At 72.7% G+C, this 57,526-nt stretch carries 52 protein-coding genes (1 of these 52 cut by a window edge); 23 read left to right on the top strand and 29 right to left on the bottom strand.

Annotation, left to right across the window (positions count from 1 at the left end; genetic code table 11):
* Positions 1-51 precede the first annotated feature (51 nt).
* A complete protein-coding gene (locus tag AB0H52_RS05275) occupies positions 52-483 on the bottom strand; it encodes a peptidase inhibitor family I36 protein (protein ID WP_192580218.1) in 432 nt (143 codons plus the stop codon).
* Positions 484-656: 173 nt separating this feature from the next.
* On the opposite strand from AB0H52_RS05275, the gene AB0H52_RS05280 reads away from it, so the two are divergent.
* The 3 genes from AB0H52_RS05280 to AB0H52_RS05290 all read left to right on the top strand — a co-directional run bounded on the left by AB0H52_RS05280 (position 657) and on the right by AB0H52_RS05290 (position 3,566).
* Positions 657-1,361 (top strand): cytidine deaminase, encoded by a 705-nt coding sequence (locus tag AB0H52_RS05280; protein ID WP_151489378.1) that lies wholly within the window; start codon positions 657-659, stop codon positions 1,359-1,361.
* Between the two features lie 133 nt (positions 1,362-1,494).
* Entirely contained in the window at positions 1,495-2,775 is a 1,281-nt protein-coding gene (locus tag AB0H52_RS05285) for a thymidine phosphorylase (protein WP_151489388.1), read from the top strand.
* A 110-nt stretch (positions 2,776-2,885) separates the two neighbouring features.
* A complete protein-coding gene (locus AB0H52_RS05290; RefSeq protein WP_357945389.1) occupies positions 2,886-3,566 on the top strand; it encodes a DUF4272 domain-containing protein in 681 nt (226 codons plus the stop codon).
* Positions 3,567-3,568: 2 nt separating this feature from the next.
* On the opposite strand, the gene AB0H52_RS05295 is transcribed toward AB0H52_RS05290, so the two are convergent.
* Positions 3,569-4,423: a putative RNA methyltransferase gene (locus AB0H52_RS05295; protein WP_151489380.1), complete on the bottom strand. Its 855-nt coding sequence runs from the start codon at positions 4,421-4,423 to the stop codon at positions 3,569-3,571.
* 1 nt (position 4,424) lies between these two features.
* Positions 4,425-4,916, bottom strand: a complete 492-nt coding sequence (locus AB0H52_RS05300; RefSeq protein WP_151489381.1) for a MarR family transcriptional regulator — start codon at positions 4,914-4,916, stop codon at positions 4,425-4,427.
* A gap of 59 nt (positions 4,917-4,975) precedes the next feature.
* On the opposite strand from AB0H52_RS05300, the gene AB0H52_RS05305 reads away from it, so the two are divergent.
* Positions 4,976-5,392, top strand: coding sequence for a PPOX class F420-dependent oxidoreductase (locus AB0H52_RS05305; protein WP_357945392.1), 417 nt, complete (start codon positions 4,976-4,978; stop codon positions 5,390-5,392).
* 45 nt (positions 5,393-5,437) lie between these two features.
* On the top strand, positions 5,438-6,511 hold the full coding sequence (locus AB0H52_RS05310; RefSeq protein WP_151489383.1) for an adenosine deaminase: 1,074 nt from the start codon (positions 5,438-5,440) through the stop codon (positions 6,509-6,511).
* Between the two features lie 3 nt (positions 6,512-6,514).
* On the opposite strand, the gene AB0H52_RS05315 is transcribed toward AB0H52_RS05310, so the two are convergent.
* On the bottom strand, positions 6,515-6,850 hold the full coding sequence (locus AB0H52_RS05315) for a hypothetical protein (protein ID WP_225854347.1): 336 nt from the start codon (positions 6,848-6,850) through the stop codon (positions 6,515-6,517).
* A 460-nt stretch (positions 6,851-7,310) separates the two neighbouring features.
* Here AB0H52_RS05315 and AB0H52_RS05320 point away from each other — a divergent pair, with 460 nt between their 5' ends.
* From AB0H52_RS05320 to AB0H52_RS05335, 4 genes are all read left to right on the top strand, one after another.
* Positions 7,311-10,904, top strand: a complete 3,594-nt coding sequence (locus AB0H52_RS05320) for a nitrate- and nitrite sensing domain-containing protein (RefSeq protein ID WP_357945396.1) — start codon at positions 7,311-7,313, stop codon at positions 10,902-10,904.
* Positions 10,901-11,305 (top strand): roadblock/LC7 domain-containing protein, encoded by a 405-nt coding sequence (locus AB0H52_RS05325; RefSeq protein ID WP_007455462.1) that lies wholly within the window; start codon positions 10,901-10,903, stop codon positions 11,303-11,305. Before AB0H52_RS05320 ends, AB0H52_RS05325 begins: the two co-directional genes overlap by 4 nt.
* 98 nt (positions 11,306-11,403) lie before the next feature.
* On the top strand, positions 11,404-11,781 hold the full coding sequence (locus AB0H52_RS05330; RefSeq protein ID WP_030329021.1) for a DUF742 domain-containing protein: 378 nt from the start codon (positions 11,404-11,406) through the stop codon (positions 11,779-11,781).
* Between the two features lies 1 nt (position 11,782).
* Positions 11,783-12,376, top strand: a complete 594-nt coding sequence (locus AB0H52_RS05335) for an ATP/GTP-binding protein (RefSeq protein ID WP_007455465.1) — start codon at positions 11,783-11,785, stop codon at positions 12,374-12,376.
* Between the two features lie 211 nt (positions 12,377-12,587).
* Here the strand turns inward: AB0H52_RS05335 and AB0H52_RS05340 are convergent, their stop codons facing one another.
* Both AB0H52_RS05340 and AB0H52_RS05345 read right to left on the bottom strand, forming a co-directional pair.
* Positions 12,588-15,032, bottom strand: coding sequence for a transposase (locus AB0H52_RS05340; protein WP_357945542.1), 2,445 nt, complete (start codon positions 15,030-15,032; stop codon positions 12,588-12,590).
* A gap of 39 nt (positions 15,033-15,071) precedes the next feature.
* A complete protein-coding gene (locus AB0H52_RS05345; protein WP_357945400.1) occupies positions 15,072-16,016 on the bottom strand; it encodes a DNA primase in 945 nt (314 codons plus the stop codon).
* Positions 16,017-16,177: 161 nt separating this feature from the next.
* Between AB0H52_RS05345 and AB0H52_RS05350 the strand changes: the two genes are divergently transcribed.
* Positions 16,178-16,519 (top strand): helix-turn-helix transcriptional regulator, encoded by a 342-nt coding sequence (locus tag AB0H52_RS05350; protein ID WP_151492658.1) that lies wholly within the window; start codon positions 16,178-16,180, stop codon positions 16,517-16,519.
* 28 nt (positions 16,520-16,547) lie between these two features.
* Here AB0H52_RS05350 and AB0H52_RS05355 read toward each other — a convergent pair whose 3' ends face one another.
* The 10 genes from AB0H52_RS05355 to deoC all read right to left on the bottom strand — a co-directional run bounded on the left by AB0H52_RS05355 (position 16,548) and on the right by deoC (position 28,140).
* The gene (locus AB0H52_RS05355) at positions 16,548-17,222 is read right to left on the bottom strand and encodes a permease prefix domain 1-containing protein (RefSeq protein ID WP_151492657.1); all 675 of its coding nucleotides are present in this window, start codon (positions 17,220-17,222) and stop codon (positions 16,548-16,550) included.
* Between the two features lie 67 nt (positions 17,223-17,289).
* Positions 17,290-19,050 carry a thiol reductant ABC exporter subunit CydC gene (cydC, locus tag AB0H52_RS05360; RefSeq protein ID WP_151492656.1) on the bottom strand — a complete coding sequence of 587 codons (1,761 nt, stop codon included), beginning with the start codon at positions 19,048-19,050 and terminating at the stop codon, positions 17,290-17,292.
* Positions 19,047-20,717 (bottom strand): thiol reductant ABC exporter subunit CydD, encoded by a 1,671-nt coding sequence (gene cydD / locus AB0H52_RS05365; protein ID WP_151492655.1) that lies wholly within the window; start codon positions 20,715-20,717, stop codon positions 19,047-19,049. Before cydD ends, cydC begins: the two co-directional genes overlap by 4 nt.
* Complete coding sequence (locus tag AB0H52_RS05370; RefSeq protein ID WP_357945404.1) at positions 20,714-21,721, bottom strand: cytochrome d ubiquinol oxidase subunit II; 1,008 nt, start codon at positions 21,719-21,721, stop codon at positions 20,714-20,716. The genes cydD and AB0H52_RS05370 overlap by 4 nt, the downstream gene beginning before the upstream one ends.
* Before the next feature lie 19 nt (positions 21,722-21,740).
* Positions 21,741-22,994, bottom strand: a complete 1,254-nt coding sequence (locus tag AB0H52_RS05375) for a cytochrome ubiquinol oxidase subunit I (RefSeq protein ID WP_151492653.1) — start codon at positions 22,992-22,994, stop codon at positions 21,741-21,743.
* A 249-nt stretch (positions 22,995-23,243) separates the two neighbouring features.
* The gene (locus AB0H52_RS05380; RefSeq protein ID WP_151492652.1) at positions 23,244-24,149 is read right to left on the bottom strand and encodes a M56 family metallopeptidase; all 906 of its coding nucleotides are present in this window, start codon (positions 24,147-24,149) and stop codon (positions 23,244-23,246) included.
* A gap of 10 nt (positions 24,150-24,159) precedes the next feature.
* A complete protein-coding gene (locus tag AB0H52_RS05385; protein WP_151492651.1) occupies positions 24,160-24,633 on the bottom strand; it encodes a BlaI/MecI/CopY family transcriptional regulator in 474 nt (157 codons plus the stop codon).
* Between the two features lie 263 nt (positions 24,634-24,896).
* Complete coding sequence (locus AB0H52_RS05390) at positions 24,897-25,721, bottom strand: aldehyde dehydrogenase family protein (protein ID WP_151491543.1); 825 nt, start codon at positions 25,719-25,721, stop codon at positions 24,897-24,899.
* Entirely contained in the window at positions 25,714-27,144 is a 1,431-nt protein-coding gene (locus tag AB0H52_RS05395) for an aldehyde dehydrogenase family protein (RefSeq protein WP_151491542.1), read from the bottom strand. The genes AB0H52_RS05390 and AB0H52_RS05395 overlap by 8 nt, the downstream gene beginning before the upstream one ends.
* A 6-nt stretch (positions 27,145-27,150) precedes the next feature.
* Complete coding sequence (gene deoC / locus AB0H52_RS05400; RefSeq protein ID WP_151491541.1) at positions 27,151-28,140, bottom strand: deoxyribose-phosphate aldolase; 990 nt, start codon at positions 28,138-28,140, stop codon at positions 27,151-27,153.
* Positions 28,141-28,263: 123 nt separating this feature from the next.
* Here deoC and upp point away from each other — a divergent pair, with 123 nt between their 5' ends.
* Both upp and AB0H52_RS05410 read left to right on the top strand, forming a co-directional pair.
* Entirely contained in the window at positions 28,264-28,896 is a 633-nt protein-coding gene (gene upp / locus AB0H52_RS05405; protein ID WP_357945410.1) for a uracil phosphoribosyltransferase, read from the top strand.
* A gap of 74 nt (positions 28,897-28,970) precedes the next feature.
* Positions 28,971-29,648 carry a GPP34 family phosphoprotein gene (locus AB0H52_RS05410; RefSeq protein WP_357945413.1) on the top strand — a complete coding sequence of 226 codons (678 nt, stop codon included), beginning with the start codon at positions 28,971-28,973 and terminating at the stop codon, positions 29,646-29,648.
* 184 nt (positions 29,649-29,832) lie between these two features.
* On the opposite strand, the gene AB0H52_RS05415 is transcribed toward AB0H52_RS05410, so the two are convergent.
* Both AB0H52_RS05415 and AB0H52_RS05420 read right to left on the bottom strand, forming a co-directional pair.
* Positions 29,833-31,500 carry a phospho-sugar mutase gene (locus tag AB0H52_RS05415; RefSeq protein WP_357945416.1) on the bottom strand — a complete coding sequence of 556 codons (1,668 nt, stop codon included), beginning with the start codon at positions 31,498-31,500 and terminating at the stop codon, positions 29,833-29,835.
* A 48-nt stretch (positions 31,501-31,548) separates the two neighbouring features.
* A complete protein-coding gene (locus tag AB0H52_RS05420) occupies positions 31,549-33,600 on the bottom strand; it encodes a serine/threonine-protein kinase (RefSeq protein ID WP_151491537.1) in 2,052 nt (683 codons plus the stop codon).
* A gap of 206 nt (positions 33,601-33,806) precedes the next feature.
* On the opposite strand from AB0H52_RS05420, the gene AB0H52_RS05425 reads away from it, so the two are divergent.
* The gene (locus tag AB0H52_RS05425) at positions 33,807-35,390 is read left to right on the top strand and encodes a methylmalonyl-CoA mutase family protein (protein WP_151491536.1); all 1,584 of its coding nucleotides are present in this window, start codon (positions 33,807-33,809) and stop codon (positions 35,388-35,390) included.
* Positions 35,391-35,919: 529 nt separating this feature from the next.
* Complete coding sequence (locus tag AB0H52_RS05430) at positions 35,920-37,179, top strand: amidohydrolase (RefSeq protein ID WP_151491535.1); 1,260 nt, start codon at positions 35,920-35,922, stop codon at positions 37,177-37,179.
* Here the strand turns inward: AB0H52_RS05430 and AB0H52_RS05435 are convergent.
* Entirely contained in the window at positions 37,136-38,098 is a 963-nt protein-coding gene (locus AB0H52_RS05435) for a DUF4349 domain-containing protein (RefSeq protein ID WP_151491534.1), read from the bottom strand. The genes AB0H52_RS05430 and AB0H52_RS05435 overlap by 44 nt on opposite strands.
* Before the next feature lie 93 nt (positions 38,099-38,191).
* On the opposite strand from AB0H52_RS05435, the gene AB0H52_RS05440 reads away from it, so the two are divergent.
* The 4 genes from AB0H52_RS05440 to AB0H52_RS05455 all read left to right on the top strand — a co-directional run bounded on the left by AB0H52_RS05440 (position 38,192) and on the right by AB0H52_RS05455 (position 41,645).
* Positions 38,192-38,821: an MBL fold metallo-hydrolase gene (locus tag AB0H52_RS05440; RefSeq protein WP_151491533.1), complete on the top strand. Its 630-nt coding sequence runs from the start codon at positions 38,192-38,194 to the stop codon at positions 38,819-38,821.
* A gap of 3 nt (positions 38,822-38,824) precedes the next feature.
* Entirely contained in the window at positions 38,825-39,787 is a 963-nt protein-coding gene (locus tag AB0H52_RS05445) for a hypothetical protein (protein WP_151491532.1), read from the top strand.
* A 98-nt stretch (positions 39,788-39,885) separates the two neighbouring features.
* Complete coding sequence (locus tag AB0H52_RS05450; RefSeq protein ID WP_278124321.1) at positions 39,886-40,620, top strand: hypothetical protein; 735 nt, start codon at positions 39,886-39,888, stop codon at positions 40,618-40,620.
* A gap of 62 nt (positions 40,621-40,682) precedes the next feature.
* Positions 40,683-41,645, top strand: coding sequence for a GNAT family N-acetyltransferase (locus AB0H52_RS05455; RefSeq protein WP_151491531.1), 963 nt, complete (start codon positions 40,683-40,685; stop codon positions 41,643-41,645).
* A 69-nt stretch (positions 41,646-41,714) separates the two neighbouring features.
* On the opposite strand, the gene AB0H52_RS05460 is transcribed toward AB0H52_RS05455, so the two are convergent.
* Entirely contained in the window at positions 41,715-42,170 is a 456-nt protein-coding gene (locus tag AB0H52_RS05460; protein WP_151491530.1) for a gamma-glutamylcyclotransferase, read from the bottom strand.
* Positions 42,171-42,276: 106 nt separating this feature from the next.
* On the opposite strand from AB0H52_RS05460, the gene AB0H52_RS05465 reads away from it, so the two are divergent.
* Complete coding sequence (locus tag AB0H52_RS05465; RefSeq protein ID WP_151491529.1) at positions 42,277-43,680, top strand: NAD(P)H-quinone dehydrogenase; 1,404 nt, start codon at positions 42,277-42,279, stop codon at positions 43,678-43,680.
* Between the two features lie 117 nt (positions 43,681-43,797).
* Here AB0H52_RS05465 and AB0H52_RS05470 read toward each other — a convergent pair whose 3' ends face one another.
* The 3 genes from AB0H52_RS05470 to AB0H52_RS05480 form a co-directional block, all read right to left on the bottom strand.
* Positions 43,798-44,499, bottom strand: a complete 702-nt coding sequence (locus AB0H52_RS05470) for a DUF998 domain-containing protein (RefSeq protein WP_357945424.1) — start codon at positions 44,497-44,499, stop codon at positions 43,798-43,800.
* 110 nt (positions 44,500-44,609) lie between these two features.
* Positions 44,610-44,918 (bottom strand): helix-turn-helix transcriptional regulator, encoded by a 309-nt coding sequence (locus AB0H52_RS05475; protein ID WP_357945427.1) that lies wholly within the window; start codon positions 44,916-44,918, stop codon positions 44,610-44,612.
* On the bottom strand, positions 44,801-45,415 hold the full coding sequence (locus tag AB0H52_RS05480) for a DedA family protein (RefSeq protein ID WP_357945430.1): 615 nt from the start codon (positions 45,413-45,415) through the stop codon (positions 44,801-44,803). Before AB0H52_RS05480 ends, AB0H52_RS05475 begins: the two co-directional genes overlap by 118 nt.
* Before the next feature lie 506 nt (positions 45,416-45,921).
* Here AB0H52_RS05480 and thrS point away from each other — a divergent pair.
* Positions 45,922-47,139 (top strand): threonine--tRNA ligase, encoded by a 1,218-nt coding sequence (gene thrS, locus AB0H52_RS05485; RefSeq protein WP_151492826.1) that lies wholly within the window; start codon positions 45,922-45,924, stop codon positions 47,137-47,139.
* A gap of 7 nt (positions 47,140-47,146) precedes the next feature.
* Here thrS and AB0H52_RS05490 read toward each other — a convergent pair whose 3' ends face one another.
* The 4 genes from AB0H52_RS05490 to AB0H52_RS05505 form a co-directional block, all read right to left on the bottom strand.
* Positions 47,147-49,069: an ABC transporter ATP-binding protein gene (locus AB0H52_RS05490; protein ID WP_225854815.1), complete on the bottom strand. Its 1,923-nt coding sequence runs from the start codon at positions 49,067-49,069 to the stop codon at positions 47,147-47,149.
* Positions 49,070-49,287: 218 nt separating this feature from the next.
* On the bottom strand, positions 49,288-51,021 hold the full coding sequence (locus AB0H52_RS05495; RefSeq protein WP_151492827.1) for an ABC transporter ATP-binding protein: 1,734 nt from the start codon (positions 51,019-51,021) through the stop codon (positions 49,288-49,290).
* Positions 51,015-51,497 carry a MarR family transcriptional regulator gene (locus tag AB0H52_RS05500; protein WP_278124310.1) on the bottom strand — a complete coding sequence of 161 codons (483 nt, stop codon included), beginning with the start codon at positions 51,495-51,497 and terminating at the stop codon, positions 51,015-51,017. The genes AB0H52_RS05495 and AB0H52_RS05500 overlap by 7 nt, the downstream gene beginning before the upstream one ends.
* Positions 51,498-51,521: 24 nt before the next feature.
* A complete protein-coding gene (locus tag AB0H52_RS05505; RefSeq protein ID WP_357945434.1) occupies positions 51,522-51,968 on the bottom strand; it encodes a DoxX family membrane protein in 447 nt (148 codons plus the stop codon).
* Positions 51,969-52,051: 83 nt separating this feature from the next.
* Here AB0H52_RS05505 and AB0H52_RS05510 point away from each other — a divergent pair, with 83 nt between their 5' ends.
* Entirely contained in the window at positions 52,052-52,612 is a 561-nt protein-coding gene (locus AB0H52_RS05510) for a TetR/AcrR family transcriptional regulator (RefSeq protein ID WP_151492830.1), read from the top strand.
* Between the two features lie 153 nt (positions 52,613-52,765).
* Here AB0H52_RS05510 and AB0H52_RS05515 read toward each other — a convergent pair whose 3' ends face one another.
* Both AB0H52_RS05515 and AB0H52_RS05520 read right to left on the bottom strand, forming a co-directional pair.
* A complete protein-coding gene (locus AB0H52_RS05515) occupies positions 52,766-54,205 on the bottom strand; it encodes a GuaB1 family IMP dehydrogenase-related protein (RefSeq protein ID WP_151490589.1) in 1,440 nt (479 codons plus the stop codon).
* A 69-nt stretch (positions 54,206-54,274) separates the two neighbouring features.
* A complete protein-coding gene (locus tag AB0H52_RS05520) occupies positions 54,275-56,026 on the bottom strand; it encodes a biotin carboxylase N-terminal domain-containing protein (RefSeq protein ID WP_151490588.1) in 1,752 nt (583 codons plus the stop codon).
* A gap of 139 nt (positions 56,027-56,165) precedes the next feature.
* On the opposite strand from AB0H52_RS05520, the gene AB0H52_RS05525 reads away from it, so the two are divergent.
* Together AB0H52_RS05525 and AB0H52_RS05530 are read left to right on the top strand one after the other, a co-directional pair.
* Positions 56,166-56,771 (top strand): PadR family transcriptional regulator, encoded by a 606-nt coding sequence (locus AB0H52_RS05525; protein ID WP_151490593.1) that lies wholly within the window; start codon positions 56,166-56,168, stop codon positions 56,769-56,771.
* Between the two features lie 121 nt (positions 56,772-56,892).
* Positions 56,893-57,526 carry the 5' portion of an ATP-binding cassette domain-containing protein gene (locus AB0H52_RS05530; RefSeq protein WP_151490587.1) on the top strand. The gene runs 326 nt beyond the window's last position, so 634 of the gene's 960 nt are visible here — the first part of the coding sequence; its start codon is at positions 56,893-56,895; the stop codon falls past the right edge of the window.

Genomic DNA, 57,526 nt, shown 5'->3' on the forward strand with positions numbered 1-57,526 from the left:
GAAACGGCGGTCGACCGGAACCCGGTCGACCGCCGTTTCGTCGTGCGCTGGCTAGCAGACCGCAGACGCGTTGTTGTCGAAGTTGACGTTCACGATTTTGCTGGTTCGGTAGTCGAGCACCTGGACATTGGTCAGGCTCGAGAACCTCGCCCCGGCCCGCACGCCGAACTCGTAGCCCGACTTGCGGAAGGGGTCGGGGTACTCGTACACGAACACGGGGTTACCGCTGTTGTTGATGATGGACGATGTGTGGTCGACGACCGGGTTGCCGTTGCTGAAGCGGTTGTCGCCAAGATCCTTGTCGCAGCCGCTCACCCGAAAGATCCCACCGCCGAAGTTCGCAGTCTCGAACAGGCAGACCTCGCCGGACCTGCAGTCATTCGCGCTAGCGGCCTGGGCGCTCGTGGTCGTGGTCAGCGTGAGGCCACCGAGGGCCACCCCGAAAGCCGTCAGCGTGGCCCCGACTCGTTTTGCGATTCGCACACAGATCCCTTCGTGATCGTTCGTACGTTTCGCTGCTGGACGGTAACTTCGCACTCTTGACAACCACTTGATGCGGTAAGCAGGGCATTCGAGGTGGTCTGCGTGCGCCACGCAGCCCTGCCGACCGGCACCCTGGCCGCGTCTGACCTGCGCTGCTTCGGCAGAATGATGGGATGACCGAGATCGACTGGGAACGACTTCGCGCCGCCGCCACCGAGGCGATGCGGCACGCGTACGCGCCGTACTCGACGTTCCCGGTCGGTGCCGCCGCGCTGGTCGACGACGGCCGCGTGGTGGTCGGTTGCAACGTGGAGAACGCCGCGTACGGGGTGACGCTCTGCGCCGAGTGTGGGGTCGTGTCCAGCCTGCACGCCACCGGTGGCGGTCGGCTCGTCGCGCTCTCCTGCGTCGACGCGACCGGTGAGCCGTTGATGCCGTGCGGCCGGTGCCGGCAGCTGCTCTGGGAGCACGGCGGGCCGGAGTGCCTGATCGAGTCGAAGGCCGGCCCGCTGCGGATGGCCGAGTTGCTGCCGCACGCCTTCGGCGTGGAGGACCTGGAGGCGGTGACCGGCGAGACGCCGTTGCCCGTCGTCCCCGAACGGCTGGCCGCCTGGCGCGGGCGCGGCACCGTTTTCGTGCATCCGGATCTCGCCGCCGGGCAGCAGGTCTGGACGGCGTACTGGGAGCGGTCGGCCGGCGACGACGCCGGCGCCGAGACCGGGGTGCTGGAGGAGGCGCCGAGCTGGGACGACCCGGCCGAGGCGATCACCTGGGGCCTGGCCCGGACGCCCCGCGTGGTGGTGGTGGACGAGACCGGCACGATCTTCTGGGCCGGCGAGGGCGAGCCGCCGGCGGAGATCCCTGTTCGCTGGAGTTGAGCTTGGGGGCGGTGGCCGACCGTGCCCGGCTCCGGGCGGTCAGGCTTGATCCCTCCGCCGGGCACGGTCGGCCCCCGCCCCGACGTGGTCACGGGCCGTGGGTCGGGATCTGCAACAGACGAGGAAAGATCTTCTGATGAGTTTTGCTGCTGTTGACGTTATTCGGGTGAAGCGGGACGGGGGTGTGCTGTCCGACGCGCAGATCGACTGGGTGGTCGACGCGTACACCCGGGGGGTGGTCGCCGACGAGCAGATGTCCGCGCTGGCCATGGCGATCCTGCTCAACGGCATGACCGGGCCGGAGATCGCCCGGTGGACCGCCGCGATGATCGCCAGCGGTGAACGCCTGGACCTCTCGGCGGTACGCCGGGCGACCGTCGACAAGCACTCCACCGGCGGCGTCGGCGACAAGATCACTCTGCCGCTCACCCCGCTGGTGGCGGCGTGCGGCGCTGCCGTACCGCAGTTGAGTGGGCGCGGCCTCGGGCACACCGGCGGCACGCTGGACAAGTTGGAGTCCATCCCGGGCTGGCGGGCCACGGTGAGCAACGACGAGTTCATCGCCCAGCTCGACGAGGTCGGCGCGGTGATCTGCGCGGCGGGTGCCGGCCTGGCCCCGGCGGACCGGAAGCTGTACGCGCTGCGGGACGTGACCGGCACGGTGGAGGCGATCCCGCTGATCGCCAGCTCGATCATGAGCAAGAAGATCGCCGAGGGCACCGGTGCGCTGGTCCTCGACGTCAAGGTCGGCTCGGGCGCGTTCATGAAGTCCGTCGACCAGGCGCGCGAGCTGGCCCGGACGATGGTCGAGCTGGGCGGCGCGCACGGGGTGCGGACGGTTGCCCTGCTCACCGACATGTCCACCCCGCTCGGCCTGGCGATCGGCAACGCGGTCGAGGTGACCGAGTCGGTCGAGGTGCTGGCCGGTGGTGGCCCGGCCGACGTGGTGGAGCTGACGGTCGCCCTGGCCCGGGAGATGCTCGACGCCGCCGGCCTGCCGGACGTCGATCCCGCGGCGGCGCTGCGCGACGGCCGGGCGATGGACTCGTGGCGGGCGATGATCCGGGCGCAGGGCGGCGACCCGGACGCGCCGATGCCGACCGCCGCCGAGGTCGAGGTGGTCCGCGCCGAGCAGGACGGGTACGTGGCGGCCGTTGACGCGTACGCCATGGGGGTTGCCGCGTGGCGTCTCGGCGCGGGCCGCGCCCGCAAGGAGGACCCGGTGAGTGTGCCGGCGGGTGTGGTGCTGCACCGGCGTCCGGGTGACCAGGTGCGGGCCGGCGACCCGCTGTACGAGTTGCGCGCCGAGGACGCGACGCGGATCCCGGCGGCGCTGGCGGAGGCGGCGCGTGCGGTACGGATCGCGCCGACCGCGCCGGCGACGACGCCGCTGGTCATCGAGCGGATCGGCTGACCGGACGCGGGGCGGGGTGGCGTGGTGCCGGTCACCTGGGAGCGCTATTCTCCCAGGCCAAGGGGGGACAGCCGGCCTTGAGCCGTCGCGAGCAGACAGGAATTTGCCCCGTGACCGTACCTGCTCCCGATCCTCGTGAGGTGCGTGAGGCGAGCCTGGACGAGCTGTCCCGGCTCGGCCTGCCGTTGCCCCCGGCCCAGTTTCCGCTCGTGTGGGAGCCGGGTGACGAGATCGAGTTGCGTCCGACGCCGGAGATCGAGGCGCGGATCGCCGTCCTGCATCTGATCCTGGCCCGCTGTTTCGGGATGCCACCGCAGGCCGCGATGAGCTGGCTGCTCGGTTCGCATCTGGTCGAGATGGTCACCCCGCCGGAGTGGCAGTTCGTGATGGGCGGCAGGGGCGACCACCGCTCGTTCGTGCTGCACCACGACGCGCTCTTCGCGCTGGCCTGGGTGCTGGGGCTGAGCAAGCAGCTCGACCCCACCCTGGCCGTGGACGAGCGGCTGGTGGAGCGGCTGCCGCACATTTCGGAGGGGGAGACGTTCCCCCGCTGGCAGGCCCGGATCCTCACCGCGCCGCAGCATCCGGCCGACGCCGCCGCGTTGCTCGACCTGCACTACTGCCTGGACTGGGCGTACCTGGAGACGGAGCGCGGCGGCCGGCGGGTGCCGGGTCTGGTCGACGCGAACGCGATCGGCCAGCGGCGGTGGGCGTTGGAGTGGGCGGTGATCCTGCGCGGGCCGTACCACGACGAGCCGCCCGGCTGGGAAGAGGTCGACCTCTCCACCTGAGGTCAGCGGGGGCGGTGGGCGTCGAGCCGGACCGCCACGGTCACCCGGACCGGTTCGGGCAGCGCGGCCACCCGGGCGGCGAGGGCGCCGGGGTCGGTGTGCCAGGCGCTCGGACCCATCCCGACCAGGGTGGCCACCTCGGCGCGGGTCAGCGTCAGTTCGGCCCGGTGCGTCGTCGAGTCGACCGGGGTGAAGTGCCCGCCGAGGCTGGCGGCCACCCGGTCGGCCTTGTCCGGGTCCACCCGTAACAGGTCGAGGGCGTCCACCAGTTCGGTGAGGTGGTCGGCGGCGGGCGTGACCACCAGCAGTGTGCCGGCCGGGTCGAGCACCCGGTGGAACTCCGGCCCGTTGCGCGGAGCGAAGACGTTCAGCAGTACGGCCGTCGAGCCGTCGGCGAGGGGCAGCCGCTGCCAGGTGTCGGCGAGCGCCGCGGCCGCCCGTGGATGCGCCCGGGCCGCGCGGCGCAGCGCCGGCTTGGAGACGTCCAGGGCCAGACCCACGGCGTCGGGCAGCGCCGCCAGCACCGCGCCGAGATACCGGCCGGTGCCGGCGCCGGCATCCACCACCAGGGGGTACGCCCCGAAGCCCGCCACCGCCCGCGGCACCGCGTCGGCGAGGGCGCCCGAGATCAGGTCGTAGTGCCCGGCGGCGAGGAAGTCGGCTCGGGCGGCCACCATCTCGGCGGTGTCCCCGACGTGCGGCGCGCGCCCGGCGAGCAGGTTGACGTACCCCTGCCGGGCGATGTCGAAGCTGTGCCCGCGTGGGCAGCGCAGCGCCCGGGCGGTGCCGGCGGTCGCCTCGGTCAGGGGCTCGCCGCAGACCGGGCAGCGCAGCTGTCGCAGGATCCGGGGGTCCACGTCAGGTCTCCGTGCCGCGCCGCGGGCGGGGGGCGCGGCCCTCGGCGAGGTGGTCGACGACCCGGTGGGTGAACGCGCCGAGCGCCTCGACCTCGGCCGGGGTGAGCAGGTCGAGGAAGTGTCGACGGACGGCCGTCACGTGGCCGGGGGCGGCGGCCTCGATGGCGCCACGGCCGGCGGGGGTGAGCACGACGATCGCGCCGCGGGCGTCGTCGGGGCATTCCTCGCGGGTGACCAGGCCGCGCTGCTGCATCCGGGTCAGGTGGTGCGAGAGCCGGCTGCGGGACCAGAGCATCCGGTCTGCCAGTTCGCTGAGGCGCAGTCGTCCCTGGGGTGTTTCGGAGAGGTCGGAGAGCACGTCGTAGTCGGGCTCGGACAGGCCGCCGTCCTGGGTCAGCTCCCGGGCCAGCTCCAGGTCGAGCAGTCGTCGCATCCGGCGGTAACCCCGCCAGGCGTGGTCCTCCCGGGCGTCCAGCCAGCGTGGCGCGTCCATGCCGCCCAGCCTAACGGCTTGGTTGACATGTCATCGGATCACCCCCTACGGTCGATGACATGTCAACGAACCGGTTGTGGGAACTGTTCGGCACCCGCGGGCGCGGGGTGCTCGTCACCCTCCGCCGTGACGGCCGACCCCAACTGTCCAACCTCGACTACCTGGCCGAACCGGGGCTCATCCGGTGCTCGACCGTCGGCGACCGGGCCAAGGCCCGCAACCTGAGCCGGGATCCCCGAGCGAGCTTCCACGTCACCACCCCCGACGGCGGCGCGTACGCGGTCGCCGAGGGCACGGCCACCCTCACCCCGCCGGCCGGCACCGAGGACGACGAAACCGTGCAGGAGCTGGTCGAGGTCTACCGGCGCATCCGCGGCGAGCACCCCGACTGGTCGGAGTACCGGTCGGCCATGGTCGCCGACGGTCGACTGGTGATCCGGCTCGCCGTCACACACATCTACGGCTGGCCGGGATGAGCGGGCTGGCGCTACCGGCCGCAGCGCGCTGACTAGGGTCTGAGCATGGTCGCAACTATCCGATACGAGGACATCGTCAAGGTCCCGAAGGCGCTGCTGCACGACCACCTCGACGGCGGGCTGCGGCCGGCGACGATCGTCGAGCTGGCCGCGGAGGTCGGCCACGAGCTGCCCACCACCGACCCGGAGGCGCTCGGGCGCTGGTTTGTCGAGGCGGCGGACTCGGGCTCGCTGGAGCGCTACCTCGAGACGTTCGCGCACACGGTGGCGGTCATGCAGACCGCGCCCGCGCTGCGCCGGGTGGCCCGCGAGTGCGCCCTGGACCTGGCCGCCGACGGCGTGGTCTACGCCGAGGTGCGTTTCGCCCCGGAGCAGCACCTGGAACAGGATCTGAGTCTCGACGAGGTGGTGGAGGCGGTGCTCGCCGGGTTCGCCGAGGGCACCGCGCAGGCCGTCGAGGCGGGCTTGAGCATCCGGGTGGGCACCCTGCTCACCGCGATGCGGCACGCCGCCCGATCGCAGGAGATCGCCGAGCTGGCGGTGCGGCACCGGGACGCCGGGGTGGTCGGCTTCGACATCGCGGGCGCCGAGGCGGGCTTCCCGCCCACCCGGCACCTGGACGCCTTCGAGTACCTGCAACGGGAGAACTTCCACTTCACCATCCACGCCGGCGAGGCGTTCGGCCTGCCGTCGATCTGGCAGGCGATCCAGTGGTGCGGCGCGGACCGGCTCGGTCACGGGGTGCGGATCGTCGACGACATCGCCTCCGACGGCGCGCTCGGCCGGCTGGCCGCGTACGTGCGGGACAAGCGCATCCCGCTGGAGCTGTGCCCGTCGTCGAACGTGCAGACCGGGGCGGTGGACTCGATCGCGGACCACCCGATCGGCCTGCTGCGGGACCTGCGGTTCCGGGTCACCGTCAACACCGACAACCGGCTGATGAGCGGCACGTCGATGTCCCGCGAGATGTCGCTGCTGGTGGACACCTTCGGCTACGGCTGGCGGGAGTTGCAGTGGTTCACCATCAACGCGATGAAGAGCGCCTTCATCCCGTTCGACGAGCGACTGCGGATCATCGATGAGGTGATCAAGCCGGCGTACGCCAAGCTGCTGGCCTGACCGTCAGTGGTGCGGGTGGCCGGCGAGCAGGCCGGCCACCCGGCGCAGCACCTCCCGCGCGCGGGCCGCCTCGGCACCGAGCCCGGTCTGCCGGCGCAGCACGGCGGGTTCGGCCCGCAGCAACGCCACCCCGCGCCGCACCAGCACCCGGGGCGCCTTGCGCTGCTCGGCGAGGTCACGGGCCAGCCGGCGTACGAAGGTCGCTGCGCGCGGGCGTCGCAGCGCGTACGCCCCGGCGAGCAACCCGCGGCGGCGGCACTCCTCGACGATCTCGGCGGCGAAGATCCCTTCCGCGACGAAGATTGGCGATCCGGCGACATCAAATGGCCGGGTGGCCACCCTTCGATCCGCGCCGATCGCATAAACCGGCACATCGGCCCGACCATGGCGGGCCAGTTGGGCAATCGTTTCGACCGCCGTCAGAGCGTCCCACGAGTCGGGTGATTCCCAATCGACCTGGCCGTTTCGGTGCGGCAACGTAGGGTCATCACCGTCTTTGTAGAAGTCGTCCAGGCAGAGCACCGGCAAGCCGGTTTGCTGCGCTATGTACGACTTTCCGGAGCCCGAAGGCCCAGCGAGCAGGACAACGCGGTGCGGATGTTTCATTACCTTCAGTTACTCCGGCCAGACAGACTGCTATCAAATCGTATCAACATCTCATCACACCTTCGGCGCGTGACAACCTGGGCTTTCTTCTTGCCGAGCGTCGTGATGGAATCTCGGGGGTCCGACCCGCCGGGTCGGTCGCTGGGCGTTGCCCGGGGCAACGCGTTCAAGCTGTAATCGCGAGGGCGGTGACGTGAGCAAACGGCCAAAGACGGCGGGCTCCTTCCTGTCGCGGCTGCGCCGGCCGGCCAGCCGGCTCCGGGACATGCCGATCTGGTCCAAGCTCGGTCTCATCATGATCGTGCCGACCATCGCCACGGTCGTCGTGGGCACCAGTGGTCTCGTCGACCACCTGGAAACGCTCAGCAATGCCAACCGAGCTGGCGACCTGGCAAACCTGTCGAGCTATTCGGGCGACCTGGTCGACACGCTGCAGGACGAGCGGACCAGCGCCGTGCTGCTGCTACAGGCGGCCGGGACGCAACCGAAGGCGCAGTACCAGGAGGCGTTCAACCGGGTGAACTCCCGGGTGGACCAGGCGACCGGCCCCTACCGGCAGCAGCGGGCCGAGGTCGAGGACCTGCCGAGCAGCCTGGAGGGGCAGCTCGACGGGATCGACCAGTCCCTGAAGGACCTGCCGGGCGTTCGCAGCCAGGTGTTCAGCGGCAAGCTCAAGCTGACCGAGACCATTCAGACCTACGAGGGCCTGATCAGCGACCTGCTCGCCATCCGTGACTCGGCCACGCAGCTCGCCGGTGACAGCGACCTGAGCGACCGGATGCGCGCCGCCGCTGCGGTCGCCCGGGAAAAGGAGTTCCTCTCCGTACGCCGGGTCGTCGTCCACCGCGCGCTCGGCGCGCAGCGGATGACCCCGGTGCTGCGTACCGACTACATCGCCAGCGGCACCGGCCAGCAGCAGGCGTTGCAGAGCTTCAAGGCGGTGGCCAGCCCGGACGAGGCGAAGTTCCACGACCAGACGGTCGCCGGTGGTGACCGCCGGGAGGCGCAGAACTACACCGGCTGGATCGACGGCAACACCACCGGGGAGATGCGCGGGGCGCCGTTCGGCCCCGACCAGTGGGAATCCGCGATGACGGCCAACGCCAAGCTGATCCGCGCCGTCGAGACGAAGCTCGACAACGACGTGGTCACCGAGGCCGACAACCTGCGCTCCGACGTCCAACGTCAGGTCTTCCTGGAGACCGGCCTGCTGCTCAGCATGCTGCTGCTGGCCATCCTCTTCGCCTACCTGGTCGCCCGCTCGATGGCCCGCTCGCTGCGTGAGCTGCGCCAGGGCGCCCTGTCCGTCGCCCAGTACGGCCTGCCGCAGGCGGTGGCCCGTCTGCGCGACCCGCAGGTCGTCGGGCAGCTCTCCCCGGTCCAGCTGGCCAACCAGATCGCCGAGCCGCTGCCGGTCCGCAGCAGGGACGAGTTCGGTCAGGTGACCGAGGCGTTCAACGCGGTCCACCTGGAGGCCGTCCGTACGGCCGCCGAGCAGGCCGCGCTGCGCGCCTCCGTCGCCACCATGTTCGTCAACCTGGCCCGCCGTTCCCAGATCCTGGTCGACCGCCTCATCGGGCACCTCGACCGGCTGGAGCGCGGCGAGGAGGACCCGGACCGCCTGGCCGAGCTGTTCCAGCTCGACCACCTGGCCACCCGGATGCGCCGCAACGACGAAAACCTGCTGGTGCTCGCCGGTGCCGACTCCACCCGTGTGCAACGCGAGCCGGCCGCCCTCATCGACGTGCTGCGCGCCGCGCAGTCCGAGGTCGAGCACTACACCCGGATCGAGTTCGGGGTCATCGACCGCGACATCGAGGTCGCCGCGCACGCGGTCAACGACCTGGTGCACCTCGTCGCCGAGCTGTTCGACAACGCCACCGCGTTCTCGCCGCCCGACTCGCAGGTGATGGTCGAGGCCCGTCGGGTCGGCGACCGCGCCTCGCTCTACGTCGAGGACCGCGGTATCGGAATCAGCCGCGAGCAGTTGCAGGACCTCAACGAGCGGCTGGCGACGCCGCCGCAGGTGGACGTGGCCGTCTCCCGGATGATGGGCCTGGTCGTGGTCGCCCGACTGGCGTCCCGGCACGGGGTCCGGGTCGAGCTGCGTCCGGGTGCCGACCGGGGCACGGTCGCGGACGTGACGCTGCCCACCTCGGTGCTGGTGCCCCGGGCGCTCTCCGGCCGGGTGCAGCAGCCTCCGGCCCTGCCCGCAGCCGGCGGCGCACAGAACGGTGCGCCCATTCCCGCCTTCGGCGCGCTGCCCGCGCTGGGCAACGGCCCCCGCCCGAGCGAGTCCGGCAACCAGGTCACCCTGGGCGGCCGGCCGTTCGACCCGGCGCCGCGCAACGGTGCCGGCACTCCCGCCAACTCGGGTGGTTACCGCTCGATGCCGGCGTGGTCCGACCTGACCGGCGCGGCCGGGACGAACGGCGTCAACGGTGGCGACGGGTTCACGCCTCGGCCGGCCAACGGCCAGCCGATCGACCCGCTGCCGCAGCGCCGGGCGGGCGACGAGCCCTCCACGACCGGCCCGCAACAGGCCATTCCGCGGCAGCTGCCCAGCAGCCCGGAGGCACACCCGTACTCGGTGCCGCCGGTCTCCTCGCAGCCGTACTCCGGTGCGCCGGTGTCCGCCTCGCCGGCCTCGGGTCAGCCGTACTCCGGCCAGCCCTACTCGGGTGCGCCGTACGGCGGTGCGCCGGTGTCCGCCGTCCCGGCCTCCGGTCAGCCGTACGCCGGTCCGCCGGTGTCGGCGTCCCCGGTGTCGGCGTCGCCGTACTCCGGGCAGCCGTACTCGGCGCCGCCGGCCGCCGGCCAGTCGTTCAGCGGCTTCGTGCCCCGTTCCGCCCCGCCCGCCCAGGCGGCCAGCGCACCTCCGGCCCAGGCGCCCAGCGCTCCCGCACCTCCGGCCTGGCCGCCGGTGCCGGGTGGCGACCGGGAGACGGCGACCCCGCCGGTGCCCGAGCGGCTCGCCGCCGCCCTGGACATGACGACGGAGCTGCCGCGGGTGCCCCGCCCCGGCGAGCCGCCGGCCGCCGCGGCCCAGCCGCCGGCACCGGCTCCGGCCCCTGCCGCCCCGCAGAGCCGGCCGGCACCGCAGCAGCCGCAGGCCCAGAACCGGCAGCGGTACGCGGACGAGACGATGGAGCTGCCGATCTTCCGGGAGCTCGAGTCGGCCTGGTTCCGTACCCGACGTCCCGGTCCCGAGGAGGCGGCGGCAGCCGCCAAGCCGGCGGCGAACGGCGGCACCGCGACCCAGCAGTTCGCCACGGTCGAGGCGGGCGCTCCGGCAGTCCACAAGACACCACCCGGAACGACAGGTAACACACCGATGGCAGACACTCCGACGGCCGGAGGAGCGCCGCGGGACAACGGGTCGACAGCGAACGGGGGCACCCGCCCCAGCCTCGCCGAGAGCCTGCCGAACCGCCGGCCCCAACAGCAGACCAACGGCTGGCAGACCGCCGCCGACGACGGCTGGCGTGCCGCCTCGGCAGCGGCCAGCGCGGCGCCGGTGGCCGAGACCACCACGACCGGTCTGCCGAAGCGCAAGCCGATGGCGCAGCTTGTGCCGGGTGCGGTGGAGAAGCCCACCACCTCGGTCCAGCGGCGCTCCCCGGAGGCGGTCCGTGGCCTGCTCTCCGCCTACCACCGGGGCGTGCAGCGAGGGCGTAGCACCTCGGACAACCCGACCAGCCCGGAGGAGACTCCGGGAGGGCAGCAATCCTCGCAGTCTGGCTCAGGCCCAGCGGCCGGGAGCGGGCAGAAGGAGCAAGAAGGATGACAACTACGCAGGATCTTGGTTGGCTGCTGGCCAACTTCGCCGACCGGGTGCCGGGTGTCGCACACGCGGTCGCGGTCTCGGCGGACGGCCTGCTTCTCGCGTCGTCGCGGGACCTGCCAAGGGACCGGGCCGACCAGCTCGCCGCGATCGCGTCCGGTCTGGTCAGCCTGACCCAGGGAGCGGCTCGCTGCTTCGAGGGAGGCGCTGTGCTGCAGACCGTCGTGGAGATGGACAATGGCTTCCTGTTCCTGATGTCCATCTCGGACGGTTCGTCCTTCGCCGTGCTGGCCGCCCGCAGCTCCGACGTGGGCCAGGTCGGCTACGAGATGGCACTGCTGGTCGACCGGGTGGGCGACGCGCTGACCCCGCAGCCGCGTGCGGCCGCGGGCATGCTGGGCTGACGCCTGGCCGACCGTGAGGTCGGCGAAACTGCAACGACAACAACGACGAGTTTCACCGGTGGGAGCCGGTACCGGGTGCGAAGGAGGTGAGCGGCGACATGGCCGATCGTGACGAACCGACCGGAGCGTTGGTCCGTCCATACGCCGTGACCCGTGGTCGTACCCGTCCCCGGCTTGACATCGCGCTGGAGGCGCTCGTCGAGACGACGGTGCGCGGCCGCGCCGCTGCCAATGGCAACGGCGGCCAGGGCCGCGAACACCAGTACATCGCCGCGCTGTGTGACGGACGCGTGCAATCGCTCGCCGAGATCGCGGCGCGGATGCAGCTCCCGCTCGGTGTGGCCCGGGTGCTCATCGCCGACATGGCGACGGACGGCCTGGTCGCGGTCCACGAGCCGACCATCCTGGACGACTCCGACGACGCGGTGGGCACTGAACTGCTGGAGAGGGTGCTGAGTGGACTTCGCAGGCTCTGACATGTCGCACCGCCCGCCGAATCCGAGCGGCCGCGTGACGTCGGCGAAGATCGTTATCGCCGGTGGGTTCGGCGTCGGTAAGACGACGCTGGTCGGCTCGGTCTCGGAGATCACGCCGCTGACCACCGAGGCCATCATGACCTCGGCCGGCGTGGGCGTCGACGACACCCGGCAGGTGCCGGGCAAGACGACGACCACCGTGGCCATGGACTTCGGCCGGATCTCGATCGACCGTGACCTGATCCTGTACCTGTTCGGTACGCCGGGTCAGACCCGGTTCTGGTTCATGTGGGACGAACTGGTCCGGGGTGCCATCGGCGCGGTGGTGCTGGTGGACACTCGCCGGCTGGCGGACTGCTTCGCGGCGATCGACTTCTTCGAGCACCGGCGGCTGCCGTACCTGGTGGCCATCAACTGCTTCGACGGGATGCAGTACCACGATCCGCAGGACGTCCGGGACGCCTTGGCGATCTCCAGTGACGTTCCGGTCGTGGCCTGCGACGCCCGTAACCGGGAGTCGACGAAGCACGTGCTGATCTCGCTGGTCGAGTACGTGCTCACCATGCGCCGTACGCGCGCCGTCGCCCCGGCCTGACCGGGACGGCTTCACACCCGGTGGTGGCTCCGGCCGCCACCGGGTGCCACACACTGCCCAGCGTCGACCGCGCCGGCCGTCTCCCCGACGGTCGGCGCGGACTCGTGCGCGGCCCTCTCTCCCGGGTAGCTCCCGCCGCCGGTCCCGTCTACGAATCGCGCCCCCAGTCAGCCGACTGGGGGCGCGATTGTCGCGTGTGGAGTGAGACCGGTCAGGACTGGTAGCCGGCGGAGCGGTACTCGTACTCCCGGTCGTCGTCGCGTTCACCGTGGTCGCGGCTGAAGTCCCAGCCGCCGGCGGCCTCACGACCCGGCCGGCCGCCCACCGCGAACCCGCCGATCTCCTGCCCACGGCGCCAGCCGCGGAAGTACCCGGTGGTGTTCTCCGCGAGGCTCGCCGCGTCACGCACTATCCGCAGTGGACGCTCCTCGCGCAGCGGGGAACCGGGGACCAGGTTGGCCTGCGGCACCCGCTTCGGCAGCCCGGCGTTGGTCTCCGCGCCCACCGCCGGGCGGGCCGCCTGCTCGGCTGCCTGCCACCCGGTGTCGGCCGTGGTCGACCAGTCCAGGTCGGACTCCTCGGTCTGCCCGACGAACCAGGCCGACTTCGCCTGCGCGAAAATCAACAGGTCGCCGTCGCCCTCGTCGGCCACCGGCGGAGGCCGATGCTCGACCGGCGGCGGAGGCCGATGCTCGACCGGCGGCGGAGGCCGGTGCTCGGCGGCACGCTCGACGCGCGGCACGGGACGGCCGCCGCGAGCTGCCTGCTCCCGGTCGACCAGCCGCAGCGGTGGCGTCTCCAGGTGCGGGTCGCTGGGCGGGTTGATGCCCTCGCGCAGCGCCCGGTCGGCCAGCGGCGGCGGCTCCACCAGCCGCAGCATGGGCGGCTCCTGCGGCAGGTCGTCCGCCAGCCAGGGCGGGGTCACCCGGCCGTCGGCCCGACCCGGGTCGGTCGGGGCGTCGATGCCGCGGCCACCACCGTACGGGTAGGCGACCGGGTTGTTCGCCGAGCTGTCGCTCGGGTCCTCCGGGTTGTTGACCAGCGGCCAGTTGGCCCGCGATCCCGGTGGCGCCGACTCCTGACCAGGTCGTGGCGTCGGCACGGGGATGCTCAGGTCGGTGGCGCTGAACCCGCCGGTGGGGGCCTCGTCGATCGGCCGCTGCTGGTGGCTCGGCCGGGGTTCGCCGTTGGTCTTGGGACGGGGCGGGATGACCGTGCGCTGCCGCTCGGCCCGCGCGTGATTGATCGCGGCGGTGGTCAGCGTCGGGCGGAACGGCTCGCCCGCCTCGGCCGGCGGCACCGTGCCACGTTGCGCCGGCGCGATGGGGGTGATCCCCGGGGGCGGAGGCGGTGGCGAGGAGACCGGCCGGTTGGTCGGGCCGTCGATCCGGCTCGGGGCGGGTTCGCCGCGTACCGGCAGTGCGGACACCGGCGGGCCGGCGACGGCGGCCGGAGCCACCGGCGCGGGTGCGACCGGCGGTGGGGTGACCGGGGCCGGGGCGACCGGCGGCGGACCGAGCGGGCGGGGCGTGGCCAGCGGAGCGCTGCCCGGGGCGGGCTCGGGACGGCTGCGTCGGCCCATGGTGGGTGCCGGCTCGGCGGCGGCCGGCGTCGGTCGGACCGCGCGCAGGCCGGCGCCGGTGTTGCTCAGGCCGGCGGCGGTGTGACTCAGGCCGTTGGCGGTCAGCTCGCCGACGGTCTCGCCTCGCCGGGCGGCGGCGCGTCGCCCGGGGGCCGGGGCGGGTGTGCTCGCGCGGGAGCTGAGCGCGCTCACCAGCGCCTCGCAGCCGGCATCGCAGGCCCGCACCGAGGCGACCGCCTGGCGGACCGTCTCGGCCACCGCGGAGGTGAGCGCCCGGTTCACCGCGGCACGACGGGGTGTCTCGGAGATGGCGACCCGCAGCGCGGTCACCGCATCGTTGATCTCTTCGGCGTCGGCCACCCCGTCCGCGGCGAGGTGCGCGGCGATGGCGTCCGCCGCGACCGACACCTCGCGGCCCCGGGCGACGGTGCCGCCGAGCATGCCCGGCTCGGGCAGGGCGTCCAGCACCGCCAGGGAGACCGGCTCGGCCGGGTCCGGGTACGCGCGCAGCGCGGCCGGGTACAACTCACGCAGCACCTCGCGCAGCGCCACGGCGGCGGAGTGCCGACCACTGGCCAGCGCGGCGTGCGCGGCGAGCACCTGCTTGTAGCCGGCGAGATCCCGAGGTGCGGGGAGGGTGACCGCGGAGAGTGCGCCCGCCTGTAACGCGCGGGCCAGGCCGACGGCACGTCGTTCGGCCGGCGGTGACTGCATCTCCTCCAGTGAGTCGTCGTCGGCGAAGCGTTCAGCGAAGTCGTCCACCGAGTCGTCGTCGGCGATCGCCAGAGGTCGACCTGCCGCGCTCAACAGCGAGGTGACCGTGTGGTCGTCGCTGTCGGCGGCGATGGCCGCACCGCTCGGCCCGCCCGACCGCTCCACGAGCAGCGCGACGAGCTGGGCGTAGCCAGCGGCGTCGTCGCCGATCTCGCTGACATGCAGCAGACGGCCTGCGTCGTCGACCACAGCGGACGTCAGCGTCGAACCGGCGGAGGCCGGTCGGTCAGCCGGATCCGCCGAGGCCAGACCGCAGTACACGCGCACGAGCGCCACGGCGTCGTCCTCCTCCCGGGACAGGTCTTTCCTCTGCCAGCAACTGATGCTCCCCGGTACGGGTCAGTCGCGCCAGTCCACGACCGCAGAGATCTTGCCGACAATGGTGCGCCAGCCCAAACTCGCGGTCTGTGCCCCGATCTTCTTCAGCCGCCGACGGCCCATGAAACCGCCGATCCCGCCGTTGACGGTCGAGCGCAGGGCCTCGTCCAGGTTGTCGAGGCTGGAGCCTGCGGACAGCATGTCGAGTACCGCAGGCAGCCGCAACGCGTACGACAGGTCACGCGCGACCTCACCGGCCTCGATCAGCAGCGTCGAATCCCAGGCGTCGTGCCCGCCGCGCAGGTTCTCCACCACGAGGTCGAGCTCGTACGTGTCCTCGTCGAGCGGAGCGATGTCGGCCGGCTCCACCCGTTCGGACAATTCATTCCAGCTGTCCAGTTGGGACAGATCGTTGGGCGCGCCGGATCGGATGAAACTGACCAACGACTCGGGGGTCTTGAACAGCAGCAGCTTGCCCCGGTGGCTGAGGAAGACCGGCACCTCCTCGTCGTCCGACTCGTCCGTGGTGGCCTCGTCGTCGGCGTCGGAGGTCGCGTCGGCGTCCCGGCGGCGCGACGGCTCGTCCTCGCCGCTCTCGGCGAACTCCTCGGCCAGCTCCTCGTCGAGGATGACGACGGTCTCGTCGTCGTCCTCCTCGATCACCTGACGGCGCGCGAGGAACGGGTCGTCCTGGTCGCGCTCGGTCACGTCGGTCGGGGTCAGCTCCCGCGCCGGCCGGTACGCGCGCAGCGTGAAACCGGTGCCGGCGGGCAGGGCGATCTCCACCGGGTCGATCCGCAGCTCGTCCCAGAGCGTCCGGTCGGCCGGGGCGGACGCGCTGCCGGTCTCCTCGACGTCATCTGGCTCGGCCGCGCCGGTGGTGTCGTCGAGCTCGGGCTCGTCGGCGTCGGGCCGTTGGGGCGACTGGCGGGCCACGCTGACCTCCGTGTGCTTCGGGTTGCCCACCCGCCGGCGTCTCGGTCCGGCGAGTGACTCTGGGCACATACCCTAGTCGGCTGCTCGGGAAGACCGGAGCCCGCACCCCGGTGGCGGCGCCCCGCACCCGGTGGGGCCTGCGGATCGCGGCCGCTGGCGGACCGGCCGTCGAACAAGTAGCGTAGCTACACATGAAGGCCCAGGCGCTGCACGGCCACCTCGACGCCCTGCTGCTCGCCGTTCTCGAACAGGGCGCGCTGCACGGCTACGCCATCATCGAGGCACTGCGCGCGCGCAGCGACGGCAACCTCGACCTGCCCACCGGCACCATCTATCCGGCGCTGCGGCGGCTGGAGCGGGCCGGGCACGTGGCGAGCACGTGGAGCACCGTCAACGGTCGGGAGCGGCGGACGTACCAGCTCACCGACGCCGGCCGGCGGGCGCTGACCGGGGAGCGCGCCGGTTGGCACGAGTTCCAGTCGACCGTCGGCCGCTTCCTCGACCCGGGCAGCCCATCCGGCAGCCCGGCCTGAGCTCGCATCCGCCCGTGGGCGGCACCTCTCAGCGCGCGGTGGCCAGCATCCACCCGCGCGCCGCGCGGGCCAGCGAGAAGTAGGCCGCGCCGGCCACCGTCACACCGATGAGCATCGGTGGCCAGCTCAGCGCCGCGTCCCAGAGGCCGAGTGACCAGGTGAAGAGGGCACCGCCGGCCACCATGCCCAGGGCCAGCGCAGCGGTCAGGCCGGCGCCCACCGCGCGCTGCGCGACGGCCAGGCCCGGCCGGGACGTACGGGCGCTCGCCGTGACCACCAGCAGACCGGCCACGGACAGCAGCAGCGCGCCCATCCAGATCCAGTCGACCGAGTTGGCGAGCAGCAGGTAGACGGCCGGTGGGCGGGGGCCGTCGCTCCAACTCGCCCCCCGCCAGGTCAGGTCGCCGGCGGCCACCCCGACCCCGGCGATCGCGAGCATCCGCAGGGCGAACCCGCGCAGCGCGGCCATCGCCAGCTCGGCCTGCCAGGAGGGCAGCAGCTGCGCCGGCGAGCCGAACTCGGCCACCGCGCGGCGCTGCGCCTCGGTCGGTGGCACCCCGCTCTCGCGGTACGCCTCGACGGCGTCCAGCAGCCCGTGCCGGGCCTCGGTCAGCAGGTCGGTCTTCAGGCGCGCAGGGCCCTGCAACCGGGCGGCCAGCTCCCGCAGGTGCTCGTCGACCAACACGTCCTCACAGCGCGGCATGGCACCACCCTGCCACGACTTCGGCGCGCCGACGTCCGGGGGAACCCTGGTCCGTCCCCGAGCCGGGTCAGGGGGCGAGCGCCAGGTACCCGCGTTCGGCCGCCTCCTGCAGCAGCCACTGGTCCCGGTACCAGCCGGGGGTGGCAACCAGGTCGCCGTGCCGGCCACGTTGGATCACCCGCCCGCCGTCGAGGACGACGATCTCGTCCAGCTCGGCCAGCCCGCTGAGCCGGTGGCTGATCAGCAGCACCGAGTGCCCGGCGGGGGTGGCGGCGAGGGCGGACGCGAGCACGGCGTCCGCGGCGGTCGGATCCAGCCCTTCGGTGGGCTCGTCGAGCACCAGCACGGGCGGCGCGGCGAGCAACGCCCGGGCGAGCGCGAGCCGTTGCCGCTGGCCACCGGAGAGCTGGCCACCCTCCTCGCCGACCAGGGTGTCCCAGCCGGCCGGCTGGGCGCGTACCCAGTCCAGCAGGCCGGCGGCGGCGGTGGCCGCGGCCAGCTCGTCGTCGTCCGCCCCGGCACGCCCGAGCAGGAGGTTCTCCCGGACGGTCGCGTGGAAGACGTACGCCTCGGCGAGCAGCCCGCCGACCACTCGGGGCAGCTCCTGCTCGGTGTACGCGGACAGGTCCCGCCCGCCCAGTTCGACCCGGCCGGACGCGGGCCGGACCGCCCCGGTCAGCACGGCGGCCAGGGTGCTCTTGCCGGCGCCGCTCGGGCCGACCACCGCGATCCGTCGACCGGCGGGCAGATCCAGGCTGACGGCGTCCAGGGCGGGCGCGGCGCCGGCCCGGTACCGCACGGTCACCCCGACGAAGCGCAGGTCGTACGGGCCGGCGAGGTCCCCGCCGCCGTCGGCGGGCGGGGGAGTGGGCGCGCCCTCGTCGAGCAGGGCGGCAACCCGGATCAGGCCGGGCCGCAGCTGGGTCCACTGTCGGGCCGCCGCGACCAGGGCCAGCGCCACCTCGACGGCGGCCAGCGAGCCGACGGCCAGCACACCGACCAGCACCCCCGACACGTCGGCGGCCAGCGCGGCCAGCACCACCACGGCGGCGGTCAGCCCGCCGACCAGCACCCCGGCGGCGTCCACCGCGAACCCGGTCGCGGCCAGCCGGCGTTCCAGCCGGGCCAACCGGCCGGCCCGCTGCTGGGCGGCGTGCAGCGCGGAGTCGGTCGCGCCGAACGCGGCCAGATCGGCAGCGCCGTGGGTGAGGTCGATCGCGTCGGTCGCCAGCGCACCGCGCAGTGGGGCCACCTCGGCCGCACTGCGTCGGGTGACCACGACGGCCAGTGCGGGCAGCGCCACTCCGGCGACGAGCAGCCCGACGGCGAGCGCCGCGCCGGCCGGCGGCGAGATCAGCACCGCACCGCCCACGGCCAGCACCCCGACGAGGACCGCCGCCGAGCCGGGCACCAGCACCCGCAACAGCAGGTCCTGGACGGCTTCGACGTCGGAGACCAGCCGGCTCAGCACGTCACCCGAGCGGTGCCCGGCGGTACGGCGGGCCGCGAGGGTGGCGAACACCCGGGCCCGCACGTCGGTGATCATGCGGAGTACCGCGTCGTGCCCGGCGAGCCGCTCGGTGTAGCGGAACACGCCCCGGCTGATCGCGAGCGCCCGGACCGCGACGATCGCCACGGTGAGCCGGTCCAGGGGCGGCCGGCCGGCGGCGCTCATCAGCAGCCAGGTCGCGGTGGCCATCAGGGCCAGCCCGGCGAACTCGGTGGCGGCGGCGAGCAGCCCCGCGCCGACCAGGCGGCCCAGGTACGGGCGGGCCAGTCGCAGCACCGCCCGTTCGGCGACCCCACGTCCGGCCGGTGTCGCGTTCATCGGGCCACCTTCGGTGTCGGCGTCAGCTCGGTGACCCGGCCGTCCTCGATGCGCAGGATCCGGTCGGCGTCGGCCAGCAGCGCCGGCCGGTGCGCGACCAGCAGCGCCGTCCGCCCGGTGACCAGTCGGCGGGTGGCGTCGAGCACCACCGCCTCGGAGGCGGTGTCCAGCCGGGCGGTCGGCTCGTCGAGCAGCACCACCGGGGCGTCCCGGAGGAACGCGCGGGCCAGGGCCACCCGTTGCCGCTGACCGCTGGACAGCCCGTGCCCGCGTTCACCGAGCAGCGTGTCCAGGCCGTCGGGCAGGCCGGCGACCACGTCGTCCAGGGCGGCGTCGCGCACCGCCGCGGCAAGCGCCTCGGGCGGCGTGTCCGGCGCGCCGAGCCGGATGTTGTCGGCCAGCGAGGCGGCGAAGAGGTGGGCGCGCTGCGGCACCCAGGCCAGCTGCCGACGCCAGGCGTCCGGGTCGGCGGCGGCGAGGTCCACACCGTCCACGGTGATCCGACCGCTGGCCGGGGTCACGAAGCCGAGCAGCAGGCCGAGCAGTGTGCTCTTGCCGGCGCCGCTGGGCCCGATGACGGCGATCCGTTCGCCGGGTCGGACGGTCAGCGTCACGTCGCGCAGCGCGGTGGTCCGCTCGTACGCCACGGTGACCGACTCGAACCGGATCTCACCGCGCCCGTCCGGGGTGGCCGCGCCCTCGGCCGCCCGGGGTGCGGCGGGCGTGGCCGAGACGGTCAGCGCCTCGTCGAGCGCGGCCAGCCCTTCCATGCTGGCGTGGAAGCGGCTGCCGGCGGCCCGCAGTGGCAGGTACGCCTCCGGGGTGAGCAGCAGCACCAGCAGCGCCGTCTGCAGGGCCAGGCCCCCGCCGAGCAGGCGGATGCCGACCGGCACCGCGACCAGCGCCACCGAGAGGGTGGCGACCAGCTCCAGCACCAGCGCGGACAGGAACGCGATCCGCAGCGTCTTCATGGTGGCGACCCGGTGCCCGTCGGCCATCCGGCGGACCACCTCGGTCTGCGCCCGGGCACGGCCGAACGCGCGCAGCGTGGGCAGCCCGGCGACCATGTCCAGGAAGTGCCCGCCCAGCAGGGACAGTCGACGCCACTGCCGCTCGGTGGCCGCCTGCGCCTGCCAGCCCAGCAGCGCGCCGAAGACCGGGATCAGCGGCAGGGTCAGCGCGATGATGACCGCCGAACTCCAGTCGGCGACGACGATCCGGGCCAGCACGGCCAGCGGCACCGTCACGCTGAGCACCAACTGCGGCAGGTACCCGGTGAAGTACGCGTCCAGCGCGTCCAACCCACGGCCGGCCAGGGTGGCGAGCTGACCGGCCCGCTGCCCGGCCACCCAACCCGGCCCGTGTCGGCCGACCGCACCGAGCAGGTCGGCCCGCAACGCGGCCTTGACCGTGGCGGCGACCCGCGCCGACACCGTCCCCTGAGCCCAGACCAGCGCCGCCCGGGCGGCGACCGCGACCAGGAACCCGGCCAGCGCCGGCCGGTCCAGTCGCCCGCCGATACCGGTGGCCAGCACCGCCGCCAGTGCCGTGGCCTGCGCCACGATCAGCCCGGCGGCGAGCACGCCGAGTAGGGCGAGCACGGCAAGGTCGCGCCGGGCCGCAGGGACCCGGCGCAGGAGACGCGGGTCGAAGGGACGGCGGTTCACCAGTACACCGGTGCCCTGCCGTCGGTCCGTCCCCGGAAAACCCACCAGCACATTGCCTGGAAGCCTAGTAGGGCCGGCAGCAGCGGCAGCGCCACCCAGCCGAGCAGCCGTAGCGTCGGTGCGCTCGCGGCGGCGTCGGCCACCGTCAGCGAGGCGCCCGGGTCGGTCGTGGACACCAGCACGTAGGGCCACAGGGCCGCGCCGACCAGCGCCACCGGCAATGCCAGTGCCGCGCCGGTGGCGGCCAGGGCCCACCCCGGCCGCCGCCGCGCCAGCGCCGCGCGGGCCGCCAGCAGCGCCGCCGCCAGCAGCACCGGCAGGAGTACGGCCACCGCCGGTCGCCCGACAGCGTCGCGTACCCGGGGGGAGAGCAGGCCCACGACGGTGGCCAGGGCGACCGCGCAGAGCGCCACCGGCACCAGCCGGCGGGCGGTGCGGCCGACCACGGCGGCGTCGGCGACCGGCAGTCGCAGGGTGAGGAAGGTCGCACCGTGCACCGCGACCAGGGCGACCATGGCCAGCCCGGCGGCGGCCGCGAACGGCGTGGCCAGGTGCGACACCCCGGCCACGTGCCCGTCGGCCTGGCGGGGTACGCCCTGCAGGAGCGCGGCGAGCAGCACGCCCCAGCCCAGCGCGGCGAGCGCGCTGCCGACCACCACCATCCGGTCCCAGCGGGCCCGGATCCGCTCGTCGGCCGGCCGGCTGCGCAGCTGCACCCCGGCGGTGACCAGGATGACCCCGACCAGGGCGCCGGCGACCGCCGGATAGCAACCGGACAGCAGTTCGCCCTCCAGCACCGGGAAGGCGCCGAAGAGGATGCCCACGGCGGCCACCAGCCAGACCTCGTTGCCGAGGAAGAACGGGCCGAGCGCGGTGAGGGCGGCCCGCCGCCCGGTGGGTCCACCGCCCCGGGCGAGCAGCAGCCCGACGCCGTAGTCGTAGCCGGCGAGCACCAGGTAGCCGCCGAAGAAGAGGCCGAGCAGGGCGTACCAGGCGAGGTCCACGGTGAGTCTCCTCAGTCGCTCAGGCGAGGGCGGGTTCGGGGTGGGCCGGCTCGCCGGGTGCTGCCGGTGGGCGGCCGAGGGCCGGATCGGCCGCACCGCGTGCCGCGTGGCGGGCGAGCAGCACCCAATTGGTGACGGCGAGGGTGCCGAGCAGCAGGCTGAAGCCGATCAGCGAGGTGAGCATCACCGGTGCGCCGACCGGGGAGACGGCCTGTTCGGTGGGGAGCAGCCCGTACGCCACCCAGGGCTGACGGCCCACCTCACGGGCGATCCAGCCGAGGATCACCGCGATGAACGGCAGGGGCGAAGCGAGCAGGATCAGCCAGAGCGGAAAACGCAGCCGGATGATCCAGTCGCGGAAGAGCAGCGGGAGCAGCAGCCAGACGCAACCGAGGGTGAAGCCGATCAGGATCATGAAGCCCAGCCCGACGCTGGCCAGCACCGGCGGCGCGTAGTCGCCGGGGCCGAACCGCGTGGTCCACTCGGCGATCTGTGCCTGCGCCTCCGGGTTGTTACCGCCGAATTTGGTCGGCTGCACCGAGCCGACCGGGCCGAACTGGGCGAAGCCGAAGCCCTGCACCATCGTGATCGCCAGCGCCGCGGTGACCAGGCCGACCCGCAGCGAGGTGCGGAACAGCACGAAGTCGGGCGTACGCCGGATCAGGTGCCCGGCGCTGACGGCCGCCATGAGCATCCCGCCGACCAGGAGCGCGGCCGACACCACGTGCCCGAACGCCATGCCGAGGCTGGGGTTGGTGAGCAGCGCGCCGAAGTCGGTGAGGTGGGCGATCCCGTCGCGCACCTCGTACCCGACCGGATGTTGCAGCCAGGAGTTGGCCACCATGATCCAGAACGCCGAGGCGTACGCGGTGATGGCCACACCCCAGAGCAGCGCGAGGTGGACGCCCTTGCGGAGTCGGTGCCATCCGAAGATCCACATGCCAAGGAACGTGGACTCCAGGAAGAACGCCACGAGCGTCTCGATGGCCAGCGGCGCGCCGAAGACGTTGCCGACGTAGCGCGACAGACCACTCCAGTTCAGCCCGAACTGGAACTCCATCACGATGCCGGTGGCGACGCCGAGCACGTAGTTGATGACGTAGAGCTGGCCCCAGTACCGGGTGAGCCGCTCCCACTTCGGGTTGCCCGTGAGCACCCAGGCGGTCTGCATCCCGACCAGCAGGGTGACCAGCCCGAGCGTGACCACCACGAACAGGAAGTGGATCGAGGTGGTGGTGGCGAACTGCAGGCGGGCGAGGAGCAGGGTGTCCATGGCCGGCCCTCCGTAGGTTGGCATCCTTGTCGTAGCCACCCTACACGTAGCTTGGCTACACGTCATTTCTACTACGCCCTGTAGTAGATAATGCTATGACGAGACGTAGTAGCTGTTCTTGTCGGGGTCAGGTGCCGTGACGCAACGCCGGAGGAGGAGGCCCGCAAAGGGAAACTCGACCACCTGACCACCCGGTCGGCGACATCCACGCCGTCACCCCGATGGTGTGGGGCGGGCTGGCGCGTCGGCTCAGGAGAGGAAGAGGCTGATCGGCAGGGCGACAAGCGTGGTGGCGACCGCGAGGGCGGTGGCGCCGAGCATCCGGGGCGGCCGGTCGCTGACCAGGAGACGCTGTACCCGTACGTCCAGATCCCGGTCGCCCATGCCCAGCGCGCCGGCCGGGGTGATCCGGTGACCGGCGGCGGCGAACCGGCGTAGCGCGCCGGCGAGCGGCGCCTCGGCGTGCAACTCGCACGCCTTGTCGTCGGCGCGCATCTCGACCAGCAGGGCGACCCGCTCGTGCGCGTCGCGGACCCAGCCGAACCACGGCAACGCCCGGCAGAGCGCGGTGAACGGCAGCAGCACCAGATCGTGCCGCTCGTGGGCGTGTGCCCGTTCGTGGCTGAGGACGGCGGCCAGCTCGGCCCGGTCCAGCAGGCTCAACGTGCCCGCGCTGACCACCACCTGGGGCTTCACCCCGGGCAGGCAGTACGCGGCGGCGCTCGGATGGTCCAGTACGAGCGCGCCGGGTGCGGCCGGGTCGTCCCGGGCGACCAGGGTGAGCAGGTCACGGTGGCGGCGCTGGGCGCGGACGGTGCCGTGGATGCTGCGCACGGTCGTGGTGACCAGCACCGCCCCGATGCCGAAGCCCACCCCGACGCCGGCGAGGTGCACCGCGGTCACCCCGATCGGCAGGGTGCCGTGGCCGAGGTCGCTGGCCAGGGCGAGCAGGGCGCTTCCGGTCGGCAGGTCGTACGCGCTCAGCCCGAGAGCCATCGGCAGGCCCATCGCGGAGAGGCCCAGCGCGAGACCGACCGCCTGCCAGCAGATGATCGCCACCCGGGGGCTGCGCCACGTCCAGGTGGAGCGGGCCAGCACCTGAGCGGTCAGGTAGCAGGCCACCATGGTGGCGGCGAAGTGCACGGCGTAGGCCATGGCGTACGCCCTACCGCTCCGCTGCCTCGCCGGCCGGCCGTCGGCCCGCCGGCCCGTCCACCCGGTCGGTCAGGGTGTCGGCCCCGGCCGGGTCACCGCCGGTGGAGCCCGGCCCGGTCAGGCCGGCCTCGCTGCCCAGGGCGGCGCGCAGCACCTCGGCCTCGGTGCCGGTGACCGAGCGGGCGAAGCGCACCAGCGCGGCGTCCCGGCTGCCGCCCAGGTCGAGGGCGTCGAGCATGAGCTGGGCGATGTGTGCCTCGCGGCTGGCTGCCGGCCGGTACCGCCAGGCCCGGCCCTCCCGCTCCCGCTGCACCATGCCCTTGCCGGCGAGTCGGTCGAGAACGGTCATCACCGTCGTGTACGCCAACTCGCGCCCGTCGAGCGCGTCGGCCACCTCGCGCACGGTCACACCGTCCGACGTGCCGGGGACCACGTCCCACAGCACGTCCATCACCGCACGCTCAAGATCGCCCAACCGAGTCACAGGCTAATCCTACCTCCGGTAGTAGACCCCCACCCACCCCACCAGGTCGATCATGAGGTTGACCGGCTCCGAAGAGATCGATCCCCCGCCAACCCCATGATCACCCCAGCCGAGAGCACCCCAAGCTGGGCAGAACCCGTGAGCTGACCACCCGACGAACCCGGACCAGGTCAGGTTTGCCGGGGGAGCCCGCCCACGCAGGGATCAAGCCTGACCGCCCGGAGTGGGCGGGCTCCCCCGGCAAACCAAAGGCCGGGAACGACTCACACCCCCTTGGGGTGCCACACCGTCTTGGTCTCCAGCAGGGCGGTCATCCGGGCCACGCCCGGGTCGGCGGACCAGTCGACGTCGGCCAGGTCCGGCCGGAGCACCCGCTTGAGGTTCTCCGCCGCCTTGACCTCCAGGTCGGCGGCGAGCGAGGCGTCGGTCACGCCGGTCAGGTCGATCGCGTTGACGTCCATGTGCGCGGCCAGCGTCGGCGCGGTCTCGGTGATCGCGCCGGTGAGGATGTTGACCACGCCGCCCGGCAGGTCGGACGTGGCGAGCACCTCGGCCAGCGTCACCGCCGCCAGTGGCTCGGACGCCGACGCCGCCACCACCACCGTGTTGCCGGTGACGATCGCCGGGGCGATCACGCTGACCAGGCCGAGCAGCGCCGGACGCTCCGGGGCGACCACCGCGACCACACCGGTCGGCTCGGGCGCGGAGATGTTGAAGTACGGGCCGGCCACCGGGTTGGCGCCGCCGTACACCTGGGCGAGCTTGTCGGCCCAACCGGCGTACCAGACCCAGCGGTCCACGGCGGCGTCCACCTCGTCGCCGGGCACGCCCAGGGCGACGAACTGCTCGCGGCGACCCTCCAGCATCTCGGCGGCCCGGTAGAGGATCTGACCCCGGTTGTACGCGGTCGCGCCGGCCCAGCCCTTCACGGCGGCGCGGGCGGCGACCACCGCGTCCCGGGCGTCCTTGCGGGAGGCCAGTGACACATTCGAGGACTGCACGAGATACGACCGTCCCGACTCGCTGCGCGGGAACTTCCCGCCGATGAAGAGCTTGTACGTCTTTCGTACCGCGACCCGCTCAGACATTGAGGTAGCCCTCCAGCCCGTGCCGGCCGCCCTCGCGACCGTAACCCGACTCCTTGTATCCACCGAACGGCGAGGTGGGGTCGAACTTGTTGAACGTGTTGGCCCACACCACGCCGGCGCGCAGCCGGTCGGCCATCCACAGGATCCGGGATCCCTTGTCGGTCCAGATCCCCGCCGACAGGCCGAACGGCGTGTTGTTCGCCTTCTCCACGGCCTCGGCCGGGGTGCGGAAGGTCAGCACCGACAGCACCGGGCCGAAGATCTCCTCGCGGGCGATGCGGTGTGCCTGGGTGACGCCGGTGAAGATGGTCGGCGCGAACCAGAAGCCCCGGTCGGGCAGCTCGCACGGCGGCGACCAGCGCTCGGCGCCCTCGGCCGACCCGGCGTCGGACAGCTCGCGGATCCGCTCCAGCTGGGCGGCCGAGTTGATGGCGCCGACGTCGGTGTTCTTGTCCAGCGGGTCGCCGACGCGCAGCTGGGCCATCCGCCGCTTCAGCGACTCCAGGACGCGGTCGGCCACGTTCTCCTGCACGAGCAGGCGGGAGCCGGCGCAGCAGACGTGCCCCTGGTTGAAGAAGATGCCGTTGACGATGCCCTCGACGGCCTGGTCGATCGGCGCGTCGTCGAAGACGATGTTGGCGGCCTTGCCGCCCAGCTCCAGGGTGAGCTTCTTGCGGGTGCCGGCGACGGATCGGGCGATGGCCCGGCCGACCTCGGTGGAGCCGGTGAAGGCGACCTTGTCCACGCCCGGGTGCTCGACCAGCGCCCGGCCGGTGTCGCCGGCGCCAGTGACGATGTTGACCACACCGGTGGGCAGCTCCGCCTGCTGGCAGATCTCGGCGAACAGCAGCGCGGTCAGCGAGGTCGTCTCGGCCGGCTTCAGCACCACCGTGTTGCCCGCGGCGAGCGCCGGGGCGATCTTCCAGGCCAGCATGAGCAGCGGGAAGTTCCACGGGATGACCTGCGCGGCCACACCGATCGGCCGCGGATTCGGCCCGAAACCGGCGTGCTCCAGCTTGTCGGCCCAGCCCGCGTAGTAGAAGAAGTGCGCGGCGACCAGCGGCAGGTCGACGTCCCGGGACTCCCTGATCGGCTTGCCGTTGTCCAGGGATTCCAGGACGGCCAGCTCGCGGGAACGCTCCTGGATGAGACGCGCGATCCGGAACAGGTACTTCGCCCGGTCGCGACCCGGCATCGGACCCCAGACCTTGTCGTACGCCGTACGGGCGGCGCGGACCGCACGCTCCACGTCCTGGGCGCCGGCCTCGGCGATCTCGGCGAGGACCTCCTCGGAGGCGGGGTTGATCGACTTGAAGCTGCCGCCGTCGGTCGGGTCGACGAACGCGCCGTCGATGAACAGCCCGTACGAGGGCTTGAGGTCCACCACCGAGCGGGACTCGGGGGCGGGGGCGTATTCGAACATCGGCTATCAGTCCAGGGTGAAGTAGTCGGGACCGGAGTAGGTGCCGGTCGTCAGCTTGGTGCGCTGCATCAGCAGGTCGTTGAGCAGGCTGGACGCGCCGAAGCGGAACCAGTCCGGGTCGAGCCAGTCCGCGCCGACGGTCTCGTTGACCATCACCAGGTACTTGATCGCGTCCTTGGTGGTCTTGATGCCGCCGGCCGGCTTCACACCGACCTGCCGGCCGGTGGCCTCGCGGAAGTCGCGGACCGCCTCCAGCATCACCAGGGTCACCGGCAGCGTGGCCGCCACCGGGACCTTGCCGGTGGAGGTCTTGATGAAGTCTCCGCCGGCCAGCATGGCCAGCCAGGAGGCCCGGCGCACGTTGTCGTAGGTGGCCAGCTCGCCGGTCTCCAGAATGACCTTGAGGTGGGCTGCCGGGCGCCCTTGGCGACCGCCATCAGCAGGGCCGCAGGCTTCCTTAACCGCGACGATCTCGTCGTAGACCTCCTTGTACCGCCCGGCCAGGAACGCGCCCCGGTTGATCACCATGTCGATCTCGTCGGCGCCGGCCGCGACGGCGGCCCGGGTGTCGGCGAGCTTGATCTCCAGGGAGGCCTGTCCCGACGGGAAGGCCGTCGCCACGCTGGCCAGGTGGACGCCGCTTCCGCGCAGCACCTCGGCGACGTACGGGACCATCGCCGGGTAGACGCAGACGGCGCCGACGTGCGGGCAGGACGGGTCGGCCGGGTCCGGGCGAAGTGCCTTCGCGGCCAGCGCGCGCACCTTGCCCGGGGTGTCCGCACCCTCCAGGGTGGTCAGGTCGACCATGCGGATCGCGAGGTCGATCGCCTGCGCCTTGGCGGTGGTCTTGATGGAGCGGGTGCCGAGCTGTGCCGCCCGCTGCTCCGCGCCGACCTGGTCCACGCCGGGCAGGCCGTGCAGGAAGGTCCGCAGAGCGGTCTCGGATCGTCCCAGCTCGGAGAGCTCCGACCGGGCCGACGTCGTTGTCGCCGTCATGCCGAGAAGTCTACGCACGAGACGGCCGAGTGATCTTGGTCACGGTGGGGTCGGCGTGAGCGGCGTCGCTGCTCCCCGCGCAGCCGCACCGAAGCGCCGAACGGACCGGTAGGTTGAGCGATCGTGGACGTACACGTCATTGACCACCCGCTGGCCCAGGCCCGGCTGACCGCCATGCGGGACACGCGCACCGATTCCTCGACGTTTCGGGCGTCGCTGCACGAACTGACCACCATGCTGGTGTACGAGGCGGCGCGCTCCTTCCCCGTCGAGCGGTACCCGGTGCAGACGCCGGTCACCGGCACCGAGGGCACCCGGCTGGCCAACCCGCCGCTGCTCGTCCCGGTGCTGCGGGCCGGGCTGGGCATGGCGGACGCCGCGCTCGGCCTGCTGCCGGAATCCTCGATGGGCTTCGTCGGCCTGGCCCGCGACGAGGAGACCTACGAGCCGCGCGCGTACATGGAGTCGCTGCCCCGGGACCTGGCCGGCCTGCCGGTGCTGGTGCTCGACCCGATGTTGGCGACCGGCGGCTCGCTGGAGCACTGCTGCCGGCTGCTGGCCGACCGGGGCTGCACCGACATCACCGTGCTCTGCGTGCTCGCCGCGCCGGTCGGCATCGAGCGGCTGGAACGCTCCGGCCTGCCGTTGCGCCTGGTCACCGCCGCCATCGACGAGGGCCTCAACGACCGGATGTTCATCGTCCCCGGCCTCGGCGACGCCGGTGACCGCCAGTTCGGCGGCATGCCCCGGTTCTGATCGTGCACCCGGTCGGTGCCGGGTAACGGCGGGTTCGCGCGCGATGGTGCGCGGACCCACTACCGTCTCCGGCCATGACTGGTGTTGCGCTCGCCGAGGAGTTGCTGCTCCTCGCCTACGACGATTCGACCGGCAAGGCGACGATGCCGCGGATCAGCCTGGACCTGGGTATGGCCGCGGCGGTGCTGGTCGAGCTGGCCCTGGCCGGCCGGATCGCGTACGCCGACGGGTCCCTGACCGTGGTCGACCCGACGCCCACCGGCGAGCCGGTCACCGACGAGGTGCTGGGTCGGATCGCCGCTGACACCCCGCACACGCCGGCCTCCTGGGTGCAGCGCCTGCGGCACGGCCTGCGCGACAAGATCCTCGGCGACCTGTGCACCCAGGGCGTGGTCCGGGACGTCGACGAGACCGAGCTGGGCTTCATCCACGTGCACCGCTACCCGGTCGTGGACACGTCCGTCGAGGCGGAGACCCGCCAGCGGCTGGCCGACGCGCTGACCGGCGCGGCGGCCCCGGACGAGCGGACCGCCGCGCTGGCCACCCTGGTCGTGGTGCTGCGGATGGAGTCGGCGCTCGGGGTGGACGGTGAGACCGCCGCCGACGCGCGCCGCAGGCTGGAGCAGATCGCCACCGGCGCCGGCTTCTCCGGCGAGGTGAGCAGCGACGACTTGGTGGTCCGCCCGTCGGTCGGCCTGGTCGTCGCGGCCCTGGGCCGCGCCGTCGACCAGGCCCTCGGCCCCCGCCGCTGACCCCGCGCGCGGAGGTCTCCCGAGGTGCGACCAGGCGTCGGTCTGCCTCTCCTACTTGCGTGTCCTTTGCTCTGCTTCAACGGACGCAACAGTCCGGGCCCGTTTTCGTAGCGTGGGTTGACGCAGAGCAAAGGACGCCGAGGGGGCGGGCGGCCGGGTGGTCGATCCCGGCGCGGCCCGTCGGTCAGAGCCCCAGAGTCGTGGCGATCTCGCCGCGCAGGGCGGCCACCGCCTCCGCCGCCCGGCTGCGGGCCGTCGGGACGTCACCGTCCACGACCGGTTCCACCACCTCGAGGTACGCCTTGAGCTTCGGCTCCGTCCCGGAGGGGCGGATCACCACCCGCGCCGCCGCGGTCCGCAGGATCACCACGTCCGCCTCGGGAAGCAGGTCCCGGATGCTGTCGACGGGCTGCCCCAGCAGGGTCGTCGGGGTGGTCGCCCGGATCCGCGCCATCGCGTCGGCGATCAGCCGCAGGTCGTCCACCCGGACGGAGAGCTGGTCGGTGTGGTGCACGCCGAACTCCGCGGCAAGCTCGTCCAGCCGGTCGGTCAGCGTACGACCCTGCGCCTTGAGGCCGGCGGCGAGCTCGGCCACGGTCAGCGCGGCCGTGATGCCGTCCTTGTCACGTACGTGCTCGGGGGCGACGCAGTAACCGAGCGCCTCCTCGTAGCCGAAGACCAGCGGCGCGCTCCCGCCGCCGGCCCGGACGATCCACTTGAAGCCGGTCAGCGTCTCGTCGTACGGCAGACCCCGGGCCGCGCACAGGGCCCGCAGCAGGGACGACGAGACGATGGTCGTGGCGTAGAGCCCGGTCACCCCGCGGCGCATCAGATGGTCGGCGAGCAGCACACCGACCTCGTCGCCGCGCAGCATCCGCCAGCCGTCGCGGCCCTCGCGGACCACCACGGCGCAGCGGTCCGCGTCCGGGTCGTTGGCGATGGCGAGATCCGCGCCGGTCGAGTCGGCCAGGGCGATCAGTCGGTCCACCGCCCCCGGCTCCTCCGGGTTGGGGAACGACACGGTGGGGAACGCCGGGTCCGGCTCGGCCTGGTCGGGCACCACCCCGGGCACCGGGAACCCGGCGCGGGCGAAGGCGGCGGTGAGCACCGCGGCGCCCACCCCGTGCAGCGGGGTGTACGCCACCGTCAGGTCCCGCGACCCGCCCGGGTCGATCACCGCGGTCGCCCGTTCGACGTACGCGGCGACCAGGTCGTCGCCGAGCACCTGACCGGGGGCGCCCAGCGGCACCTCGGTCAGCGGGCCGACCGCCCGGATGGCCGCCTCGATACCCGCGTCGGCGGGCGGCGCGATCTGCGCTCCCGCGCCCAGCTCACCGCCCAGCTCCGCGCCGAGGTAGACCTTGTAGCCGTTGTCCTGTGGCGGGTTGTGGCTGGCCGTCACCATCACGCCGGCGACCGCACCGAGTTGGCGCACCGCGTACGCCAGGACGGGGGTGGGCAGCGGGCGGGGCAGCAGCAGCGCCGGGCGGCCGACCCCGGTGGCCACCTGGGCGGTCCGCTCGGCGAACTGCCGGGAGCCGTGCCGGGCGTCGTACCCGATCACCAGGGGGCCGGTGCCGCCCTGGGCGGCGAGCCAGTCGACCAGGCCGGCGGCGGCGCGGGTGACCACGGCGAGGTTCATTCCGTTGGGGCCGGCGCGCAGCGGGCCGCGCAGGCCCGCGGTGCCGAACGTCAGCGGCCCGGCGAACCGGTCGGCCAGGTCGGGGCCGCTCGACGGCAGCGCGTCGAGCACCGCCGTCAGCTCGTCCCGGCTGGCCTGGTCGGGATCGTCGGCGAGCCAGCGTTCGGCTTGCTCGCGAATGTCGTCGATGTCAGTCGTGTCCGCCGCCATGCCCCTTGATAGCACGACGGCGGATCACCACTGTCGGTTCCCTCCGGCTCAGCCGTTTCCGGTGAGCTGGAACGTCTTCACCATCTCGTCGAAGATCGGCTTGCTCTCGGCGAACACGTCCTCGGTGGCGGAGAGGTAGAACGAGTACGACTTGCCGTCCTTGACGACCGCGCGCCACACTCCGTGGCGCATCTCGCCGCCGGAGCCGCAGGTGTACTCGAATTCGACGCCCGGGCTGCCCGCCAACTGCTGCTCGGCGATGGCCACCTGCTCGTACGGCTTCTTGCAGTTGGTGCTCTTGGTACGGAGGAAGTTTTGCGCGCTCTCCGCCCAGCGGGTGGGCGTCCCGGTCCACTTCTCGGTGAGGATCCGGATCTTGCGACCGTCGTCCTCCGGGTCGATGTAGTCGGTGTACGAGCCGCCGGTGGCCTTCTTCCAGCCCTTGGGCACCATGACCTGGATGCCGCGGGCCGTGTGCTCCTGCATCTCGACGGCCGGACCTGCCGGGGCGGACGGGGTGGGCTGCGCCTGCGGGGTGCTCGGGGCGGAATCGTCGCCGCCGGAGAGTGCCACCACGCTGATCAGCAGCACCAGGACCAACCCGCCGGCCGCCGCGAGCTGCAGCTTGCGCGGCCAGCCCTTCACGGTGGTGACCAACTGGCCCCCGGTGGCGCGGACCTTGCCCAGGGCGCCGCCGCCCGCCGCGGTGGACGGGGTCGTCCAGGGCTGGCCGGTGCCCGGCACCGACCACTGGTTGCCGCCGCCGTAGGTGCCGCCGATGCGCTGGGTGGCCTCCGGCGCGCCGTAGCCGACCTGCTGGGTGGCGTCGGGCCGGCTGCCGTAGGTGACCGGCTGGGTGGCGTCCGGGTGGGCGCCGGCGTCGACGCGCTGGGTCGCGTCCGCGCTGCCGCCGTAGGTGCGCCCGGTGGCGGGTCGACCGGACGCGGGCATCGCGCCGGTGGGCGTGTGCAGCGGGCCGGCGAGGGCGTCGGCGCTCGTCTCGTCGAGCCCGGTGGAGGCGGCGACGGCCGGCTGGGGGCGCTCGCCCCGGCGCAGTGCGGCCAACCGGTCGGTGAGCGACTCGCCGGGGGCGAGCATGGCCGGGCCGCCGATCTGGCTGTCCGGCTTCGGCTCCGGCGGGGCCGGCGGGATGGGCGCGGGACGCTGCTGCACCGGGACCACCGCGTACGGGTCGGTGACCGAGTGCACGGCGGTGGCGGTGCTGCCCAGCGGGCCGGCGAGCAGCTCGCGCAGCATGGCCCGGGAGGTGTGCACGTCCAGCCGGCGGGCCGGATCCTTCTCCAGCAGGCCCATCAGCACCCGGGTCAACGGGCCGCTGCGCTGCGGCGGGGCCGGCGGGTCCTCGACGACGGCGTGCATCGTCTCGATCGGATCGCCCTTGTCGAACGGCGGTCGTCCCTCGACGGCCGTGTAGAGCGTCACACCCAGCGAGAAGAGGTCGCTCGGCGGCCCGAACTCCTGGCCCATGGCCCGCTCGGGGGAGATGAAGTGCGGTGAGCCCAGCACCATGCCGGGGGTGGTGAGCTGCACGTCGGTGGGCATCCGGGCGACGCCGAAGTCGGTCAGCACGCAGCGGCCGTCGGTGCAGATCAGCACGTTGGCCGGCTTGACGTCGCGGTGCAGCACGCCGATCGCGTGCGCGACCTCCAGCGCGCCGAGCAGCGCGATGCCGATCTTGGCGACGGCGCGGGGTGCGACCGGGCCGTCCTCGATCACCATGTCGGCGAGGCTGCGGGCGTCCAGCAGCTCCATCACGATCCACGGCCGGCCGGCCTCGGTGACCACGTCGTACACCTGCACGACCGCCGGGTGCTGGATGGCGGCGGCGGCGCGGGCCTCGCGCAGGGTGCGTTCGTACATGGCGTCGCGGTCACTGGGGGCCAGTCCCGGGGGCAGGACGACCTCCTTGACCGCCACGTCGCGGCGCAGCAGCGTGTCTGTGGCGCGCCACACCGTACCCATGCCGCCGTTGCCCACCGAGGACCGCAGCGAGTACCGGCCACCGATGGTGGTGCCGGGTGCCGCTCGGCCGTTGGCGGGACTGACCGGTCCGCCGCTCCACGTCGGGATCTGAGTCACAGAAAAGCCACCGGGGGAAATCGAGGGGGGCTGGGACACAACCCCCCTATCTTGCTGGTTCCGACGCCCGATGCGAAAGCCGACGCGTCGGACGTTTATCGAAGTCGACAGAACGTGCCCTGTCGTTTACCTCCTGTCGACCGGTCGGGACGCACTGTGCGGTATCCCTCACCCGATGACGTGGCCAGGCGTCCTACCATCCGGGGATGAGCGAACGGCGGTCAAGCGAGTCCGGTTTTCCGATCGAGGGCGTCTACACGGGTGCCGACCTTCCGGAGGACCTGGACTCCCGGCTGGGCGGCCCCGGCGAGTTCCCGTACACCCGGGGTGTCTACCCCACCATGTACACCTCCCGTCCGTGGACCATGCGCCAGTACGCCGGCTTCGGCACCGCCACCGAGTCCAACGCGCGGTACCACCAACTGTTGCGGGCCGGCACGATGGGCCTCTCGGTGGCCTTCGACCTGCCGACCCAGATGGGCTACGACTCCGACGAGCCGATCGCTCACGGCGAGGTCGGCAAGGTGGGCGTGGCCATCGACTCCCTTGAGGACATGCGGCTGCTGTTCGCCGACATTCCCCTGGACAAGGTGTCCACCTCGATGACCATCAACGCGCCCGGTTCGGTGCTGCTGCTGCTCTACCAGCTCGTCGCCGAGGAGAACGGCGTGCCCGGCTCGGCGCTCAACGGCACCATCCAGAACGACATCCTCAAGGAGTACATCGCCCGGGGGACGTACATCTTCCCGCCGAAGCCGTCGCTGCGCCTGGTGGCCGACACGTTCGCGTACTGCCGCAAGGAGGTGCCGAAGTGGAACACCATCTCCATCTCCGGCTACCACATGGCCGAGGCCGGCGCGACGCCCGCGCAGGAGATCGCGTTCACCCTGGCCAACGGCGTGGAGTACGTGCGCGCGGCGCTGGCCGCCGGGCTCGCGGTGGACGATTTCGCGCCCCGGCTGTCGTTCTTCTTCGTGGCCCGCACCACGCTGCTGGAGGAGGTGGCGAAGTTCCGTGCCGCCCGACGGATCTGGGCCCGGCTGATGCGCGACGACTTCGGCGCCAAGGATCCGAAGTCGATGATGCTGCGTTTCCACACCCAGACCGCCGGCGTGCAGCTCACCGCGCAGCAGCCCGAGGTCAACCTCGTCCGGGTGGCGGTGCAGGGGCTGGGCGCGGTGCTCGGCGGCACCCAGTCGCTGCACACCAACAGCTTCGACGAGGCCATCGCGCTGCCCACCGAGAAGGCCGCCCGGCTCGCGCTGCGTACCCAGCAGGTGCTGGCGTACGAGACGGATCTGACCGCCACCGTCGACCCGTTCGCCGGCTCGTACGTGGTGGAGGCGATGACCGCCGAGATCGAGGCCGCCGCCGTCGAGCTGATGGAGCGGGTGGCCGACCACGGCTCCGCGGTGGACGCGATCGAGGCCGGCTTCCAGAAGCGGGAGATCGAGCAGTCCGCGTACCGGATCGCCCAGGAGATCGACTCGGGTGAGCGGGTGGTGGTCGGGCTCAACCGGTTCACGGTGGACCAGGAGGAGCCGTACGAGCCGCTGCGGGTCGACCCGACGATCGAGGCGGCGCAGGCCGACCGGCTGGCGCGGCTGCGCGCCGAGCGGGACGCCGACGCGGTGGCGCGGGCGCTCGCCGACCTGCGGGCCGCGGCCGACGGTACGGAGAACGTGCTGTACCCGATGAAGGAGGCGCTGCGGGCCCGGGCCACGGTGGGTGAGGTCTGCGGGACGCTGCGCGAGGTGTGGGGGCTGTACCGGCCGACCGATCGTTTCTGAGTGCTCGTTCGCTGTTTTCGCAGCTCATGGTGGGTGTGCGGTGGTCGGCGGAGCTACCGTGGGAGGCGGAACCCGGGGCGGCGCGGCCCTTCTGCGGGCGTCCTCGGTGTGTCCGCCGAGGTTTACGGGTAACCCGAGCGGGTCGTCGGGACGCACACCCTGTGCGGCGACGGCGGGCGGACGCGTGTGAGCGTCTTTCCGGCTCGTTGCGGAGCGTGGTCGGCTAATTGTCGGAGTGTCAGTTCATCACCCCGACTAATGCGACAATTCGCAACAGGGGCCGGCGGCCGGCACCGAGATTCGAGTCCGCCGGGATCGGTTACGCGTTGTAGGAGGTGAGGGGCAGATGACGGCCTTCGACCGCGATCTACCTGCTGTCCCACAGCTCTCCGAGCGGTCTCAGCAGGGCATACGTGACGCTACGCGGTCCGATCATTACCGGAACGAGGTTGCGCAGCGTCACCGCCGGAGGTCTAGGCTGTCTGCTGTCCCCGATGATCCATCCATCTCTAGTGATCGAGAATTCGACGTGACGAGTGCGTTGACGCTGCCCACCGGCGGCCAGCTGGCGTCGTCCTGGCTGGAGACGCCCCCCGGGTCCCAGCCCCTGCCCCGCGAACTGGACCACCTGCTCGCACTCCGGGTACCCGGGCTGATCGCCACGCGCCGTCACCTCCACTCGCACCCCGAGCTGTCCGGCACGGAGTTCGAGACGGCCGCCCTGATCGCGCGGGAGCTGTCCCTGGCCGGACTGCAACCCCGGCTGCTGCCCAAGGGCAACGGCGTGATCTGCGACATCAACGGCCGCCCGGACGGCCCGGTCGTCGCGCTGCGCGCCGACATCGACGCGTTGCCGCTCGACGACCCGAAGGACGTGCCCTACCGGTCCACGGTGGCGGGCGTCTGCCACGCCTGCGGACACGACGTGCACACCTCGATCCTGCTCGGCGTCGGCATGCTGCTGGCCCAGCTGGCCGACCTCGGTGAGCTGGACGGCCGCGTCCGGCTCATCTTCCAGCCGGCCGAGGAGATCCTGCCCTGCGGTTCGCTGGAGGTCATCGAGGCCGGCGGCCTGGACGACGTGGTGCAGATCTTCGCCCTGCACTGCGACCCGAACCTGCCGGTGGGCCAGGTCGGCCTGCGGGTCGGCCCGATCACCGCGGCCGCCGACAACGTCACGGTCCGGCTCTCCGGCCCCGGCGGGCACACCGCCCGTCCGCACCTGACGGTCGACCTGGTCGACGCGCTCGGTCGGCTGATCACCGAGGTGCCCGCGCTGGTCAGCCGCCGGGTGCCGGCCAACAGCGGCCTGCTGCTGGTCTTCGGCCACGCCTCGGCCGGCACCCGCTACAACGTCATCCCATCCGAGGCCAGCGCCTCGGGCACCCTCCGGGTGATGGACCGCGACACGTGGGAGCAGGCTCCCAAGATCGTCGCTCAGGTGGTCCGGGACGTGATCGCCCCGACCGGCGCCACGGTCGACCTGGAGTACCTGCGCGGCCGGCCGCCGGTGTGCAACGACTCCCGCGCCATCCAGGTGCTGACCGCCGCCACCGCCGCCGCGCTCGGCCCGGAGGGGATCGCCGAGACACCCCAGAGCATGGGCGGCGAGGACTTCTCCTGGTATCTGGAGTACGTCCCCGGTGCCCTCGCCCGCCTCGGCGTGGGCCGCTCGGGCCCCAACGTCGACCTGCACCGCGCATCCTTCGACGTGGACGAGCGGGCCATCCCGGCCGGCGTACGCGTCATGGTGCAGACCGCGCTGCGGGCACTGGCGGCGGCGCGCTGACCGGTGCGACCAGGGCCGGCGACTTCCGCCGCCGGCGCAGCACCACCAGCAGCACCGCCAGCGGCACGCCGAGCGCCACCAGCCACGGCAGCAACGCGCCCAGCACCGTGAGCAGGACGGTCATCGAGACGACGAACGCCTTCCAGCCGCCCTCGAGCCCGACCAGGAAGCCGGTCTCGGCCTCCTCCTCGGTGGTCTTCGCCGCCGGCCCGGCCAGCGAGACGGTGATCGTGGAGAGCGCGGTCAGGTCGGCGAGCCGTCGCTTCTTGGCCTCCAGCGAGGCCAGGTCGGCCTCCCGGCGCCCCAGCTCGTTCTCCAACGACACCAGGTCGGTGATCGAGGTGGCGCGGGCCAGCAACCGGCGGGCGCTGTCCACCCGGGCACGCTGACTGGTGATCCGGGCGTCCAGGTCGACGGTCTCCTCGGTGACGTCCTGGGTGTTGATCTCCCGGCTCTGCTGCCGGCCGAGCTTGGCAATCTCCTCCACCACGCCGGAGAACTTCGCCGCCGGCACCCGCAGCTCCAACTCCGCCACCGCGTCGGCGTCGGCACTGCGCCGCTGGTCGCCGCCGATGAAGCCACCGGCCCGGGTGGCCACGGCGGCGGCCTCGCGGGCGGCGGCGTCCACATCGTCCACCTGCACCCGCATCGTTCCGGTGTAGATGATCGCCCGCTGGTCGATCCGCAGGTCCGGGGCGCCGGCCCCGGCCGCCTCGGGTGCGCCCGCGGCGGCGTCCCTGCCGGCCTCACCCCCGTTGGCCGCCGGCGCCTCGGCGGCCGAACCCGCGGTGTCCTGCGATCCGCTGTCGCCGGCTCCGCAACCCGTCAGCAGCAGCGTCACCGCCAGTGCCGTCGCCGCCAGCAGTGCGCCGCGACGTCCTCCCGCTCGTCCGTCCATCCCCGCTCCCATCGTTGTCAACCGGTGTGGCGATACCTCGGACGCGGCGCGCGCGGCGGCCGGTTCCGGCAGACTGCGCTCAAGACGTCACGATTCGATAATCGAGGAGTCACGATGCGGCTCACCAAGTACGCCCACTCCTGCCTCCGGGTGGAACACGACGGGGGAGTGCTCGTCGTCGACCCCGGGGTGTTCAGCGACCCGGCGGCACTGGACGGTGCGGACGCGGTGCTGATCACCCACGAACATCCCGACCACCTGGACGTGGCGGCGGTCCGCCTGGAACTCGACCGGCGGCCGTTCCCGATCCACGGGCCCGCCTCGCTCGCCGGCACCCTGGGCGACGCGGCCGACGTGTTGCACCCGGTCACGGCCGGTGAGTCGTTCACCGCCGCCGGCGTCGCCATCCGCGCGTACGGCGGGCGGCACGCGGTGATCCACCCGGACATCCCGGTGGTCGACAACCTCGGTTACCTGATCAACGACGTGGTCTACCACCCGGGTGACGCCCTGGTGGTGCCGGACGAGACGCCGGTCGACACGCTCTTCGCGCCGATCCACGCCCCCTGGTCGAAGTTCTCCGAGGTGGTCGACTTCATCCGGGCGGTCGCGCCCCGCCGGGCGTACGCGTTGCACGACGGGCTGCTCAACGACAACGGGCTGGGTGTGCTCGACCGGCAGTACACGGCGCTGTCCGGCACCGAGTACCAGCGTCTGGAGCCCGGTAGCCGGGTGGACGTCTGAGCGATGCCCGGCCCCTCCCCGGAGCTGGTGCAGCAGCTCTACCGCATCCCACCGGACCGGTTCGTGGCCGCCCGGGACGCCGCCGTGGCCGAGGCGCGGCGCGCCGGCGACCCGGCGACCGCCCGGCAACTGGCCCGACTGCGCCGCCCCACGGTGGCCGCCTGGCTGGTGAACCTCCTCGCCATCCACCGTCCCGAGCTGGTCGCCGACCTGGTGCAGCTCGCCGACGCGCTGCGGGCCGCCCAGCGGGAACTGCGCGGGCCCCGGCTGCGGGAGTTGTCCGCCCAGCGCCGGGCCGTGGTCGGCGCCCTCGTCGCCGAGGTCCGCAAGCTCGCCGCGGCGGAGCCGGACGCCCCACCGGCCGGCAAACTGCCGCTGGCCGAGGTGGAAGCCACCCTCAACGCGGCGCTCTCCGACGCCGAGGTCGCCGAGCAGGTCCGGGCCGGGCGCCTGCTCCGGTCGGCGACCTACGCCGGCTTCGGCGAGGTGCCCCGGCCACAGCTGCGGCTGGTCACCGGCACCGATGAGGAGCCGGAACGGCCGACCCGCCGACCCGGGGCCCAGCGGGTACCGCCCGAGGCGGCCACCGACCGGGCCGCCGAACGCGCCGAACGGGCGGCCGAGCGGGCGGCCCGCGCCGAACGGGATCGGCAGCGCCGGACGCTGGACCGGGAGCTGGCCAGGGCCCGGTCCGACCAGCAGCGGGCCGAGGACGAGTTGGCCGAGGCGAACGGGGAGGAACGCGACGGCGTCGAGGCGCTGGAGGCGATCGAGACCGAGCTGGCCGAGTTGGAGCGGCGGCGGGCGGTCGCCGAGCAGGATCTCAGCCGGGCCAGGCTCGCCCGGCGCGCGGCCGAGCGGGCGGTCACCGTGGCCCGGCGGCGCGCCGGCGAGGTGGAGGCGGCGGTGGAGGCGCTGGCGGCCGAAGAGGGGACTGCGGACTCCGGCGGTGGCGCGGCAGACTGACCATCGATGGACGACGACCAGCGGGCGGCCCGTCCCGGGCACCCGGATCGGGGCACCGCGACGGCCGCCCCGCCGGGGTGGGCGCGGGCGGCGATCGGATGACGCCGGAGCAGGTCGCCGCAGCCAGCAAACCCGTCGTGCTCGATCTGGGTGACGCGTTCAGCCGCAGTCCGACCACCCTGCGGCGAGCCCGACTGCTCGGCATCTCCGGCTGGGCCTTCTACATCAGCGGCCGGGCCGGGGCGCTCGGCGACGTACGGGCCGAGACGGCCGCCGCCGCCCTCGGTTTCGTCGCCCCGGACGCGGTCGCCGACGGGTGGGACGCCGCCGCCCGGTCCACCCGGCCGATCGAGGTGGCCGCCGCGAGCCTCGCCGAGTGCTGCGAGTGGGGCACCCGACAGTTGGGTCCGCTCCCCGGCACCGATCGCCTGTCCGAACTCGTCGAGCGGGCGGTGGCGGCGGCGGACGCCAGCGGCATGCCGCTCTTCGCCGCGTGGCGGGCCATGCCGCTGCCGGAGAACACCCCCGGTGCCCGCTGCGCCGCCGGGCTGCGCCTGCTCCGCGAGCACTTCACCGGCGCGTACCTGCTGGCCGTGCGGGCCGCCGGGATGACACCGCTGGAGGCGGTGCTGGCCGGGCCGGAGGGTGAGGCCGGCGCGGTGGCCTGCGGCTGGCCGCCCCCGTACCCGCCGGTCGGGCCGCTGGTGCGTCGGCGGCTGTGGGCGGAGGCGGTGACCAACCGGTTGGCCGCGCCGGCGTTCGTGGCACTCGGCCCAGCCGACGGCGCCGAACTGGTGGAGCTGCTGCACCGCACCCGGGCCGACCTCGCCTGAGCCGGCCGACCGGCCGGAAAATGGGCGGCGCCGGCACCCGCCGGCTGCCAGGATCAGCTGCCGTGACCCTCCCCGCAGGTTGGACCGCGCGCCGACCCACCCTCGACGACGTTCCGGCGATCCTCGCGGTGGTGCACGCCGCCGACACCTTCGCCATCGGCCATCCCGACTTCGACGCCGAGGACGTGGCGGCGTCGCTCACCGCGCCCTTCTTCGACCCGGCACGGGACTCCTGGCTGGCCGTGGACCCAGACGACGACGTGGTGGGCTGGGCGACCGTGGACAACCCGACCGGCGTCGGCCGGGAGTTCGTGGAGGTGTACGTCGACCCGGGCCGGGCCGCCGTGCTCCGGGCGCCGCTGCTGGCCCGCCAACTCGACCGGGTCGCCGAACGGGCCGCCGAGCGCGGGCTGCCCGCACTCACCGTCCGGTGCGCGGTCTTCGCCCCGGAACGCGCCTGGGAAGCCGACCTGCGCGCTGCCGGCTTCACCCTGGCCAAGCGGTACGTCCGAATGCGTCGCATGCTGGCCGACCTGCCCGCCGAGCCGGCCCCGCCACCCGGGGTGACGGTGCGACCGGTCCGCCCCGACGACGAGGCCGACCTGCGGGAGTTCCACCGGATCCACGACATCGCCTTCCGTGACACCCCGGACCACGAGCCGCTGTCGTACGAGCGGTGGCGCGCCCGGATCGGTGATCTGACCGCCTGGGACGAGTGGTTCGTCGCCGAGGTGCACGGGGTGCCGGCCGGCGCGTTGCAGTCCTCCGACCAAGCCCTGGACCAGCAGGAGGGCTTCGTGAAGAGCCTGTCGGTGCTGCCCGCGTACCGTCGGCGGGGTGTGGGTGCGGCGCTGCTGCGCCGCGCCTTCGCCCGCTACGCCGAGAAGGGTCGGATGGCGGCCGGCCTGGGGGTGGATCTCAGCAACCCGACCACGCCGCTGTCCCTCTACCGGTCGGTGGGCCTGCGGGAGACCCGATGGACCGACATGTACGAGCTTTCCGTCCCGGCCACGGTGTGTGATTGACGACGCTGACGGGGCCCGACGCCCGCGCCGACCGGCGACGGTTGCAGACTGAGGGGTGTGGGAGACGCGCTACGCGGACGCGGTGCCGGTGGGGCGGGACCGCAGCTCGTTGACGTAGTCGTCCGGCGCGCCCGCCTTCTCGGCGGCGTTGGCGATCTCCGAGAGATACCACGACGTGGGCAGGCCGCCCTCGTACCCGTCGAACACGTAGATCCACGCGGTCACGTCGCCGTCGAGGGTGGAGACCCGCACGTGCAGCTTGCGGTACGTGCCGGCGGCGACTCCCTCCAGCTCGTCGAGCTGGGCGGCGTCGAACGGGTGGATGTCGTAGATCGCCACGAACACCCGGTCGCCGGGGGACTCGACGAGGGTGCTCACCGCGCCCTCCCAACCGATCACGTCCGCCCCGGCGAAGGTCAGCCGCCACCCCTCCAGCCAGCCGGTGCCCACCATCGGCGAGTGCGGGCAGTAGGCGCGCATCCGGGCGGGATCAAGGTTTGAGCCGTAGGCGGCGTGATGACGCACGGCGATGACGATAGCCCGGCGGGCGGGTGGGGGAGAATACGACTGTGCGTGTCGGGTGCGTTCGGGAGAAGAAAGTCACTGTGAGCATCAACGAAGGGCGAACGCTGTGAGCCGGATCGTGATCATCGGCGGGGGGCCGGCCGGGTACGAGGCGGCCCTCGTCGCCGCCCAGCTGGACGCCGATGTCACCGTGGTCGAGGCCGACGGGGCGGGTGGGGCGTGCGTGCTCTCCGACTGCGTGCCGTCGAAGACCTTCATCGCCAGCTCCGAGGTGGTCACCGGCTACCGGGACACCGAGGAGTTCGGGGTGCACTCCGACGGCCTGGAGGCCGTCACCGTCGACGCGCGGGCGGTGCACGAGCGGGTCAAGCGGTTGGCGCTGGCCCAGTCCGCCGACATCCACGCCAAGCTGCTCAAGGCGGGGGTCGCCTTCGTGGCCGGCACCGCCCGGCTCGGCGAGGACACCCTCGGGCACACGCACCGGGTGATCGTCACCCCGGCCGACGGTGGCGAGGAATACTCGATCGCCGCGTCCACCGTGCTGGTGGCCACCGGCTCGACACCCCGCCAGTTGCCCACCGCCGTACCGGACGGTGAACGCATCCTGACCTGGCGCCAGGTGTACGACCTGCCGGAGCTGCCGGAGCACCTGATCGTGGTCGGCTCCGGCGTGACCGGCGCGGAGTTCGCCAGCGCGTACCTGGCCATGGGCGTCGAGGTCACCCTGGTCTCCAGCCGGGACCGGGTGATGCCGCACGAGGACGCCGACGCGGCGTCCGCCATCGAGCGGGTGTTCCGCAACCGGGGCATGGAGATCCTCAACAACTCGCGGGCCGACGCGGTGCGGCGTACCGCCGACGGGGTCGAGGTGGAGCTGTCCGACGGCCGCAAGGTCACCGGCTCGCACGCGTTGATCACGGTCGGCTCGGTCCCGAACACCGCCAACCTGGGCCTGGCCGAGTACGGCGTGGAGCTGGGCCGTGGCGGCTACGTCACGGTCGACCGGGTCTCCCGGACCAACGTGCCCGGCATCTACGCCGCCGGCGACTGCACCGGGGTTCTGCTGCTGGCCAGCGTCGCCGCCATGCAGGGCCGGATCGCGATGTGGCACGCCCTCGGTGAGGCGGTCCGCCCGCTGCGGCTGCGGACCGTCGCCGCGAACGTCTTCACCGACCCGGAGCTGGCCACCGTCGGCGTCTCACAGGACGAGGTGGACGCGGGCAAGGTGCCGGCCCGGCAGGTGATGCTGCCGCTGTCCGGCAACGCCCGGGCCAAGATGGACGACCTGTCCGACGGTTTCGTGAAGTTGTTCTGCCGGCCCGCCAGCGGGCAGGTCATCGGCGGTGTGGTGGTCGCCCCCAAGGCCAGCGAGCTGATTCTGCCGATCACCATGGCCGTGGAGAACAACCTGACGGTCAACGAGCTGGCCCAGACCATCACCATCTACCCGAGTCTCTCCGGCTCCATCACCGAAGCCGCCCGCCAGCTGATGCTCCACGAGCTGGAGTAATCCCCCCGCCCGCCCGCCCGCCCACCCCCCCGCCGCGCTCCCCCTCCGCCCGCCCCCCGCCCCCCGCCCCCCGCCCCCCGCCCCCGCCCGGTCGATCATGGAGTTGTGGTGGCCGGTTCATGCCGTCAAGCCCCTTTTGTGAGGCACCACAACTCCATGATCGGCGGCAGCGGCAGCGGCAGCGGCAGCGGTGGCGGTGGTGGGGGCGGTGGTGGCGGTGGCGGCGCGGGTTTGCGTTATCGCTACCGTGGCCAGGACGGCTACCTCGGTGACGATGAGGAGGCGTTCCGCCAGACCGATGAGCATTCGGTCGCCGGGGTAGGCGGACCAGATCATGGCCGCTGCCAGAGCCAGGCTGAGCAGGACGAGGGCACGCAGCGGCCGGGCGGCGGTTGTCAGGTCGGGTCGGCGGGCGAGCAGCCAGCCGGCGACCGGTAGCGCCAGGAAGGCGACCACCGAGGCGTACCGGTGCACGTACGCGGTGGTGGTCATGGCGGTGCCCGGCTCGTTCGTCGGCACCACCGCGGCCGCCAGCAGCCCGGCCACCCATGCGCCGAGCAGCAGCTCGGCCGTCCGGCCGACGTTGCGTCGGGGCGGGCCGGTGTGGCGCAGGCCGGACAGCAGTGCCACGGTGGCGAACGCCAGCACCACCATGGCGACGTCGATGGCGCCGCCCCGGTCGGAGACGGCGAAGTCGCTGATGGTCAACGCCCACGGGTTGAGGTCGTCGTTGACTTCGAGGTGACCGATCACGGTGAGGACAGCCGCCATGGCGATCCCGCCGAGGGCCAGTAAGCCGGTAGTCCGGGTTCCAGGCATGCCTCAGCCTGTCGCCGCGGGTACCCGAGCCGAATCGGGGAAGCCCACCGAAATCGTCCCCAGGGACCACCCCTACAGGCACCCGGACCCGAGGAGGTGACCTCGCCAGATCACGCAACGTCCAGTGGGATGTTCCCAATGCGGGCGACGACCTCAAGGTGGCCGCCGAGGCCGGTGACGTAGGCGCGGAGGGTTTCGAGGCTGGTGTGCCCGCCGCTTTCAATCTGGCTGATACGCGCCTGAGTCAACCCCGCCGCCTCGGCCAGTTGGGCCGGGCTTATACCCGCAGGTCTGTCGACACTCAGTCGATGGGGATGTCGGTTGCGGCGCGGGCGTGGCGGGCAGCGACCAGGGTCATCGCCCAGCCGGCCGCCGCGAAACCGGCCGCCGCGGCGGTGGCGATGATGGCAAGCCGCCATGCCGACTCGGTGAGCGCGGTGCCGCCGAGGTGCCCGACCAGCGCGCCGTACGTGGCCCAGCCGAGCGCGGCGATCGCCTCGTAGAGCACGAACAGCCGGTACGGGTAGCGGCTGCGACCGGCCGAGAAGCAGGCCGCCATCCGGCCACCGGGCACAAATCGGCAGAGCAGGATCACCAGCGGCCCGGGTTGCCGGAGCCCCTGGGTGACCCGGATGGCCACCCGGCGGGCCCGGCTGGGCTCGGCGTGCCGGGGTGCCCGCCGGTCGGGCGCACCTCGACCGAGCAGGTAGCAGGCCAGGTCCCCGGCGAACACGCCGAGCGCGCCGACGGCGATGGTGACCGGCAGGCTGAGCCCGCCGTAGACGGTGAGGGCACCGCTGGTGATCATGACGATCTGGGTGGGGATGACGGGTACGAACGCGTCCGCGATCAGCAAGCCGAGCAGCACCAGGTACGCCCACGCCGGCGATGCGACGTCAGTCAGTAGTTCGGGCACGCCTGCCACCTCGCCGAATGCGGCCGATTGGGTGTCTCGAGCCTGACGGCGTGTCCGGCGTCACCGTGGACAGCCCCACCCCGTCGTGACCGTCGACACGACCGGGCCACCCAGGTACAACGAGGCGAACCAGCCTCGGGTGACGGTTCCACCCGTGCCGGAGCGGTCGGCGGATCGGCGTTCGTCGGCGTACCGTTGTCGGCGCGGCTCCGCCCGTCGGGTCCCCCGTTCCTGACGTTTTCGGGCCGCCAGGGCCGCCGGCGGGTCCCGCGCCGGCGGCCCGCCTCCTCCCTTGCCGCCGTAAATCCGGGTGCGTCCTCGACCGCCCGATGGGTAGCGTCGCGGAATGCGCAGTGCGGTAGTGGTGACCACGACGCCGGGTGTCCCCGGCGCGCCGCTCTGACGTAACCACCGTCGACCAGGCCCCGGGGCGATCCGCTCCCGAGGCCCGCGCGGCGTTCGGTGTCGAGGTCGCTCCCGGGTCGTACCCGATCCAGGAGCCCGACATGATCGACCACCGCAGGCTCGGCCGTGAGCTGGACCTCTTCGTCTCCGATCCGCTGGCCGGCGCCGGCCTGCCGATCTGGCTGCCCGCCGGCGCCGCCGCCCGGCACGCCGTCGAGGAGTACGTCCGGGAGCTGGAGCGCCGCTCCGGCCACCAGCACGTCTACTCGCCGCCGCTGGGCAAACGCGAACTCTTCGAGCTCTCCGGCCATCTCGGCTACTTCGCCGACGACATGTTCCCGCCGATGCGGCTGAGCGCCGACGACGAGTTCGTGCTCCGCCCGGCGCTCTGCCCGCACCACGCGCTGGTGTTCCGGGCACGGGGCCGGTCCTACCGGGAGTTGCCGCTGCGGATCGCGGAGCTGGGCGGGATGTACCGCTCGGAGCGCTCGGGAGTGCTCGGCGGGCTGTCCCGGGTACGCGCCATCTCGCTCAACGACGCGCACACCTTCTGCGCGCCAGAGCAGGTGGGCGAGGAGGTCGCGGAGGTTCTGCGGCTGATCCGGGAGGCGCACGCCGCGCTCGGCGTCCGCCCGGCCGGCCTCCGGCTGTCGGTGCGCGGGCCGGGCGGGAAGTACGTCGGCGACGACGCGCAGTGGGCCCGCGCCGAGGAGTTGCTCCGGGGAGCACTGGCCGGGGTGGAGTACGTCGAGGCACCCGGTGAGGCCGCCTTCTACGGGCCGAAGATCGACATCCAGATCGTCGACGCGGCCGGCCGGGAGTCGACCATCTCCACCATCCAACTCGACTTCGACAAGCCGGAGCGGTTCGACCTGTCGTACACCGGTCCCGACGGCAGCCGGCACCGGCCGGTCATGCTGCACCGCAGCCTCGTCGGCAGCATGGAACGGCTGTTCGCGTACCTCATCGAGGTGCACGAGGGTGCCTTCCCGGCCTGGTACGCGCCCGTGCAGCTGGTGGTGCTGCCGGTGGACGACGGGCAGGCCGACGCGGCGGCGGAGCTGGCCCGGCGGGCCGTCGACGCCGGCCTGCGGGTCGAGGTCGACGTCGCCGGCTCGCTGGGCGCCCGGATCCGGGACGCGGCCCGCCGCCGCGTCCCGTACCTCGGGGTGCTGGGCGCCCGGGAGGTGGCCGACGGTCGCCTCGCGTTGCGCCCGCGCGGCGGCCGCGCCCTGGACCCGATGCCCGTCGACGCCGCGCTGGCCCTGATCGGCGGGCAGGTCGCCGCCCGCGCGGCCGACCTGCTCCCGCCGCACTGACCCGCCCTCAGACCGACGCGGGCTGGGCGGCGGGAACGGCGGGTTCCTCGTCGACCACCGCGCCGGTGAACTGGGACCGGTAGAGCCGGTGGTACGCGCCCTGGGCGGCGAGCAACTGCTCGTGGGTGCCCTGCTCGACGATCCGGCCGTTCTCCATCATCAGGATCAGGTCGGCGTCGCGGATGGTGGAGAGGCGGTGGGCGATGACGAAGCTGGTCCGGTCCGAGCGCAGCGCCGCCATCGCCCGCTGGAGCAGCACCTCGGTGCGGGTGTCCACCGAGCTGGTGGCTTCGTCGAGGATGAGCAGCGACGGTTCGGCGAGGAACGCCCGGGCGATCGTGATCAGCTGCTTCTCGCCGGCGCTGACGTTGCTGCCCTCCTCGTCGATGACCGTGTCGTAGCCGTCGGGCAGGCTGCGCACGAACCGGTCGACGAAGGTGGCACGGGCTGCGGCGACGATCTCCTCCTCGGTCGCGTCCGGCCGGCCGTAGGCGATGTTGTCGCGGATGGTGCCGCCGAAGAGCCAGGTGTCCTGGAGCACCATGCCGATCCGTCCGCGCAGGTCGTCGCGGCGCATCGTGGTGATGTCCACCCCGTCGAGGGTGATCCGGCCGGCGTCCAGCTCGTAGAACCGCATGATCAGGTTGACCAGGGTGGTCTTGCCGGCGCCGGTCGGGCCGACGATGGCCACCGTGTGCCCCGGCTCGGCGACCAGCGACAGGTCGTCGATCAGCGGCTTGTCCGGCTCGTAGCGGAACGAGACATGCTCGAACTCGACCCGGCCGTGCGGGTCGGCGACCCGGACCGGCTCGGCCGGGTCGGGTGTCTGCTCGTCGGCGTCGAGCACCGCGAAGACCCGCTCGGCGGACGCCACTCCGGACTGGAGCAGGTTGGCCATCGACGCGAGCTGGGTGAGCGGCTGGGTGAACTGGCGGGAGTACTGGATGAACGCCTGCACGTCACCGAGGCTCATCGAGCCGGAGGCGACCCGCAGCCCACCGACCACGGCGATCGCCACGTAGCTCAGATTTCCGATGAACATCATCGACGGCATGATGATCCCGGAGATGAACTGCGCGCCGAAGCTGGCCCGGAACAGCTCCTCGTTCTTCGCGTGGAACGCCGCCTCCACCTCGCGCTGCCGGCCGAAGACCTTCACCAGCTCGTGGCCCGTGTACGCCTCCTCGATCTGGCCGTTCAGCTCGCCGGTGTGCGTCCACTGGGCGATGAACTGCTTCTGCGAACGCTTGGCGATGCGCTGGGTGACCAGCACCGACAGCGGCACCGCGACCAGGGCCACCAGGGCCAGCAGCGGCGAGATCCAGAACATCACGGCCAACACGCCGACCACCGTCAGCAGCGAGGTGAGCAGCTGGCTGAGGGTCTGCTGGAGGCTGGTGGAGATGTTGTCGATGTCGTTGGTGACCCGGCTGAGCAGCTCGCCTCGGGGTTGCCGGTCGAAGTAGGGCAGCGGCAGCCGGTTGAGCTTCTCCTCCACCTCGGCGCGCAGCCGCAGCACGGTGCGCTGGACGACGCCGTTGAGCAGCCAGCCCTGCCACCACGACAGCAGGCTCGCCGCGAGGTAGAGCCCGAGCGCCAGCAGCAGCACCCGGCGCAGGGCGTCGAAGTCGATGCCGACCCCGGGCACCACGTCCATCCGGGCCAGCATGTCGGCGAAGCTGCCGTTGCCGCTGGCCCGCGCTGCGGCGGCGGCCTGCTCGGTGGTGGTGCCGGGCTCCAGTTGCCGACCGATCACCCCGGTGAAGATGAGGTCGGTGGCGTGGCCGAGGATCTTCGGCCCGGCCACGCTGAAGCCGACGCTCACCACCGCGAGGGTGATGATGGCGGCCAGGTGCAGCCGGTGTGGGCGGAGCCGACCGAGCAACCGCCGGGCCGACGGTCCGAAGTTCATCGACTTCTCGGCGGGCATCCCGGCGCTCATCCACGGCGGCCCACCGCCCGCACGGCCGGGCGGCAGCCGCTTCGGCGTCCGCGTGTCGCCGCCGGGCTGCTGCGCGGCTTCGCCGCCGGGCTGCTGAGCGGCTTCGCCGCCGGGCTGCTGAGCGGCTTCACCGCCGGCTTGCGGCGGGGTGTCGCCGGCGGGCTGCTGACTGGGTACGGTCGCGGTCCGCGGCTCGTCGGGCTCGCTCATGCCGGCACCTCCGTCGTCTGCTGGGAGGCCACGATCTCGGCGTACGTCGGGCAGGTCTCCAACAACTGCGCGTGTCGTCCCACTCCGACGACCCCTCCGTTCTCGAGCACGATGATCTGGTCGGCGTCCACGATGGTGGAGACCCGTTGGGCCACGATCACCACGGCGGACTGTGCGGTGACCGGCCGCAGTGCCGCCCGCAGCCGCGCGTCGGTGCCGAGGTCCAGCGCGGAGAACGAGTCGTCGAACAGGTAGATCTCCGGTTTCCGGACCAGGGCCCTGGCGATGGCCAGACGTTGCCGCTGACCACCGGAGACGGTGCTGCCGCCCTGGGCGATCGGTGCGTCCAGGCCGCCGGGCATCTGGGCCACGAAGTCCCGGGCCTGGGCGATCTCCAGCGCCGTCCACAGTTCCTCGTCGGTGGCGTCCGGGTTGCCGTAGCGCAGGTTGCTGGCGACCGTGCCGGTGAACAGGTACGGCCGTTGCGGCACCAACCCGATGCGTCGCCACAGTTCGTCGGGTGCGAGGTCGCGTACGTCCACGCCGTCGACCAGCACCGCGCCGCCGGTGACGTCGACGAGGCGGGGGATCAGTGACAGCAGCGTCGTCTTGCCCGCACCGGTGCTGCCGATGATCGCTGTGGTGGTGCCCGGCGTCGCCCGGAAGGAGATGTCGCGCAGCACCGGTTCGACCGCGCCCGGGTACTGGAAGCGCACCCCGCGCAGCTCCAGCTCGGCCCTGCTGGACAGCTCGGTGACCGGGGCGGTGGAGGGGGCCACCGAGGAGTCGGTGTCCAGCACCTCGACGATCCGCTCGGCGCAGACCGCGGCCCGGGGCACCATCATCAGCATGAAGGTGGCCATCATCACGGCCATCAGGATCTGCATCAGATACTGCAGGAACGCGGTGAGCGCGCCGACCTGGATCGCGTTGGCGTCCACCCGCTGCGCGCCGAACCAGAGCACCGCCACGCTGGAGACGTTCAGCACCAGCATGACCACCGGGAAGATCAACGCCAGCAGCCGTCCGGTCCGCAGCGCGGTGGCGGTCAGGTCGGCGTTCGCGGCGGCGAAGCGATCCGTCTCGTACGGCTCGCGAACGAACGCGCGGACCACCCGGATGCCGGTGATCTGCTCGCGCAGCACCCGGTTGACGGTGTCGATCCGGGTCTGCATCAGCCGGAAGCCCGGCACCATCCGACGGATGATCGCGCCGAGCGTGATGGCGAGCACCGGCACGCTGACCAGCATCAGCCAGGAGAGCCCGATGTCCTCACGCAGCGCCATGAAGACGCCGCCGACGCTCATGATCGGTGCGGCGACGAGCATCGTGCAGCTCATCAGCACCAGCATCTGCACCTGTTGCACGTCGTTGGTGTTCCGCGTGATCAGCGAGGGCGCTCCGAACCGGGCCACCTCGCGCGCGGAGAAGCGGTTGACGTGCCCGAACAGCGTGGCGCGGACGTCGCGGCCGAAGCCCATCGCGATCCGCGCGCCCAGATAGACCGCGGCGATGGAACAGACGATCTGGATCAGGCTGACCAGCAGCATCCAGCCGCCGGTACGCACGATGTAGTCGGTGTCGCCCCGGGCCACGCCCTGGTCGATGATGTCCGCGTTGAGGCTGGGCAGGTAGAGCGAGGCCATGGTGCCCACGAACTGGAGCAGCACCACCGCCAGCAACGGTCTCTGATAGGTGCGCAGTTGGCCGCGCAGGAGTCGGATCAGCACGCCGGGTCCTTCGGTTCGGTTGGGCGTCCGGTCATCCGCGGGTCGTCCCCGCTGCCGATGACCTCCAGCAGGAACTCCCGGATCACCTGGGCCTTCGCCGGGTCGGCGTCGATCGAGGTGAGCGGTCGTCCGGTATGCATGAGTGCGCTGAGCGCGGCAACCTTCTCCCGCCCGGCGGGGGTGATGGCGAGTCGGATGCTGCGCCGGTCGCTGTCGTCGCGCTGCCGTTCGACGAGACCGTCGCGGGCCAGCGTGTCGACGATGCCGGTCAGGGTCGCCGGGCGTACGAACCCCTTCTCGGCGACCTCGCGGTGCGGCAGCTCGCCATGACGAGCGAGCGTCATCAGGGTGACCATGCCGGCCTGGGTGAGGCCGTGCTCCTCGGCGAGGTAGCGGTTCCAACGCTGCCCCACGAGGTGCCCGGCCACCACCAGCAGTCGCCCGATCGGCACGTCCTGGAGGGTGACGAGTTCCACGGGCACAGGTTAGCCCCCTGATAGTCAGGGGCCAAACGAAATTACCGCCGCAGTGGCGACGAACACGATCTGCAGGGCGGTGCGCTGCCCGAGCGGGGTGACCGGACGCCCGGCGAGAGTCAGGCTCCGGCGAGCGGCCGAGACGTTGGCCGGAAACATCGCGAGCATGAGCAGGCCGAGGCCGGCCGCGGCCAGGCGGGCGGTCGCCGGGATCAGCAGGCCGACGGCGCCGGCCAGCTCCAGTACGCCGGTGAGGGTGACCAGCAGGTCCGGCCGGGGCAGTCGGGGCGGAACCATCGCGATCAGGTCGGCGCGGCGCTGTCCCGCGAAGTGCGCGACGCCGGTCAGCACGAACATCAGAGCCAGCCCGACCCGCAGTGCGGGGTGCCAGCCGTCGAGTGCGGAGATGCCGGCCAGGCCGGCGAGTCGGGCCAGCGCGGTGCCGAGAACCAGGGCGATCAGGGGTGCCATCGGAATCCTCCTCGCAGCAACTTGTCGGTGACAAGATTGCGTCAGGCGCTGGCATCTTGTCAATGGCAAGATAGGATCCCGGTATGACCGAGACGCGCTCGTACCACCACGGCGACCTCCGTCGCACTCTGCTCGCGGCCGCGCTCGACGCGATCGAGGAGGTCGGGCCGGCCGCGTTGAGCCTGCGCGACCTGGCCCGCCGGGCCGGCGTCTCGCACGCCGCGCCCGCGCACCACTTCGGCGACAAGGCGGGCCTGCTCACCGCGCTCGCCGCCCAGGGGTTCGACCTGCTGACCCAGACGTTGACCGAGGCGGATGACGACCTGCTGGAGGCCGGCGTCGCCTACGTCGACTTCGCCGTCGGGCACCGGGCGTACTTCGAGGTGATGTTCCGTCCGGAGCTCTACCGGGCCGACGACGCCGAGCTGATCGCCGCCCGCGAGCGCGCCGGCGCCGCGCTCCGCTCCGGGGTGGCGGCGCTACCCGTCGGCGGCGTCCCCGCCGACGCCGACCGGGACGCGCTCGCCGCCTGGTCGATCGCGCACGGCTTCGCGACCCTCTGGCTGGCCGGCGCGCTGCCCGAGCGGGTCGGCGACAACCCCCGCGAGGCAGCCCGCAACGTCCTGAGCCGCCTGGCGACCTGATCGCCCCAAACGCCCGCCCCCAAACGCGTCGATCATGGACTTGTGGTGGGCGGTTCGCCCATCGGCACCCCTTTTACGGGGCACCACAACTCCATGATCGACCCTGAGGTGGGTGGGCCCGGGGGGGTGGGGGGTAGGGCGAGGTGGGTGCCGTTACCAGCTGGTGGGGAGGGGCATTCCTTCGGTGAAGCCGGCGGCGCTCTGCACGCCCACGATCGCCCGCTCGTGGAACTGCGTCAGGTCTCGCGCACCGGCGTAGGTGAAGGCGCTGCGAACCCCGGCGATGATCTCGTCGATCAGATCCTCGACGCCGGGCCGGGACGGATCCAGGTACATCCGGGCCGACGAGATGCCCTCCTCGAACACCGCCTTGCGGGCCCTGTCGTACGGGCTGTCGTCGGCGGTACGGGCGCTGACCGCCCGCGCCGAGGCCATCCCGAAGCTCTCCTTGTACCGCCGGCCGTCCGGCTCGGTGTACAGGTCGCCGGGCGACTCGTAGGTGCCGGCGAACCAGGAGCCGATCATCACGTTCGACGCGCCGGCGGCGAGCGCGAGCGCCACGTCGCGCGGGTGTCGCACACCGCCGTCGGCCCAGACGTGCCGGCCCAGCTCGCGAGCTGCCGTCGAGCAGTCGAGTACGGCGGAGAACTGCGGCCGGCCCACGCCGGTCATCATCCGGGTGGTGCACATCGCGCCGGGCCCGACGCCGACCTTGATGATGTCCGCGCCAGCCTCGACCAGGTCGCGTACGCCCTCGGCGGTGACCACGTTGCCGGCGGCGATCGGGACGCCCGGGTCCAGCTTGCGGACCGCCTGCAACGCCGAGATCATCCGCGTCTGGTGACCGTGCGCGGTGTCCACGACCAGCGTGTCCACCCCCGCCTCGAGCAGCGCGGCGGCCTTGCCGGTGACGTCACCGTTGATCCCGACCGCCGCCGCGATCCGCAGCCGCCCCCGGTCGTCCACCGCCGGGGTGTAGAGGGTGGCCCGCAGCGCACCCTGCCGGGTCAGCACCCCGACCAGCCGGCCGTCCGCGTCCACCACCGGGGCGAGCCGGCGCCGACCCGCGGAGAGCAGGTCGAAGCCGGTACGCGGGTCCGCGTCCGCCGGCACGGTGTGCAGCTCCGTGGACATCACGTGGCGCAGCTGGGCGAACCGGTCGACGCCCACGGTGTCCGCCTCGGTGACCACGCCCACCGGCCGGCCGGCCTCGTCGACCACGATGACCGCGCCGTGCGAACGCTTGGGCAGCAGGTGGATGGCGTCGCCGACGGTCTCGGTCGGGCCCAGCGTGATCGGCGTGTCGTAGACCAGGTGACGCCGCTTCACCCAGGCGACGACGTTCGCCACCACCTCGATCGGGATGTCCTGCGGGATCACCGCGATCGCGCCCCGCCGGGCCACCGTCTCGGCCATCCGCCGACCCGCGACCGCGGTCATGTTCGACACCACCAGCGGGATGGTGGTGCCCGTGCCGTCGCCGGTGGACAGGTCGACGTCGAGCCGGGAGCCGAGGTCGGAACGGGCCGGCGCCATGAACACGTCGGTATAGGTCAGGTCGTGCGCGGGGGCCGCGCCGTGAAGGAACCGCACCCGGCCATCATTCCCGCTCCGCGCCGCCCCCGCCGCCGGTGGTGGCCGAAACCACCCGCGACCGGTCGGTCACGCGATGGTGCAGATGGGGGCGCCGGCGGTGATCACGGCACCGACCTCGGCGGTGAGACCGCTGACCGTACCCGCCTTGTGGGCGTGCAGCGGTTGCTCCATCTTCATCGCCTCCAGCACCACCACCAGGTCGCCCTCGGCCACGGTGTCGCCGTCCGCCACCGCGATCTTGACGATCGTGCCCTGCATGGGTGAGGTGAGCGCGTCGCCGCCGACCGGAGCACCGGCCTTGGCCCCGCCGCCGCGCCGGGTCGGCTTACGGGAGGCGGGTGCCGCGGTGGTCGTACTCCCGCCGAAGCCGGCGGGGAGGCTGACCTCGAGGCGCTTGCCGCCGACCTCGACCACGACGGTGTCGCGTTCGGCCGGCGCCTCGGCGGTGCCGGCGGCGGCCGCGAACGGCGGCACGGTGTTGTGGAACTCGGTCTCGATCCACCGGGTGTGCACGGTGAACGGTTCGGCGGTGAACGCCTCGTCCCGCACGACCAGCCGGTGGAACGGCAGCGCGGTGGCCATCCCGTCGAGGACCATCTCGTCGAGGGCGCGGCGGGCGCGCTCCAGCGCCTCGGTCCGTGTCTCACCGGTGATGATCACCTTGGCCAGCAGCGAGTCGAAGTTGCCGCCGATCACGTCGCCGGCCGAGATGCCGGTGTCCACCCGGACGCCGGGGCCGGTGGGCAGCCGCAGCGCGGTGACCGTGCCCGGAGCGGGCAGGAAGTTACGGCCCGGATCCTCGCCGTTGATCCGGAACTCGATGGAGTGCCCGCGCGGCGTCGGGTCCTCGGTGATTCGCAGCTTCTCGCCGTCGGCGATCCGGAACTGCTCGCGGACCAGGTCGATGCCGGCGGTCTCCTCGGTGACCGGGTGCTCGACCTGCAGGCGGGTGTTGACCTCCAGGAAGGAGATCGTGCCGTCCTTGCCGACCAGGTACTCCACCGTGCCGGCGCCGTGGTAGCCCGCCTCCCGGCAGATCGCCTTGGCGCTGTCGTGGATCTGCGCCCGCTGGGCGTCGGTGAGGAAGGGTGCGGGCGCCTCCTCCACCAGCTTCTGGTGCCGCCGCTGCAACGAGCAGTCCCGGGTGCCCACCACGATCACGTTGCCGTGCTGGTCGGCGAGGACCTGCGCCTCGACGTGCCGGGGCTGGTCCAGGTACCGCTCGACGAAGCACTCGCCCCGACCGAACGCCGCGACCGCCTCCCGGGTGGCCGACTCGAACAGCTGGGGAATCTCCTCCATCGTGCGGGCCACCTTGAGCCCGCGCCCGCCACCGCCGAACGCGGCCTTGATGGCGACCGGCAGGCCGTGGTCGACGGCGAACGCCATCACCTCGTCCGGGCTGGCCACCGGGTCGGGGGTGCCGGGGACCAGCGGGGCGCCGGCGCGCTGGGCGATGTGCCGGGCGGTCACCTTGTCGCCCAGGTCGCGGATTGCCTGCGGGGTGGGGCCGATCCAGGTCAGCCCGGCGTCGATGACCGCCTGGGCGAAGTCGGCGTTCTCGGACAGGAAGCCGTAGCCGGGGTGCACGGCGTCGGCGCCGGCCCGCGCGGCCACGTCGAGCAGCTTGTCGATGCGCAGGTACGTCTCGGTCGCGCTGTCACCGCCGAGCGCGTACGCCTCGTCGGCGAGCGTGGCGTGCAGGGCGTCGCGGTCGGAGTCCGCGTAGACGGCGACGCTGGCGAGGCGGGCGTCACGGCAGGCGCGGATGACCCGGACGGCGATCTCGCCGCGGTTGGCGATGAGTACCTTGCGCACCTTCGTGGCTCCTCCCGGCAGGTTACTGACGGGGAGTGTATCGGCCACCCGTGGTGGCCCTAACGATCGCTCAGTGTGGGATGGGGCACTGAGCTTAGTCAAACTTGGCTATTACGCTTGTGCGGTGTCGTCGACTCGAATGATGATCCTCGGTCTGGTGCGCTGGATGCAGCCGGTGCACGGCTATGACGTGCGCCGCGAGCTGCTGAGCTGGAGCGCCGACAAGTGGGCGAACGTGCAACCCGGATCGATCTACCACGCGCTGCGCAAGCTCACCGAGGAAGGGCTGCTCCGTGCCGTTGCCACCGAGCAGGTCGGTGCCCGTCCGGCCCGGACCACGTACGAGGTGACCACCAAGGGGGACGACGAGTTCGAGACGCTGCTGCGCAACCACTGGTGGAACATCAGCGAGCCCGCCGATCCGTTCGTGGCGGCCTTTTCGTTCCTGCCGGCCATGCCGCGCGCGGAGGCGGCCGCCGCCCTGCGTAACCGGGCCAATCTGCTGCGCGCCGGCGTCGAGTCGATGCGCGCCTCGCTGGAGTCGGACTGGGTGCGCAACCGCAAGCCGACCCACGTGGGCTGGATGTTCGAGCTGTGGTCGGCGCGGGCCGAGGCGGAGATGAGCTGGTGCGAGCGGATCGCGGAGCGGATCGATTCCGGAGTGTCGTACCTGCCTGCTGAGCTGGACGAAGCGCAGGGTTGGTCGGGGTGGCGGGACGGCGTGGAGCCCACCGACTCGGAATAATCAACGTTGACTAAAAAAGCTATATCGCGTTAGCCTGCTGTCGGCACAGCGGGGGAGTGCGCCGTCCGGCGTCGTCCCACCCGGCGGCCGGCCCGGCCGGCCCGAACGACCAGGAGCAGAAATGATCGAGACCAGGGGGCTGCGGAAGTCGTTCCGCTCCCGCGCGGGTCGAGAAACGAAGACGGTGGACGCCGTGCGGGGCGTCAACCTCGAGGTCGCCGAGGGGGAGATCTTCGGCTTCCTCGGCCCGAACGGCGCCGGCAAGACCACCACGCTGCGGATGCTCGCCACGCTGATCGAGCCGGACGGCGGCGATGCCACCATCGCGGGCGCCGACCTGCGCAAGGACCCGGCGGAGGTGCGCCGCCGCATCGGGTACGTCCCGCAGGGCGGCAGCACCTGGGACGAGTCCACCGCCCGCGAGGAGCTGGTGCTGCACGCCCGGATGTACGGCATCGGCAAGGCCGACGCGCAGCGGCGCGCGGCCCGCGCGCTGGACGCCTTCCAGCTCACCGAGTACGCCGACCGCAAGTGCAAGACCTACTCGGGCGGTCAGCGCCGGCGGGTCGAGATCGCGCTCGGCATCATCCACGAGCCGAAGATCGTCTTCCTGGACGAGCCGACCACCGGCCTCGACCCGCAGAGCCGCGCCCACATGTGGGACGAGATCCGGCGGCTGCGCAGCGACGGGATGACCGTCTTCATCACCACGCACTACCTGGACGAGGCCGACGCGCTCTGCGACCGGATCGCGA

Source organism: Micromonospora sp. NPDC050695 (assembly GCF_040654415.1).
Lineage (GTDB): Bacteria > Actinomycetota > Actinomycetes > Mycobacteriales > Micromonosporaceae > Micromonospora.

Coding starts and splice junctions, on each gene's coding strand:
- AB0H52_RS05280 (WP_151489378.1), top strand. CDS start 657: ATGACCGAGATCGACTGGGAACGACTTCGCGCCGCCGCCACCGAGGCG.
- AB0H52_RS05300 (WP_151489381.1), bottom strand. CDS start 4,916: ATGGACGCGCCACGCTGGCTGGACGCCCGGGAGGACCACGCCTGGCGG.
- AB0H52_RS05305 (WP_357945392.1), top strand. CDS start 4,976: ATGTCAACGAACCGGTTGTGGGAACTGTTCGGCACCCGCGGGCGCGGG.
- AB0H52_RS05310 (WP_151489383.1), top strand. CDS start 5,438: ATGGTCGCAACTATCCGATACGAGGACATCGTCAAGGTCCCGAAGGCG.
- AB0H52_RS05325 (WP_007455462.1), top strand. CDS start 10,901: ATGACAACTACGCAGGATCTTGGTTGGCTGCTGGCCAACTTCGCCGAC.
- AB0H52_RS05330 (WP_030329021.1), top strand. CDS start 11,404: ATGGCCGATCGTGACGAACCGACCGGAGCGTTGGTCCGTCCATACGCC.
- AB0H52_RS05335 (WP_007455465.1), top strand. CDS start 11,783: ATGTCGCACCGCCCGCCGAATCCGAGCGGCCGCGTGACGTCGGCGAAG.
- AB0H52_RS05350 (WP_151492658.1), top strand. CDS start 16,178: ATGAAGGCCCAGGCGCTGCACGGCCACCTCGACGCCCTGCTGCTCGCC.
- AB0H52_RS05355 (WP_151492657.1), bottom strand. CDS start 17,222: ATGCCGCGCTGTGAGGACGTGTTGGTCGACGAGCACCTGCGGGAGCTG.
- cydC (WP_151492656.1), bottom strand. CDS start 19,050: ATGAACGCGACACCGGCCGGACGTGGGGTCGCCGAACGGGCGGTGCTG.
- AB0H52_RS05375 (WP_151492653.1), bottom strand. CDS start 22,994: ATGGACACCCTGCTCCTCGCCCGCCTGCAGTTCGCCACCACCACCTCG.
- AB0H52_RS05380 (WP_151492652.1), bottom strand. CDS start 24,149: ATGGCCTACGCCGTGCACTTCGCCGCCACCATGGTGGCCTGCTACCTG.
- AB0H52_RS05390 (WP_151491543.1), bottom strand. CDS start 25,721: ATGTCTGAGCGGGTCGCGGTACGAAAGACGTACAAGCTCTTCATCGGC.
- AB0H52_RS05395 (WP_151491542.1), bottom strand. CDS start 27,144: ATGTTCGAATACGCCCCCGCCCCCGAGTCCCGCTCGGTGGTGGACCTC.
- deoC (WP_151491541.1), bottom strand. CDS start 28,140: ATGACGGCGACAACGACGTCGGCCCGGTCGGAGCTCTCCGAGCTGGGA.
- AB0H52_RS05410 (WP_357945413.1), top strand. CDS start 28,971: ATGACTGGTGTTGCGCTCGCCGAGGAGTTGCTGCTCCTCGCCTACGAC.
- AB0H52_RS05415 (WP_357945416.1), bottom strand. CDS start 31,500: ATGGCGGCGGACACGACTGACATCGACGACATTCGCGAGCAAGCCGAA.
- AB0H52_RS05425 (WP_151491536.1), top strand. CDS start 33,807: ATGAGCGAACGGCGGTCAAGCGAGTCCGGTTTTCCGATCGAGGGCGTC.
- AB0H52_RS05440 (WP_151491533.1), top strand. CDS start 38,192: ATGCGGCTCACCAAGTACGCCCACTCCTGCCTCCGGGTGGAACACGAC.
- AB0H52_RS05445 (WP_151491532.1), top strand. CDS start 38,825: ATGCCCGGCCCCTCCCCGGAGCTGGTGCAGCAGCTCTACCGCATCCCA.
- AB0H52_RS05450 (WP_278124321.1), top strand. CDS start 39,886: ATGACGCCGGAGCAGGTCGCCGCAGCCAGCAAACCCGTCGTGCTCGAT.
- AB0H52_RS05470 (WP_357945424.1), bottom strand. CDS start 44,499: ATGCCTGGAACCCGGACTACCGGCTTACTGGCCCTCGGCGGGATCGCC.
- AB0H52_RS05475 (WP_357945427.1), bottom strand. CDS start 44,918: ATGGCGGCTTGCCATCATCGCCACCGCCGCGGCGGCCGGTTTCGCGGC.
- thrS (WP_151492826.1), top strand. CDS start 45,922: ATGATCGACCACCGCAGGCTCGGCCGTGAGCTGGACCTCTTCGTCTCC.
- AB0H52_RS05490 (WP_225854815.1), bottom strand. CDS start 49,069: ATGCCCGCCGAGAAGTCGATGAACTTCGGACCGTCGGCCCGGCGGTTG.
- AB0H52_RS05505 (WP_357945434.1), bottom strand. CDS start 51,968: ATGGCACCCCTGATCGCCCTGGTTCTCGGCACCGCGCTGGCCCGACTC.
- AB0H52_RS05510 (WP_151492830.1), top strand. CDS start 52,052: ATGACCGAGACGCGCTCGTACCACCACGGCGACCTCCGTCGCACTCTG.
- AB0H52_RS05525 (WP_151490593.1), top strand. CDS start 56,166: ATGATGATCCTCGGTCTGGTGCGCTGGATGCAGCCGGTGCACGGCTAT.